Annotated in this window: 48 protein-coding genes, 3 tRNA genes and 1 pseudogene (1 of these 52 cut by a window edge); 25 read left to right on the forward strand and 27 right to left on the reverse strand. The window is 62.6% G+C overall.

All coding sequences use genetic code 11. From position 1 onward, the window contains the following. The 10 genes from BLR77_RS20980 to BLR77_RS21025 form a co-directional block, all read right to left on the reverse strand. On the reverse strand, positions 1–1,120 hold the 5' end (the start) of the coding sequence (locus BLR77_RS20980; RefSeq protein ID WP_074681458.1) for an efflux RND transporter permease subunit. Its footprint begins 1,235 nt before the window's first position; only the first 1,120 of its 2,355 coding nucleotides appear in the window; the start codon lies at positions 1,118–1,120; the stop codon falls past the left edge of the window. Positions 1,121–1,138: 18 nt separating this feature from the next. Then, entirely contained in the window at positions 1,139–2,233 is a 1,095-nt protein-coding gene (locus tag BLR77_RS20985) for a WD40/YVTN/BNR-like repeat-containing protein (protein WP_074681460.1), read from the reverse strand. 198 nt (positions 2,234–2,431) lie between these two features. Beyond that, on the reverse strand, positions 2,432–3,802 hold the full coding sequence (locus BLR77_RS20990) for a DUF1329 domain-containing protein (protein WP_074681462.1): 1,371 nt from the start codon (positions 3,800–3,802) through the stop codon (positions 2,432–2,434). A gap of 68 nt (positions 3,803–3,870) precedes the next feature. Next, entirely contained in the window at positions 3,871–5,880 is a 2,010-nt protein-coding gene (locus BLR77_RS20995; RefSeq protein WP_074681464.1) for a DUF1302 domain-containing protein, read from the reverse strand. A gap of 472 nt (positions 5,881–6,352) precedes the next feature. Next, the gene (pepN, locus tag BLR77_RS21000) at positions 6,353–9,010 is read right to left on the reverse strand and encodes an aminopeptidase N (protein WP_074681466.1); all 2,658 of its coding nucleotides are present in this window, start codon (positions 9,008–9,010) and stop codon (positions 6,353–6,355) included. A 51-nt stretch (positions 9,011–9,061) separates the two neighbouring features. Further along, complete coding sequence (locus BLR77_RS21005; RefSeq protein ID WP_074681468.1) at positions 9,062–9,898, reverse strand: DUF2797 domain-containing protein; 837 nt, start codon at positions 9,896–9,898, stop codon at positions 9,062–9,064. Further along, the gene (locus tag BLR77_RS21010; protein ID WP_074681470.1) at positions 9,898–10,161 is read right to left on the reverse strand and encodes a YeaC family protein; all 264 of its coding nucleotides are present in this window, start codon (positions 10,159–10,161) and stop codon (positions 9,898–9,900) included. Before BLR77_RS21010 ends, BLR77_RS21005 begins: the two co-directional genes overlap by 1 nt. Before the next feature lie 79 nt (positions 10,162–10,240). Beyond that, the gene (locus BLR77_RS21015) at positions 10,241–11,101 is read right to left on the reverse strand and encodes a rhomboid family intramembrane serine protease (RefSeq protein WP_074681472.1); all 861 of its coding nucleotides are present in this window, start codon (positions 11,099–11,101) and stop codon (positions 10,241–10,243) included. After that, on the reverse strand, positions 11,098–12,072 hold the full coding sequence (locus BLR77_RS21020) for a metallophosphoesterase (RefSeq protein WP_074681474.1): 975 nt from the start codon (positions 12,070–12,072) through the stop codon (positions 11,098–11,100). Before BLR77_RS21020 ends, BLR77_RS21015 begins: the two co-directional genes overlap by 4 nt. After that, positions 12,073–12,960, reverse strand: a complete 888-nt coding sequence (locus tag BLR77_RS21025) for an NAD(+) kinase (protein ID WP_017679052.1) — start codon at positions 12,958–12,960, stop codon at positions 12,073–12,075. Positions 12,961–13,056: 96 nt separating this feature from the next. On the opposite strand from BLR77_RS21025, the gene BLR77_RS21030 reads away from it, so the two are divergent. Further along, positions 13,057–13,989 carry a DUF1853 family protein gene (locus BLR77_RS21030; protein ID WP_074681476.1) on the forward strand — a complete coding sequence of 311 codons (933 nt, stop codon included), beginning with the start codon at positions 13,057–13,059 and terminating at the stop codon, positions 13,987–13,989. A gap of 181 nt (positions 13,990–14,170) precedes the next feature. Here BLR77_RS21030 and BLR77_RS21035 read toward each other — a convergent pair whose 3' ends face one another. From BLR77_RS21035 to BLR77_RS21045, 3 genes are read right to left on the reverse strand one after another with little or no spacing between them, the layout of a single operon-like run. Further along, positions 14,171–15,280 (reverse strand): cyclic nucleotide-binding domain-containing protein, encoded by a 1,110-nt coding sequence (locus BLR77_RS21035; RefSeq protein ID WP_074681478.1) that lies wholly within the window; start codon positions 15,278–15,280, stop codon positions 14,171–14,173. 22 nt (positions 15,281–15,302) lie between these two features. Next, positions 15,303–16,244: a 1-aminocyclopropane-1-carboxylate deaminase/D-cysteine desulfhydrase gene (locus tag BLR77_RS21040; RefSeq protein ID WP_074681480.1), complete on the reverse strand. Its 942-nt coding sequence runs from the start codon at positions 16,242–16,244 to the stop codon at positions 15,303–15,305. Positions 16,245–16,246: 2 nt separating this feature from the next. Then, the gene (locus BLR77_RS21045) at positions 16,247–17,614 is read right to left on the reverse strand and encodes a chromosome partitioning protein ParA (protein WP_074681482.1); all 1,368 of its coding nucleotides are present in this window, start codon (positions 17,612–17,614) and stop codon (positions 16,247–16,249) included. 591 nt (positions 17,615–18,205) lie between these two features. On the opposite strand from BLR77_RS21045, the gene BLR77_RS21050 reads away from it, so the two are divergent. Further along, entirely contained in the window at positions 18,206–19,162 is a 957-nt protein-coding gene (locus tag BLR77_RS21050) for a TAXI family TRAP transporter solute-binding subunit (protein WP_074681484.1), read from the forward strand. Between the two features lie 8 nt (positions 19,163–19,170). Here the strand turns inward: BLR77_RS21050 and BLR77_RS21055 are convergent, their stop codons facing one another. Together BLR77_RS21055 and BLR77_RS21060 are read right to left on the reverse strand one after the other, a co-directional pair. Continuing rightward, complete coding sequence (locus BLR77_RS21055) at positions 19,171–19,602, reverse strand: nuclear transport factor 2 family protein (RefSeq protein ID WP_074681486.1); 432 nt, start codon at positions 19,600–19,602, stop codon at positions 19,171–19,173. 63 nt (positions 19,603–19,665) lie between these two features. Further along, positions 19,666–21,699: an NADPH-dependent 2,4-dienoyl-CoA reductase gene (locus BLR77_RS21060; protein ID WP_074681546.1), complete on the reverse strand. Its 2,034-nt coding sequence runs from the start codon at positions 21,697–21,699 to the stop codon at positions 19,666–19,668. A gap of 201 nt (positions 21,700–21,900) precedes the next feature. Here BLR77_RS21060 and BLR77_RS21065 point away from each other — a divergent pair, with 201 nt between their 5' ends. The 10 genes from BLR77_RS21065 to BLR77_RS21110 all read left to right on the forward strand — a co-directional run bounded on the left by BLR77_RS21065 (position 21,901) and on the right by BLR77_RS21110 (position 30,172). Next, positions 21,901–22,926: a carbon-nitrogen hydrolase family protein gene (locus BLR77_RS21065; protein ID WP_074681488.1), complete on the forward strand. Its 1,026-nt coding sequence runs from the start codon at positions 21,901–21,903 to the stop codon at positions 22,924–22,926. Further along, the gene (locus BLR77_RS21070) at positions 22,917–23,960 is read left to right on the forward strand and encodes an AraC family transcriptional regulator (RefSeq protein WP_083366105.1); all 1,044 of its coding nucleotides are present in this window, start codon (positions 22,917–22,919) and stop codon (positions 23,958–23,960) included. Before BLR77_RS21065 ends, BLR77_RS21070 begins: the two co-directional genes overlap by 10 nt. Before the next feature lie 123 nt (positions 23,961–24,083). Continuing rightward, positions 24,084–25,280, forward strand: coding sequence for a PepSY-associated TM helix domain-containing protein (locus BLR77_RS21075; RefSeq protein WP_074681490.1), 1,197 nt, complete (start codon positions 24,084–24,086; stop codon positions 25,278–25,280). Beyond that, positions 25,277–25,819 carry a thiamine pyrophosphate-binding protein gene (locus BLR77_RS21080; RefSeq protein WP_074681492.1) on the forward strand — a complete coding sequence of 181 codons (543 nt, stop codon included), beginning with the start codon at positions 25,277–25,279 and terminating at the stop codon, positions 25,817–25,819. Before BLR77_RS21075 ends, BLR77_RS21080 begins: the two co-directional genes overlap by 4 nt. Continuing rightward, on the forward strand, positions 25,816–26,136 hold the full coding sequence (locus BLR77_RS21085; protein ID WP_059391388.1) for a hypothetical protein: 321 nt from the start codon (positions 25,816–25,818) through the stop codon (positions 26,134–26,136). The genes BLR77_RS21080 and BLR77_RS21085 overlap by 4 nt, the downstream gene beginning before the upstream one ends. Continuing rightward, complete coding sequence (locus BLR77_RS21090; protein ID WP_074681494.1) at positions 26,133–26,699, forward strand: DUF6162 family protein; 567 nt, start codon at positions 26,133–26,135, stop codon at positions 26,697–26,699. Before BLR77_RS21085 ends, BLR77_RS21090 begins: the two co-directional genes overlap by 4 nt. A gap of 17 nt (positions 26,700–26,716) precedes the next feature. Continuing rightward, positions 26,717–27,643 carry a metal ABC transporter substrate-binding protein gene (locus BLR77_RS21095; RefSeq protein WP_074681496.1) on the forward strand — a complete coding sequence of 309 codons (927 nt, stop codon included), beginning with the start codon at positions 26,717–26,719 and terminating at the stop codon, positions 27,641–27,643. Beyond that, positions 27,640–28,392 carry a metal ABC transporter ATP-binding protein gene (locus BLR77_RS21100; RefSeq protein ID WP_074681498.1) on the forward strand — a complete coding sequence of 251 codons (753 nt, stop codon included), beginning with the start codon at positions 27,640–27,642 and terminating at the stop codon, positions 28,390–28,392. The genes BLR77_RS21095 and BLR77_RS21100 overlap by 4 nt, the downstream gene beginning before the upstream one ends. Beyond that, the gene (locus tag BLR77_RS21105) at positions 28,389–29,288 is read left to right on the forward strand and encodes a metal ABC transporter permease (RefSeq protein ID WP_074681500.1); all 900 of its coding nucleotides are present in this window, start codon (positions 28,389–28,391) and stop codon (positions 29,286–29,288) included. Before BLR77_RS21100 ends, BLR77_RS21105 begins: the two co-directional genes overlap by 4 nt. Continuing rightward, complete coding sequence (locus BLR77_RS21110; protein WP_074681502.1) at positions 29,285–30,172, forward strand: metal ABC transporter substrate-binding protein; 888 nt, start codon at positions 29,285–29,287, stop codon at positions 30,170–30,172. The genes BLR77_RS21105 and BLR77_RS21110 overlap by 4 nt, the downstream gene beginning before the upstream one ends. A gap of 536 nt (positions 30,173–30,708) precedes the next feature. Here BLR77_RS21110 and BLR77_RS21115 read toward each other — a convergent pair. The 4 genes from BLR77_RS21115 to BLR77_RS21130 all read right to left on the reverse strand — a co-directional run bounded on the left by BLR77_RS21115 (position 30,709) and on the right by BLR77_RS21130 (position 31,651). After that, a tRNA-Asp gene (locus BLR77_RS21115) sits at positions 30,709–30,785 on the reverse strand. 108 nt (positions 30,786–30,893) lie between these two features. Next, positions 30,894–30,970: transfer RNA gene (locus BLR77_RS21120), tRNA-Asp, on the reverse strand. A 35-nt stretch (positions 30,971–31,005) separates the two neighbouring features. Next, positions 31,006–31,081: transfer RNA gene (locus tag BLR77_RS21125), tRNA-Val, on the reverse strand. Positions 31,082–31,177: 96 nt separating this feature from the next. After that, on the reverse strand, positions 31,178–31,651 hold the full coding sequence (locus tag BLR77_RS21130; protein ID WP_074681504.1) for a MarR family winged helix-turn-helix transcriptional regulator: 474 nt from the start codon (positions 31,649–31,651) through the stop codon (positions 31,178–31,180). Between the two features lie 108 nt (positions 31,652–31,759). Between BLR77_RS21130 and BLR77_RS21135 the strand changes: the two genes are divergently transcribed. From BLR77_RS21135 to BLR77_RS21155, 5 genes are all read left to right on the forward strand, one after another. Further along, positions 31,760–33,529, forward strand: coding sequence for an N-acetylglutaminylglutamine amidotransferase (locus tag BLR77_RS21135; protein ID WP_074681506.1), 1,770 nt, complete (start codon positions 31,760–31,762; stop codon positions 33,527–33,529). A 130-nt stretch (positions 33,530–33,659) separates the two neighbouring features. Then, a complete protein-coding gene (gene ngg / locus BLR77_RS21140; RefSeq protein WP_074681508.1) occupies positions 33,660–35,399 on the forward strand; it encodes an N-acetylglutaminylglutamine synthetase in 1,740 nt (579 codons plus the stop codon). A 62-nt stretch (positions 35,400–35,461) separates the two neighbouring features. Continuing rightward, complete coding sequence (locus tag BLR77_RS21145; protein WP_074681510.1) at positions 35,462–36,661, forward strand: osmoprotectant NAGGN system M42 family peptidase; 1,200 nt, start codon at positions 35,462–35,464, stop codon at positions 36,659–36,661. A gap of 158 nt (positions 36,662–36,819) precedes the next feature. Continuing rightward, positions 36,820–39,570 carry a hybrid sensor histidine kinase/response regulator gene (locus tag BLR77_RS21150; RefSeq protein WP_074681512.1) on the forward strand — a complete coding sequence of 917 codons (2,751 nt, stop codon included), beginning with the start codon at positions 36,820–36,822 and terminating at the stop codon, positions 39,568–39,570. A gap of 63 nt (positions 39,571–39,633) precedes the next feature. Beyond that, on the forward strand, positions 39,634–39,885 hold the full coding sequence (locus tag BLR77_RS21155; protein ID WP_074681514.1) for a YheU family protein: 252 nt from the start codon (positions 39,634–39,636) through the stop codon (positions 39,883–39,885). Here BLR77_RS21155 and BLR77_RS21160 read toward each other — a convergent pair. From BLR77_RS21160 to ttcA, 3 genes are all read right to left on the reverse strand, one after another. After that, positions 39,875–40,546: a DNA-3-methyladenine glycosylase I gene (locus BLR77_RS21160; RefSeq protein ID WP_074681516.1), complete on the reverse strand. Its 672-nt coding sequence runs from the start codon at positions 40,544–40,546 to the stop codon at positions 39,875–39,877. The genes BLR77_RS21155 and BLR77_RS21160 overlap by 11 nt on opposite strands. A 169-nt stretch (positions 40,547–40,715) precedes the next feature. Further along, a complete protein-coding gene (locus tag BLR77_RS21165; RefSeq protein ID WP_074681518.1) occupies positions 40,716–41,780 on the reverse strand; it encodes a 3-deoxy-7-phosphoheptulonate synthase in 1,065 nt (354 codons plus the stop codon). 537 nt (positions 41,781–42,317) lie between these two features. After that, positions 42,318–43,142, reverse strand: coding sequence for a tRNA 2-thiocytidine(32) synthetase TtcA (gene ttcA, locus BLR77_RS21170; protein WP_013716338.1), 825 nt, complete (start codon positions 43,140–43,142; stop codon positions 42,318–42,320). A 100-nt stretch (positions 43,143–43,242) separates the two neighbouring features. Here ttcA and BLR77_RS21175 point away from each other — a divergent pair, with 100 nt between their 5' ends. The 4 genes from BLR77_RS21175 (at position 43,243) to BLR77_RS21190 (ending at position 45,954) form a co-directional block, all read left to right on the forward strand. After that, positions 43,243–43,836, forward strand: coding sequence for a DNA-J related domain-containing protein (locus BLR77_RS21175; RefSeq protein ID WP_074681520.1), 594 nt, complete (start codon positions 43,243–43,245; stop codon positions 43,834–43,836). A gap of 167 nt (positions 43,837–44,003) precedes the next feature. Further along, a complete protein-coding gene (locus tag BLR77_RS21180; protein WP_074681522.1) occupies positions 44,004–44,603 on the forward strand; it encodes a Yip1 family protein in 600 nt (199 codons plus the stop codon). 132 nt (positions 44,604–44,735) lie between these two features. After that, positions 44,736–45,398 (forward strand): Yip1 family protein, encoded by a 663-nt coding sequence (locus BLR77_RS21185; RefSeq protein WP_074681524.1) that lies wholly within the window; start codon positions 44,736–44,738, stop codon positions 45,396–45,398. 61 nt (positions 45,399–45,459) lie between these two features. Next, entirely contained in the window at positions 45,460–45,954 is a 495-nt protein-coding gene (locus BLR77_RS21190) for a SprT family zinc-dependent metalloprotease (protein WP_074681526.1), read from the forward strand. Between the two features lie 28 nt (positions 45,955–45,982). On the opposite strand, the gene BLR77_RS21195 is transcribed toward BLR77_RS21190, so the two are convergent. The 4 genes from BLR77_RS21195 to BLR77_RS21210 form a co-directional block, all read right to left on the reverse strand. Continuing rightward, complete coding sequence (locus BLR77_RS21195; protein ID WP_074681528.1) at positions 45,983–46,390, reverse strand: lysozyme inhibitor LprI family protein; 408 nt, start codon at positions 46,388–46,390, stop codon at positions 45,983–45,985. Between the two features lie 55 nt (positions 46,391–46,445). Further along, positions 46,446–47,627 carry a CaiB/BaiF CoA transferase family protein gene (locus tag BLR77_RS21200; protein WP_074681530.1) on the reverse strand — a complete coding sequence of 394 codons (1,182 nt, stop codon included), beginning with the start codon at positions 47,625–47,627 and terminating at the stop codon, positions 46,446–46,448. Positions 47,628–47,663: 36 nt separating this feature from the next. After that, entirely contained in the window at positions 47,664–49,304 is a 1,641-nt protein-coding gene (locus BLR77_RS21205; protein WP_074681532.1) for an AMP-binding protein, read from the reverse strand. Positions 49,305–49,406: 102 nt separating this feature from the next. After that, complete coding sequence (locus BLR77_RS21210) at positions 49,407–50,546, reverse strand: acyl-CoA dehydrogenase family protein (RefSeq protein ID WP_074681534.1); 1,140 nt, start codon at positions 50,544–50,546, stop codon at positions 49,407–49,409. Between the two features lie 163 nt (positions 50,547–50,709). On the opposite strand from BLR77_RS21210, the gene BLR77_RS21215 reads away from it, so the two are divergent. The 4 genes from BLR77_RS21215 (at position 50,710) to BLR77_RS25265 (ending at position 53,683) form a co-directional block, all read left to right on the forward strand. Beyond that, positions 50,710–51,708: an AraC family transcriptional regulator gene (locus tag BLR77_RS21215; protein WP_074681536.1), complete on the forward strand. Its 999-nt coding sequence runs from the start codon at positions 50,710–50,712 to the stop codon at positions 51,706–51,708. 291 nt (positions 51,709–51,999) lie between these two features. Next, on the forward strand, positions 52,000–52,242 hold the full coding sequence (locus tag BLR77_RS25260) for a hypothetical protein (protein ID WP_139203059.1): 243 nt from the start codon (positions 52,000–52,002) through the stop codon (positions 52,240–52,242). 407 nt (positions 52,243–52,649) lie between these two features. Continuing rightward, entirely contained in the window at positions 52,650–53,132 is a 483-nt protein-coding gene (locus BLR77_RS21225; protein ID WP_074681538.1) for a hypothetical protein, read from the forward strand. A gap of 74 nt (positions 53,133–53,206) precedes the next feature. Next, positions 53,207–53,683, forward strand: coding sequence for a hypothetical protein (locus BLR77_RS25265; RefSeq protein ID WP_139203060.1), 477 nt, complete (start codon positions 53,207–53,209; stop codon positions 53,681–53,683). A gap of 774 nt (positions 53,684–54,457) precedes the next feature. Here BLR77_RS25265 and BLR77_RS21230 read toward each other — a convergent pair. After that, positions 54,458–54,722: pseudogene (locus BLR77_RS21230) on the reverse strand (IS110 family transposase); the annotation flags it as partial.

Here is a 54,722-nt window from a genome sequence, read left to right on the forward strand (position 1 = left end):
CCACGCCCATGGACGCACCGATGGCCAGTTCGCGGATCACACCGATATCGATCAGCAGCAGGGTGACGAAACCCACGGCGTCGGACAGCAGCGCCACCAGGCCGGGAATGAACAGCTGACGGAAGGCCATGCGCGCAGCGGAGAGCGCGTCGGTCGCCTCACCCGAGGCCATGGCGATGCCGTTGATCTTCTGCACCCCATGCGAGATACCAATGGCGAACACCAGGAACGGCACCAGCATCGAGTAGGGATCGAGACCGAAGCCCAGGGTATGCAGCAGGCCGAGCTGCCAGATCACCGCGATCAGGGTGGTGATCACCACGGCCAGGGTGCTCTTGAAGCAGTGGGTGAACCACAGCAGCAGAACAAAAGTGATGCCGATGGCGACAGCGAAGAACAGCGCCACGCCAACCAGGCCATCGATCAGGTCGCCGACCTTCTTGGCGAAGCCGATGATGTGCACCTTGACGTTGGGATTCTGCGCCTCGTACTTCTCGCGAATCTTCTCTTCCAGTTCGTGAGAGAAGCTCTGGTAATCCAGCTTGATCAGCTTGCTCTGATCATTTGGGTCCGGATAGGACTCCAGCAATGGCACGTCGACGATGCTGGACTTGAAGTTGTTCGCCACCAGACGACCGATCTGGCCCGACTTGAGGATATTGCTGCGCAGGTCTTCGAGGCTATCGGCAGAACCGTCGTAGGTCTGCGGGATCACCTCGCCGCCGGCGAAGCCTTCTTCGGTCACTTCGGTCCAGCGTACGCTCGGGCTCCATAGCGACTTGAGACCGGAACGGTCGACGCCGGGGATGTAGAACACCTCGTCGTGGACCTGACGCAGGGTCTCCATGTACTCCTTGCTGAAGATGTCGCCATCGGTGGCCTCCACCGAAATCCGCACGGTATTACCCAGGTTGGCCAGGTCGTTACGGTGCTCGAGCATCTTCTGGATGTAGGGGTGGCCCAGCGGAATCATCTTCTCGAAGCTGGTCTGCGGGCGCACCTGGGCAGCCTGGTAGAACAGGAAGATGCTGATCAGCAGGCAGATCAGAATCACCGCCGGGCGATTGTTGAAAATCAGCCGCTCGAGAAAGGAGGCAGGCTTGTGTTGAGGCTTGGTCATGCAAAGGCTCCCGGCTTGTTATTGTTGGCCCAGATCGGCGCCAGTCGAGGCGGCGAGGTGAACGCCGCCCTGCCCTACCAGGATCAGGTTGCCGTTATCCAGTGCTGTTACCCCGGCCAGAGAAAGGCGGTCGGGACGATTGATCAGGCTGAAACTCTGGCCGTGATCCGTACTGCGCAGCACGGTGCCGCCATGGCCGACCACGGCGACGCTGCCGTCACGCAGCAAGGTGCCGTCGGCCAGGCCGAACTCCAGCGGACCATTGTTCGGGGTGTTGAGGCTGATCTGCTGCCAGCTGTCACCGAAATCGGTGGAGCGGAACAGGTGGCCACGCAGGCCGTAAACCAGCAGCGTATCGGCTTCGTTCGTGCCCAGGGCACCGAACAGCGAGCCCTCGTAGGGCTTGTCCTCGACGGTTTCCCAGGTTTCGCCCCAATCGCTCGAACGGAACATGCCGCCCAGCTCACCGACGATGAACAGACCCGAATCCTTCACGGCGGTAATGGCGTTGAGGTGATAGGCATCTTCGTTGTCGAGACGATCGCTGACGTCTTCCCAGTTTTCGCCACCATCGGTGGTTTCCAGCAGCGCGCCATAGGCACCCACGGCGAAGCCAGTCTCGAGATCCTTGAACCAGATATCCAGCAGCGGCGCTTCGCGTTCGAGGTCCTCGTACTGCTTGGTCCAGGTCAGGCCGCCATCGGTGGTCGCGAGAATCTGCGCATCGTGACCGACCACCCAGCCATGCTGGGCATCGACGAAGAACAGCGACGTCAGCATCTGCCGGGTCGGCACCTTGGCCTGCTGCCAGCTTTGTCCCTGGTCGTTGGAATAGAGAATGTGGCCACGGTCGCCAACGGCAATCAGGCGCTCACCGGTGTTGACCACATCGAGCAACAGGCTGTGCACGGCCTTGGGAGACTCGATGGCGTAGCCAGCATCAGCTGCAGCCGAGGTCTCGGCCTGCAAGGGTGCGGCAGCGAAAGCCAGAATGGAAAGCACACTGCACAGCGAGAGCGCTTTAGCCAGCGGCGAATGGACACGGAGCGCCGATTTGCGCGCCAGGGTGGGCGCCAGACCGGACTGGGTGCGCCGCATGACGGGCTCACTCATATACCTTCCCCCTTTCTTGTTATAGGCGGTACTACTGATTTGCAGGCCGCCCATCCTAGCGAGCTTCGGAAAGCCCTGACAATTGGCGCGACGTTATGTTTTGTTAAGGCAAAACCCGCGTGATAGAAGCCTATTCGCCAAGCTGATACGAAAAGGCCGCTACTACTGTAGCGGCCTTCGCGCGAGACTACACGACTATTATCGCGTGCCGCGGCGACGCAGGGCGGCCGGTTTGAAGTAACCGTCGTCAGGAGTGGCCTGGGTGAAGTCGATGGTGTTGTTCTCTTCGTTGTCCAGGTTCTGCACGTGGTAACGACGCGCCTGCAGGTCGTGGAACACATCGAGCGCGGACCAGGTGGTCGGCAGATCGTAGTAGTTCTTCAGGTAGGCGATGGAAACGCGCCACAACTCGCCACGACCATCGTACTGATCGACCACGGCGGCTTGCCAGCTGTCCTCGTCGAGGAACAGGGTACGCTTGGAGTAGATGTGGCGAGCCCCCTTCTTCAGCGTGCCCTCTACCACCCATACGCGGTGCAACTCGTTACGGGTGACTGCCGGGTTGAGGTGACCAACCTGCAGCAGGTCCTTGTACTTAACGTCCGGGCTGGTGACCTGGTAGTTGTTGTACGGGATGTAGATCTCCTTCTTGCCCACCAGTTTCCAGTCGTAGCGATCCGGGGCACCGTTGAACATGTCGGTATCGTCGGCGGTACGCAGGCCGTCAGCAGCGGCAATCGGCGTGTCGTAGGCCAGGTTCGGCGCACGACGCACGCGACGCTGACCGGCGTTGTAGCCCCAGGCCTGACGTGGCTCCTTGACCTGATCCAGGGTCTCGTGAACCAGTACCGCACCGCCGGCCAGACGCGCCGGGCTGGTGGTGAAGGACAGGTAGTAGAACATGATGTTGTTCAGGTCGGCGAAGGAGCCGTTCTGCAGGTAGTACTTGAACAGCGCCTCCTGCTGGGAAGTAACCAGCGAGTAGGCACCATTGCGCTGTACGGCTACTTCCGAGGCACGACGCACGATGTAGGTACCACGATAGCGGGCGATGTGGTTCCACAGCGCCTCGACACCGTTCTGCGGGATCGGGAACGGGATACCGCCATAGGCATCGGAGAAGCCGTTGCCGCCATCGACCAGCTTGGCGCTGGTGGCGTTCTTGATGCTGTTGTCATAGACCCACTGCGGCGCGGAGCCGGAGCGGCGGGTCTGGTAGACCGGCATCTGATAGGTTTCCGGGTAAGCCTTGAACATGGCGATCTGACCCGGCGTCAGATTGGCCTCGTACTGGCTCAGGTTGGCCGCGGTGATGGTGAACAGCGGCTTGTCTTCCGGGAACGGATTGACGTGGTGCTGGCCCGAGCGAGTGTAGCCCGCCGGCGCCTGGGTGATGCCACCGGTCCAGGCCGGAATGGTGCCGGCAGCGTTGCCAGCCTTCTCGGCGCCGAAGGGAGTCAGGGTATCGCCGAGCTTGGCGGCTTCCTGCGGGGAAACGGCAGCCAGCGCAGAACCGGCGGAAAACGCCAGCGCAACGGCTACAGCCATCAGCCTGTGCTTGTTCAGCATGGGTAATTCTCCGTGAAGAGTCTGACCGGGCGCCCAACGGCGCCCGGCGTTTTTTCTGGTTATGGGTATTAGAAGGAGTATTTGACGTTCAGACCGATATTGTCTCGGTCGCGCGCACCGTTGTTCTGGCCAGCGCCGTAGAACTCGGTGTACTGGATCTCGGCTTCCAAGCTGTTCAGGTAGCTGGCGCGCATACCCAGAGTGTATGCCTTGCGACCTTCGATGAAGTTGCCGGTCTGGTGCGAGTTGCCTTCGAAGTCGTGCTTGAACACGGCGAACGGCGACAGGTTCACGCCAGCGTAAACGTCGTTCCAGGTGCCGGAGAGCACCAGGGTGTAGCCGTAAGCGTTCTTGTTGATCTGATCGTCGCGGTCGTAGCCGGAGATGTAGGAGCCGTTAGCACGGCCAGAGTAGTAGCGCACGTTACCCTGGAAATCTGTGTACTTCAGATTGCTGCCACGAATGTGCTCAGAACCGAGTTCAGCAACACCAAAAAGGGAGTCGAAGCCCAGCGACGGGCCAAAGTTGTAGATACTGCCAATGGAAGTGTTGAAAGCCTCAACACGCTCATAGTTGCTCAGGCGACGGTTACCAAGGCTTACAGTCTGCCCTCCCACTTGCACCTGCTGCCCCAGAGCAATCTGCGGCGCTTGCTGGAGCACTTGCCCCAACAGGTCGTTAGTGGTGGCTATACCAATCGGCAGGTTTGGACGATAGGAGAACTCACCGAATACCGACGCATTGCCTACAGTAGTATTGAAACTCAGGCCCATCATCCGAACATCTTCGGCGTATTGGCGGCTAGCCTGGATCTGATTAGCTACATCCACCGAGACCAGACCACCGGCAATTTGCCGTGCGATATCAGCGACAGCAGCCGGATCACCTGCCACGCCTGCTGCGGCCGCAGCCTGCAACGCAGCTCCCTGAACAGGGGCACTACCAACAAGAGCACCAAATTGTCCTCCCGTCATACCACCGTATGCGTCGTCCAACTGGGCATAGATTGAAGGTTCTTTGGCGTGGTAGTTCACAAAGTAGAAGCCAAATTCGGTCGAATTTAGCTCTTCAGCGATATAGCGAAATGCAACGCCAAATTGCCCATCATTCTTAGCATTGAGGTCATTCTTGATAGAGGCGACCTTAAAAGCGTCAGGCGTGGCAAACGAACTGCCGTTCAATCCATGGGCAGGGTTCAAAACCGAGGCTTGATAGAGAGAGAGACCGCCAAGCAGAGGGTTTGGCGTAAGTGCGCCAGCCAAAGCACCACTCTGGTTATATGCGGTATGACCACCGTCGGCGAACAAATCAGTCTCGGAGAAGTAAGTACCAACCGGGTCGATTGCAGACTCTTTCCAGTTGAACTGGTAGAAGGCTTCCATCGAGAGATTGTCAGTCAGGCCAATGTTGAAGCTCAGTGCTTCGACCGGCACCAACACTTCCTTCACCTCGGAGCCAGGCAGGCGGAACTTGGCAGCATCGACCGGGTTGGTGGTATTGATCCCGCCACGGTAGAACAGCCCTTCACCCCAGTTGAACACCTGCTTACCGAAGCGGCCGGAGACCGGCATATCGGCCACATCCCAGTTGCCATAAACATAGGCATCGAGAATCTGCGCATCGCGGCCGGCCTTGTGGCGGGTTTCACGAGTGAAGGTGTTGTCGCGCGGGTAGCTTTGGCTAGGCTGAGCCGGAGTATTTGCGTCGTAGTAGTCGTTGCGCTTGTCCATGATCTGGGTGTCATAGAAAGCGGTACCGCGGACGAATACACCATAGTTCTGATAGGACGCTTCAAGATCGGTGGTGATCTTGAACACTTCGGAAACCAGGCCGGTATCGAAGTTGCGGTTGCCATCGTTGGTGTTGATGTCGTTGTTGGTCTTGTCCTGACCCTGTACGCGCCACAGCTGGCCGTAGGAGACGGTGGTGTCGATGGAGCCGGTGATTTCGTTATCGGCGAAGCTGAACTCTACCGCTTGAGCGTGAGCGGCGACCAACAACGGCAGAACGCCTGCGAACGCAAAGCCGGCCTTGGCCGGGGCAAAACGTAGAACGGGCTTGCGGGACTTAATTTCCATCGAGACTCACTCCGTGGACAGATCATTCTTTTGGGCGATCCCGTATCCGGGTCGCGAGTGCCGTACTGACGACGGCTTCTGTTTTTATTTGCAGCAACATGTTCCAACGACCAGCGTGCGCTCGCACGCGGCCAGATCCTGCTCGGTACTGCAACCATGGTGCCAATTCAAACGGGTGTATCAGCGCAAACAGGCTTGGGAGAGCTGTTGGCCAGTTTCTTTTCGTGACTGATCAGCCACTGACCAATACGTCAGAAAAACTGGCGCACTTTGTCCTACGATCCGACGCTTTATGCCACCTGCCACGCACCTTGCCGCCCTGCAGAGCGAAGAAGATCGCCCAGCTGTCAAGCGCAGAAGCCCGAACTTAAGTGTGCAAAGGCATAACGAATTGCATACATATTTCATTGGGTAACAAAAAAGTGTTACCAACCAGAGGCCGGTAACACTTTTTTGTAGAGCAAAACCCGTCTTAGGCCAGGCTCTTGCTCACCACTTCATAGACATCGCTGGACAGCTCGCCGGAGGCGAGGATGCGCTCCAGCTCGGCCTTCATCAGCGCCTGGCGGGCGCTGCCGTATTTGCGCCAGCGGGTCAGCGGCGCCAGCAGGCGCGAGGCGATCTGCGGGTTGAGGGCGTTGAGGGTGATCACCTGATCGGCGAGAAAGCGGTAGCCCGCCCCGTCTGCGCGGTGAAAGTTGATCAGATTCTGGTTGGCGAAGGCCCCGATCAGCGCACGCACCTTGTTCGGGTTCTTCAGGGTGAAGGCTTCATGCTGCATCAGCGCGTGCACACGCTCCAGGCCGCCGGGCAGCGGGCAGCCGGCCTGCACGCTGAACCACTGATCCATGACCAGCGGATTGTCCTTGAAGAAGTCGGCGAACATCGCCAGGGCCTTGCCCTGCTCCGCCTGGAACGGCGAGTTGACCAGCACCGCCAGCGCCGCCAGGCGCTCGGTCATGTTGTCGGCATTCTCGAACTGGTCGACGCAGGCCACCAGCACCTCGGGCTTCTCGCTGAGCATCAGGTAGGAAAGCGCGATGTTCTGCAGGCTGCGACGGGCGAAGTGCGCGGCCTCGGCCACGTAAGGCGTGGTCTTGGAGGTTTCACGATTGGCCTGGTAGCGCGCCCACAGCGGGGCGAACAGCGCGGCAGCCAGCTCCTTGCGAGCGAACTCACGCGCGGCGTGAATGGCCTCGACATCGGCCACCTCGCTGATCTCGGTGAGGTAGGCCTCACCCGGCAGCGAGAGCATTTCCGCAACCATGGCCTGATCCAGCGACTCGTCTTCGAGCAGAGTGCGCAGCGCAGTGACCAAGCGCTGATCCAGCACCAGAGCCTCGCCACGCTGATGCTGACCGATCAGCTCCTGCAGTACCTGCACCGACAACTGCTGGCCGGCTTCCCAGCGGTTGAAACCGTCGCTGTCGTGCTGCATGAGGAACATCAGTTGGTCGCGGTCATAGGGGAAGTGCAGCTTGACCGGCGCGCTGAAGCCACGCAGCAGCGACGGCAGTGGCTTTGCGGTGATGCCTTCGAAGATGAAGGTCTGCTCAGCCTCGGTGACCGACAATACGCGACTGGTGCCTTGCGCCGCGCTTTCACCCTGCAGGCGCAGCGCCAGCTCGTTGCCTTGGGCATCGAGCAGGCCGAGCGCCACCGGAATCACGAACGGCAGCTTCTCGCTTTGCCCTGGCGTGGCCGGGCAGCTCTGGCGGAAGCTCAGGCTGTAGGTTTGCGCGGCGGCGTCATAAGCCTCGCTGACCTCCAGACGCGGCGTGCCGGCCTGGGTGTACCAGCGCTTGAACTGGGTCAGGTCCTGGCCGCTGGCGTCTTCCATGGCCTTGACGAAGTCGTCGCAGGTCACGGCCTGGCCGTCGTGGCGCTCGAAGTACAGGTCCGAGCCCTTGCGGAACAGTTCCGGCCCGAGCAGGGTGTGGATCATGCGCAGCACTTCCGAACCCTTCTCGTAGATGGTCAGGGTGTAGAAGTTGGAGATCTCCATGTACGCGTCCGGGCGCACCGGGTGGGCCATGGGGCCGGCGTCCTCGGCGAACTGGTGGGTGCGCAGGTAGGCCACGTCTTCGATGCGTTTGACCGTGCGCGAGTGGGTATCGGCGGAGAACTCGCTGTCGCGGAATACGGTGAAGCCTTCCTTGAGCGACAACTGGAACCAGTCGCGGCAGGTCACGCGGTTGCCCGACCAGTTGTGGAAGTATTCGTGCGCCACCACCGCCTCGACACGCTGATGCGCGGCATCGGTGGCGGTCTCGGCCTTGGCCAGCACGCAGCTGGAGTTGAAGATGTTGAGGCCCTTGTTCTCCATGGCACCCATATTGAAGTCGTTGACCGCGACGATCATGAAGATGTCTAGGTCGTACTCGCGGCCATAGACCTCCTCGTCCCACTTCATCGAGCGCTTGAGGCTGTCCATGGCGTGCTGCACCTTGTCGATGTTCTCCGGCTCGACGTAGATGCGCAGCGCTACCTCGCGGCTGCTCATGGTGGTGAAGCTGTCTTCCACACACCAGAGGTCACCGGCGACCAGGGCGAACAGGTAGGCCGGCTTCTTGAACGGGTCTTCCCAGGTGGCCCAATGACGACCGCCCTCCTCGCCGCCGCTGGCAATCGGGTTACCGTTGGACAGCAGCACCGGGTAGGCATGCTGTTCGGCGCTGACCGTGGTGGTGAACTTGCTCATCACGTCCGGGCGGTCGAGGTAGAAGGTGATCTTGCGAAAGCCCTCGGCCTCGCACTGGGTGCAGAACATCGTGCCGGACTTGTACAGGCCTTCCAGTGCGGTGTTGCTTTCCGGGTGAATGCGCACGCTGCTGTCGACCACGAAACGGTCCTGAGTCGGCTGCAGGCTCAGGTGGCTGTCGGTGAGGCTGTAATCACCCTCACCCAGCTCGCGGTCATCGAGCTTGAGCTCCAGCAGCTCCAGCTGCTGACCATCCAGCACCAGCTTGGGCAAGCCGGCACCGGCCTCGGGGTTACGACGCATGACCAGCTGCGCGTGCACCAGGCTGTGATCCTCGAACAACTCGAAGGTCAGGTGGGTTTCGTCGATCAGGTAGTCGGGAACCTGATAGTCCTTGAGGTAGATGGTCTTGGATTGTTCGGTGCGCATGGCTCTTGGCCTCTCGTCTGCGGCGCCCCGGGCGCCGGTGGCAATCGGGTGTCAGGCGGCGATCTCGTGGACGGCCAACTGATAGGCGGTGTACTTGCGAATATTGATCACGCCGGTATCGAACATCAGGTACTGGCCCTTGATACCGAGCAGGGTACCTTCGGCCAGGGGCAGCTTGTCCAGATTGAAGCTGGTGATCTTGGCCGGATAGGCCTCGATGGGGTAACGAATCTCCAGCACGTCGGCGGTGCCCAGCGGCTGGATGGCCTGCAGACCGAAGCGCTGCTGCAGCTCGGTGATACCCGCGCCACAGCTATCGAACAGCTGCTCGCGAATCGCCAGCAGATCGACCGGCACGGCATCGCCCTTGAGCAGCGCCCGCCAGTTGGTCTTGTCTGCCACCTGGCTACGCAGCAGGTCTTCGACGAAGCCGGACTGCTGCCGGGTGGCCACGCGCAGGATGGGCAGCGCCTGGGTCGCGCCCTGATCGATCCAGCGCGTCGGCACCTGGCTGGCACGGGTGATGCCCACCTTCACGCCACTGGAATTGGCCAGGTAGACGATATGGTCGGTCATGCAGAACTGCTCGCCCCAGCTCGGCTCGCGGCAGGTGCCGGCATCGTAATGACACTTCTCCGGGCTCATGATGCAGATATCGCATTGCGCCAGCTTCTGCATGCAGGGGTAGCAATAACCCTGGCTGAAGCTGGTCTTGGTCTTGCGTCCGCAGTGCGTGCAATGGATGGCACCGAGGTATTCCAGGCGCAGATGCTTGCCCACCAGCGGGTTGACCGGTACTTCTTCGTCGCCAAGACGGAAGGCGTATTGCACCGGTGCGTCCAGGTGCGCCTTCATCTTGCTCAGCGAGCCACGTCCCAATTCACTCATCAGTGCAGGGTATCCGAGGACTTGAACAACAGGTTGGGTACCGGCTCGGACTTGCTGCTGCACTCCTGCGGCCCCATGTAACCGGTGCGTTCTTCTTCCGGCAGGTTCTGCACTTCCCAGGCGATCATCGCCTGCAGGCTCAGCTCTTTCTGTTCCTGGGTCAGCTTGCGGCCGTCCGGCCATTTACCGATTTCCACGGCCAGCTTGAGGCTCTCGTAGATTTCCGGGGTGATGTTTTCAATCGCATCGAGAAAGGACGACATGAAGGTCTCCAAATAAGTCTTAGGGCGGATGAAGCCCGCCAAAATGCTGCGATGGCGGGCTTCACCCACCCCACAGGCTTTAAATCGTTCGTCTGGCAAGCATACCGCCAAGCAGCCCGGTCAGGCAGCCGGTGAGCAAGCCGCCGACATGCGCGGCATTGGCAATGGCGCCGAACTGCAACAACTCGAAGATGCCGGTCATGCAGATCAGCAGCCAGGCCAGCATCATCACCAGCACGCCAGGCGGCAGCCGATAGGCAGCGTTCGGTGCCAGGCGCTGGTAGATCCAGCAATGCCCAAGCAGACCGTAAAGTACGCCGGACAGGCCGCCGAACAACGACGGCCCGGCCCACCAGTACTGGGCGAAGTTCGACGCCAGACCAAACAGCAGAGTCAGCCCCAACAGGCCGATGGCGCCCTGGCGAAACTCGATGCGTCGCCCCAGCTCCCAGTACCACAAGCTGTTCATCGCCAGATGCAGCCAACCGAAGTGGATCAGCATCGGCGTGATCAGGCGCCACCATTGACCACTGCCCAGGGTGGCATCCAGATAGGTCAGATAGATGTGCTCACCGTCGAGGCGAAAATCGACGAAACTCAGCCAGCGAATGGTGGAAAAGTTCTCGCCCGCCAGGGTCACCGCGAAGACGATGAAGGTGGCCAGCAACACCAGCGCCGTGACCGGGCTGCGCCGTAGTTGAGTGGCGAAGCCCTCGCGCACAGGGACGACGCTTGGCGGCAGCTCTCCGGCGGCATCGCCCTGCGGGTGGCGCGCGTACAGTTCGCGCACCTGCTCTGCAAGCTCCTGCCCCGGCACCCACAGCACCTGCTCACCGCCCTCTTCCGCCACCCGGTGCGGTACACGCAAACGCTGCAGCAGAGCGACAAAACCGCTCAAATCGCTATCCAGCGGCAAGCGCAACACAACCACTGCCGTCATCGCGGCGCCTCCTGCGGATCGACATCGACCCAGACGAATTTACCCGCGTCCAGACGTGTTTCCTGATCCAGACGATAAGCCACCAGGCGGCCGCCAACCACCGCGCTGTAGTCCAGACACGCCAGGTTGGGCCTGATCGGCGCCGGCTTGCCACGCCGCCAGTAATGGCCGACGAACAGCAGCGGCTCGTGCGCGCCATATCTGAGCAACTCATCCTTCTGCAGTTCGGTCAACGGCGTCTGCGCAGCCATCTCCGGCAACGCATCGGGCTGGAAGACGATATCGCCGTAGGTCTGCGGATTCTCTTCCCAGAATTTGGTGCGAAAGTACGAGCGGGTAAAGCCGTCGCCGCTGGTCAGGGTCAGGCCGTGCGGCAAGCGCATGTCGGTACCACGCAGCAGGCGATCTAGCGCCATGTTGGCGAAGCTGCCGGGCACGGCCGAGGCCTGCAGGAAGTGTTCGTCGATGCAGCCATCGGGAAACTGCGCCTTGAGCGGCGTGATCAGCTCGTCATCCCAGCAGGCGTGCACCACGCGGAAGCGCCCGGCATCGATGAATAGCGGCATCTCGTAGAACCAGCACAGAAATTCGCGCCACTCCAGTGGATGATCCTCGAATTGCGCCAATGTCTCGCGCATCAGGCGCTGGTGGCGCGAGCTGTGCTCGCGTACGTACTGGCGGCCACTGCCGGGTGGCGCCGGCGTGCTCCAGCCCAACGCGTTGAACTCGTGGTTGCCCATGATGCACAGTGCCTGGTCGGCACGAACCATGTCGTGCACCAGATGCAGGGTTTCACGGATACCCGGACCACGGTCGACCAGGTCACCCAGGAAGATCACCATGCGCGTCGGATGGCGCCACACGCCACCCTGGCGGCTGTAACCCAAACGCTCGAGCAGGCGTTCAAGGGTTTGCGCGCAACCGTGGATATCACCGATCAGGTCATAGCCACGATGGGGGTCGAGGGACATTCAGTCCTGCCCTCCCAGGCGGCTGCCCCATCCGAGCTTGGTGCGGCAAACCTCATAGTAGTTGTGATCCAGCGGATGGATCAGACGCAACTTCTGCGCCTTCTTGGCCACGTGCAGGGTGTCGCCCGGGGCACAGGTGAAGTGGTTCTGGCCGTCGCAGGACACCTGCGGATAGATGGTCATGTCCGCCGACACCACCACCTTCAGCTCGCTGTTGCCGTCAACCACGATGGGCCGGCTGGACAGCGTATGCGGGTACATCGGCACCACCACGATGGCATCGAGCTTGGGATGCATGATCGGCCCGCCGGCGGACAGCGCATAGGCGGTCGAACCCGTGGGCGTGGCGACGATCAGGCCGTCGGCCTTCTGGCTGCAGACGAACTGACCGTCGATATACAGCTCGAACTCGATCATCCGCGTCGACTTGCCGGGGTGCAGCACCACGTCGTTGAGCGCGTCGCCCTGGCCGATGGCTTCGCCCTGGCGACGCACTTCGGCTTCGAGCAGGAAGCGATTCTCGGTCAGGTACTGGCCTTCGAGCACCTGCGCCACCTTGAGCTCCAGCTCGTCAGGGCGAATATCGGTGAGAAAACCCAGGCTGCCACGGTTGATCCCCAGCACCGGTACCTTGTGCCGCGCCAGGGCGCGGGCGGCGCCGAGCATGCTGCCGTCGCCACCGACGACGATCACCAGGTCGCAGACCTCGCCAAGCATCTTGCGCGAGGAGGTCTGCAGGCCGTGTCCCGGCAGCACGTCGGCAATGGTGTCCTCGAGGATCACATGCAGGTGGCGGTCGATCAGAAAGCGCTTGAGCCGCCGCACGGTTTCCAGCACCCGCGTGCTCCCCAGGCGCCCGATGATGCCGACATTGCGAAATTGCTCCATGGGACTCCCGCCAGACAGATAAGAAACGATGGGTGATTATCGGCCAAAGGCCTGGGCGGCAGCAAACCAGCACTGTTACTGGGCTATGCTCGGCTCATGAACACACCCGACTCGCTGCATGATCTGCTGCTGGGCTTGCGTACCCCGGCTGTGCGTGACCTGGCCTGGGCGCTGTTCTCGCCGCCCATGCTGGGTGAGACCACGAAAGTCCAGCGTCATCCGCTACAGGCCAGTTGCTGGACGCGGCAACCGCAGCGGCTGGCAGACTGGCTCGTGCAGCAGGACAACGAGGCCGGCGCCCTGCACGCCTGGCTGGCCGCAAAACCGGTACGCCGCCTCGGCCTCTATTACGAACGCCTGTGGCAGTTCGCCCTGCACGCCGCACCGGATGTCCAAGTAATCGCCGCTAACCTGCCAATACGCCAGAACGGCCAGACCCTGGGCGAGCTGGATCTGCTGCTGCGCGACGACGAAGGCGAACACCATCTCGAATTGGCGGTGAAGTTCTATCTCGGCACGCACAGCTGCGATGCCGCAGACTGGCTAGGCCCGGGCAGTCATGATCGGCTCGATCTGAAACTGAGCCACCTCGCGCAGCACCAGTTACCCCTGTCTTCACGCCGTGAGGCACGCGGCGCGCTGAACGAATTGCAGCTGGGCGAAACCCGATCCGCTTTCTGGCTCGGCGGCTACCTGTTCTATCACTGGCCCGACGCGTCCTCCCCGCCTCGCGGCGCCACACCCGAACACTGCCGCGGACGCTGGCTGCATCAGCGCGACTGGAATGACTTCACCACGACGAGACCCGGCGCGCGCTGGCAGCCGCTGCCAAGACTGGCCTGGCTGGCGCCGGCGTTGGTGAATGCCGATGGGGTCTGGTCTGATGAAATGCTCCAGCAATGGCTGAACACATTGCGTCCAGAAGCTCAGGCGCAACTGCTGGTACGACTGGAGGAAGATCATGCCGGGGATTGGCGAGAGGTCGAGCGGATCTTTCTGGTCAACGATCAGTGGCCCAAACAGTCGTAGCCCGGATGTAATCCGGGAGACATGCACCTGCGGTCCCCGGATTTCATCCGGGCTACGGCCTGGAGTCTGGCTCAAGCGGCAGTTGGCGAGAGTACGTTTTAGGTGCCTCCACCATCCCAAGGCTGGCGTGGCTCCCCCGCCCTATGCGAGCGTCATCAACGCTGACGATGGCTATTCGCCCCTACCTACTGCGCTCGGTACGCCCACCGGAACGTGCCAGATAGCCTGCCCCGCTTTCACAGAGCAGCGCATCGCGCTGCACCGCTGGCAGGGCGTCCAGGCCGCCGCGCAACGCGTAAACGCTGTACCCCAGCTGCGAGAGCAGAAACACCGCGCTGCTGCTGCGTTTGCCGCTGTCGCAGTAGCACAGGTAGGTGCGTGATCGCTCCAGCAGGCGCGCCTTCAGGCGCAACAGCTGCAGCGGCATATGCAGCGCTTGCGGCGCATGCGCCTTCTCATACTCTTCCAGCAGGCGCACATCCAGCCATTGCGCGCCCTGTGTCAGCAACCTGGCGCCCTCGCCCAGCGACACTTCAGCCACCACTGGCGCCTTGAGCAGGGCAAAGAAATCCTGACGATCCAGGCGCAGCACACTGCCGGCCTCGACCATGGTCACCGTGGCATTTCGCGGCCGGTCGGCAAGCAGGGCCTCCTCGCCGAAACAGGCACCCACCTCCAGCTCCGCCAGCACCTGGTGCTCGCTACCCGCGCCCCGGATCACTTCGGCGCGACCGCTTTCCAGGAAATAGCAGCAATCGCCAGTGGCACCCTCTTCAAGCACCTGGCTGCCCGCCGCCAGCTCGACTTTCTGCAGGCGGGCGAGCATGTTCTGCACGTTGGCTGGCGGCACCTTGGCAAACAAGGGGTTTTCCAGCAGCCGCTCCAGCCACTCGACATCGGCGCCACTCTGCTGCAGCGCCAGCAACAGGTCCTGATGCGCCAGGCGCCAGGTCAGCAGGCGATCGAGCGTGACGCTATCGATCATCAGCACGCTGATATCGGTCAAGGCGCGGGCGTCATGCAGTCGCGGCAGACCAGGAGACAAGGGATGACAGCTGAGCTCGCTGCCGGCCTGAACCTTCTGCGTGCGCCCCTCGGCATCCTGCAACTGCAACTCACCGGCCAGCAGATAGCAGCTCAGACGCGCCTGATCCCCCTGACGAAACAGCAACTGCCCCGCCAGCAGAGGCTGCGGCACCAGCTGGCTACGCAACTCGCGCCACTGCTGCTCTGAAAGCACATTGAGCGGCGTCAAGCTGCGCAATTGTTCGGGGGTAAGGGGTTCGCTCATGAGGATTTCCAGGCTCCGCTGGTCAGACCTGAGTGTAGTCGGCGCCGACGCCCATCAACGCCCGACGCCCTTGCAAGCCGCCAGTATGAATGAATATCAGCCGACTGCCGCGCGCAAGTTGACCCCTCTTGCAGAAATCGCGCAGCGCCATAAGCGCCTTGCCGGTATACACAGGCTCCAGCGGCATGCCGCTGGCCTGCTCGGTCTCCAGGATGAACTGGCGCAGTGGCTCGTCGAGACGCGCAAAACCGCCGCGCGCGGCTTCGATCAGTTGGTAGCGCCGCGCCGATGCCCCGCTCTCGTTCAGCAACGTGGCGACCTGAGAGGCGACACCGTGGTCGCTCGGTACGGCCTGAGCGCCAAATACGCTGCGCCGAATATCACCCAGCAGCAGACCGGCCAGGGTGGTACCGGTCCCCGTAGCCAGCCACCAGGCATCGAAATCGGACCAGTCGATATCTGCCAGCTGCGCCTCAGCCATCGCCACCAGACAGCTGCAGCCTCTAGCGCCCTGAAGGCCCAGACCTCCCTCGCCGACCGCCTGGAAACCCGGATAGCGAGCGAGCCAGGGCACCCAGAAATCAGGCTGATGGCGCGCACGGTAACCGCCATAACCCAACCAGTGCAGCGTCATACCCATGCGCTGCAGATCATCGACGGTCGGGGTCTGCTGCGCCTCGCCACGCAACAGACCGACACTGGCGAAGCCGAAACGCCGGCCCGCCGCTGCCAGCGCATGCAGATGATTGGAGTGCGCACCACCCAGGCTGATCACGCCCTGCGCGCCGGTCGCAGCGGCCTGTTCAAGATAGGGCGCGAGTTTGAACCACTTGTTGCCGGACACCAGTGGATCGACAAGATCCAGGCGTAGACAGGCGAGCTCGACACCGGCAGCCTCGAGCCAGTCCAGTTGTAGAGGTTGTAGCGGCGCTCGCGGGCGCCAGAGGGGAATCCGTATCGGCAAAATCAGCTGACGGTGCGCAGACGGCTACTGGCCTTGTGCCGCGCACAGCAGTTCGACTCACCCAGAGTGAAACGGCTGGGCGTGTCGACGCGGTCGATAGGGATGGCGCAGCGCTCACCGCTGGGCAGGGATGCATCGCAACTGGGCTGCTGATAATGCGCCAACCAGTGACGATACTGCTCTTCGGAAACGAAGCATTTGCTGGCGGCGTAGGCCATGGGGTTGTCCTGATAGCGGGCGACATCCTGCAGTGGAATGGTCAGGTGCCCGGCGCCGGGATGGTACACCACGAACACCACGCCAAGCTTGGCCAGACGCTCCAGCACCTGATCACTACCCTGACTGGCGAACGCATCGCGCTCACGCTTGAGGCGTTCGATTTCCGCCTGCAACTGGGCATCCAGCTCATTGCGATAGGCGAGCTCAACGTCACGGATGGCGATCTGTTCCTTGTACTCCGCCACGGCCGCAACGACCTTGGCGCGCACTTCACCATCGAACTGCGCGCGCAGGATATCGCCCTCGGTACGACCATGGCGCTCAAGGGCACGCAGTTGTTGAGTCATTTCCTCGCGGCTGCTCTGGAAACTTTCGGCCTGGGCGGCCAGTTGCGCCTTGAGGTTGGCGTTGAGTTCCTCCTGCTGGCGCAGCGCCTGATGCAGCCCATGGATCTGCGCCTGCAGATTCTTGCTCTGCTCCTCACTGGCCAGTTTGAACTTGGCCAGCTCGTCTTCGTGCTGCTGAGTCAGGCTGGTGATGCGCAGGCGCTGCTGCTGAATCAGTTGCGCGGTCTTGGCACGATGTTCCTGATCCATCTTCTGCGCCAACTGCTCGGCTACTTCCTTGGCCGGGTCGGGCGCATACCATTTGTCTTCGGAGGCCACCTGCAAACGCTCGGCAACCACCGACTGGGCACTGTCGTCTTCGATCAAAAGCCCGAGTTGATTGCGTTTGACGGCATCGCGCAGCAATACCAGATCATTCTGAGCGGGCGCCAGGCTGGGGTCCCACAGATGCATCTGGTGCCAGGAAACCGGACACTGACTGCGACAGGCCAGGCGAATCGGCCCGGCGCCAAGATCCGGACCACGACCGGCACGCTCGGCCAGATGCTGCAGAGGAATGTTCCACCCCTTGTCGGGGCGACCGTCCTCGTCGAAATCCAGAAAGAAGAATACCGCCGCCCTGACCAGCAGACGCGGGTTGATCACCACGAATACCGCGCGCATCTGTTCGTCGGCGAACTCGGGCATGTTCACCACACCATCGAGCAACGCTTCGAATTCAGGGAACATCATCTGTTTGCAGATACCGCGTTCACTGAAGAACATCACGGCTTCCACCATCTGCGGCTTGTTCTGCATGCTCATTGAGGACCCTCTGAACCAACCGGGAATACGCGCGCGTAGTCGCGTGCCGAAGTAACGCCTACTCCGGCATCGATACCGTCCTTGATACCTCGGGCAAGTCTAGGGGAAAACCCGACCACAGCAATGTGACTGGGTTGGCACTCACTCTGCGAGCTAGGCCGGATAAGCCACTGCTTAGCGCAAAAATGTGACAAGAGCGGAAAGTACGAGAGCCGCCAGCGACCCAGCCCGCGGGCATGACTCCCCGCCTGACGCCCCCAGTTCGATCGGCGGATTCTTGCTTTCCACCTGCGCCAGACAAGCGAATTTCCGCCCATGGCAATCGACAGCATTGCGCCCACCGGCTCTAGAACAGTGGTCCGACAACCTGGCACGCCATCTGCTCAGCACCACACAGGCCCGCGCGCGTGGCGCGGCCGGACTGATAAAAAAGACAAGAGGTCAGCCATGTTCTGCCATCCCTTCACTGTTATCCCTCACTGCTCGACCCGCTTCGCGGGTGCCTCTCCCGGCACCCAAAAACTGCCTGCACGGCAAGCGCATCACTGACGCGCCCTCAGTTAAAGAAAATAACAACAACGGAGACGCCCCATGCACTTAGCCAAGCGCCTTGGCCTGCTTGCTGCTGCCGCGATTTTGGCCAATAGCCCCTACGCTCACGCCGGTCCGACCTCGATCAACATCCTCACTGGCGGCACCAGTGGCGTTTATTACCCGCTGGGCATGAGCCTGTCCGACCTTTACAGCGAGCACATCGAAGACTCGACCACCAGCGTGCGGGCCACCAAGGCCTCGGTGGAGAACCTCAACCTGCTGCAGATCGCCCGTGGCCAACTGGCCTTCGCCCTGGGCGATTCCGTGGCCGATGCCTGGAAAGGCGACCAAGAAGCTGGCTTCAGAGCCCCGCGTGACCGCCTGCGTGCTATCGCCGGGATCTACCCGAACTACATCCAGATAGTCGCCAGCAAGGCATCGGGGATCACCAGCCTGGAGGATCTGCGCGGCAAACGTATCTCCGTCGGGGCACCACGCTCGGGCACCGAGCTCAACGCCAGGGCCATCTTCAAGGCCGCAGGTCTCGGCTACGAGGATATGGGCCACGTCGAGTTCAAGCCCTACGCCGAATCGGTCGAACTGATCGAGAAAGGCCAGCTGGACGCCACCCTGCAGTCTGCCGGCCTGGGCATGGCGGCGATTCGCGACCTCGCCGAGCGCGTACCAATCACCTTCGTCGCCATTGCGCCGCAGGTGGTGTCACGTATCGGCAGCAGTGCCTATCAGTCGGGCACCATTCCTGCCGGCACCTACAAGGACCAAACCAACGACGTGGCGACGGCGACCATCACCAACGTTCTGGTCAGCCAGACCAGCGTTTCCGACGCCGTGGCCTATCAGATGACCAAGCTGCTCTTCGAGAACCTCGACCGCCTGGCCGAGGCGCATCCGGCCGCCAAGGACATCAGGCTGGAGCGCGCAACCACCGGGCTGCCGATTCCGCTGCATCCCGGCGCCGAGCGCTTCTATCGTGAGGTGGGCGTTCTCAAGTAGAGCGCCTCTCAGCGCTTGGCTGCCGCGAGAAAAGGCGCCAGGCGCTGCGCCATCTCTGCGCCGAGCGCCTGCAGCCCGCTCATCGGGCGCACCATCACCTCGAACTCGACGATTCGTCCCGAGTCGTCGAAACGAATCATGTCGATGCCCTTCAACTCGCGCTCACCTACCCGTGCCGAGAACTCCAGCACCACACTGAGACCGTCGGCAGTGACCAGTTCGCGGTGATAGGCGAAATCCTCGAACACCTTGAGCACGGTATTGAGGATCAGATTGACCACCTGCGCGCCCGCATACGGGGTGTGCGCCATGGGCGAGCGAAACACCGCCTGAGGGTGCAGCAACTCGGGCAAGGCGCTCAGGTCCTTGGCGACGATGAACTGGTGCCAGCGTTCGAGACTGGCTGCAGCGGCAGGGTATAGCTGGGCATTGAGAGACATCGGCTTCTCCTTGTTGTTGTCAGGCCAGATAGCAAACGCCCCGCATTCAGCGGGGCGTTTTCATTACAGCTCAGCCGCCAGGCGCGAGCCCTGGTTGATCGCCCGCTTGGCATCGAGCTCGGCAGCGACATCCGCGCCACCGACCAGGTGCACGCGCTGACCGGCGCTCTCTAGGCCTTCCTGCAGCTCGCGCAGCGGGTCCTGACCGGCGCAGACGATCACGGTGTCGACCGGCAGCACCTGCTCCTCGCCACCGGCGATGCGGATATGCAGGCCGGCATCGTCAATCTGCACGTACTCGACGCTGTTGAGCATCTGCACGTTCTTGTTCTTCAGACCGGTGCGATGAATCCAGCCGGTGGTCTTGCCCAGGCCATCGCCGACCTTGGACTTCTTGCGCTGCAGCAGGAACACCTGGCGCGCTGCCGGGTGCGGGTGCGCCTCGATCCCTGCCACGCCACCACGGGCCTCCAGCGCGGTGTCGATCCCCCACTCCTTCCAGAACTCGTCACGGTCGAGGCTGGTGGCCTTGCCCTGGTGCGTGATGAATTCGGACACATCGAAACCGATACCACCGGCACCGATCACCGCCACCTTCTGCCCGACCGGCTTGCGCTCGAGAATCGCGTCCAGGTAGCTGATTACCTTGGCATGCTCGATACCCGGAATATCCGGCGTACGCGGGGCGATACCGGTGGCCAGGATGATTTCGTCGAAGCCGCCCTTGAGCAGATCGTCCACCGACACGCGGCTGTTCAGGCGCACGTCGACGCCGCTGGTTTCCAGCTTGCGCTTGAAGTAGCGCAGGGTTTCGAAGAACTCTTCCTTGCCCGGCACGCGCTTGGCCACGTTGAACTGGCCGCCGATCTCGCTGGCCGAATCGAACAGAGTCACGCTGTGACCGCGCTCGGCGGCGACGGTGGAGGCGGCCAGGCCGGCCGGACCGGCACCGACCACGGCTATCTTCTTCACCGCGGCAGTGGGGATGTAGTTGAGCTCGGTCTCGTGGCAGGCACGCGGATTGACCAGGCAACTGGTCAGCTTGCCACCGAAGGTGTGGTCCAGGCAGGCCTGGTTGCAACCGATGCAGGTGTTGATCTCGTCCGCGCGGCCTTCGGCGGCCTTGTTGACGAAGTCCGGGTCGGCAAGGAACGGGCGCGCCATCGACACCATGTCGGCATCACCCTCGGCCAGCACCTGCTCGGCCACTTCCGGGGTGTTGATGCGGTTGGTGGTGATCAGCGGAATCGACACCTCGCCCTTGAGCTTGGCGGTGACCTTGGTGAAGGCCGCGCGCGGCACCTTGGTGGCGATGGTCGGGATACGCGCCTCATGCCAGCCGATGCCGGTGTTGATGAGGGTGGCACCGGCCTTCTCGATGGCCTTGGCCAGCAGCACGATCTCGTCCCAGGTGCTGCCACCCTCGACCAGATCGAGCATCGACAGGCGATAGATGATGATGAAGTTCGGCCCGACCGCCTCGCGCACGCGACGCACGATCTCCACCGGCAGGCGCATGCGGTTCTCGTAGCTACCGCCCCAGCGGTCGGTACGGTGGTTGGTGTGGGCGACCAGGAACTGGTTGATGAAATAACCTTCCGAGCCCATTACCTCGACGCCGTCGTAGCCGGCCTGCTGGGCCAGCGCCGCGCAATTGACGAAGTCGGCGATCTGCTTCTCGATGCCCTCCTCGTCCAGCTCACGTGGTTTGAACGGGTTGATCGGCGCCTGGATGGCGCTCGGCGCCACGGACTTGGGGCTGTAGGCATAACGCCCGGCGTGCAGGATCTGCATGCAGATCCTGCCGCCCGCCTCGTGCACGGCCTGGGTGACGACCTTGTGCTTCTCGGCCTCTTCCACCGTGCTCAGCTTGGCCGCACCGGAATACACGCCGCCCTCCTCGTTCGGGCCGATGCCGCCGGTGACCATCAGACCGACGCCGCCACGGGCGCGCTCGGCGAAGTAGGCCGCCATGCGCTCGAAGCCGCCCGGCTTCTCTTCCAGGCCAGTGTGCATGGAGCCCATCAGCGTGCGGTTGCTCAGCGTGGTGAAGCCGAGATCGAGCGGGGCCAGCAGGTGCGGGTAACGAGCAGTCATGGAATTCTCCACATCGCGGTGCAGTTCACGGATTGCCGCGGTCTCATGGTCACGCGGTCGGTTATGGAGCCAGAAGATAAAGAGGCTGCCAGCCATGCTCAATGATCAAAACTAACAAGATAATGATCAAAACTAGCAATAGATCTTGGCAGCGCGGCTCGACCGACCTAACCTGCACCGCAATCAAACCGAAAAAAACCAATGCGCCTACTGATCACCCTTCTGCTCGCGCTCGCCCTGCTGGTCGGCCTCGGCAGCTACGCCCACTGGATCGAGCAGCGCCCCAGCAGCCATTACCTGTCCGATCTGCGCAGCCAGGTCGCGCTCGATATCGGCGAACCCGGCCCACGCGGCAACCTGCTGGGCATCCAGCCGGAACTGTTCGCCACCGACTATCAGAGCCTCGCTCGCCTGCGCCTGAAGCTGGCCGCTTACCTGGATCACGCCCGTGACCTGGGCATGCTCAACGAACGCACCGTCGTCGTGCTGCCCGAACATATCGGTACCTGGCTGCTCGCCGTGGGCGAGAAGGAAGAGCTCTACCGCGCCGCCGAGCGCCGCCAGGCCATGCACTGGCTGGCGGCGAGCAATCCACTGGATTTTCTCGGCGCACTGTTCAGTGCTGGAGGCGACGCGCGCCTGGACGATGCCATGCTGCGCACCAAGGCCAAGACCATGGCACGCGACTATCAGCAGCTGTTTGGCGACCTGGCCCGCGATTACCAGATCACTCTGGTGGCAGGCTCCATCGTTCTGCCCGAGCCCCGCGTGGCACGGGGTCGCCTCGAAGTCGGTCGCGGGCCGCTGTACAACGTCAGCCTGGTATTCGATCGGGCCGGCAACCCGCAGGGCCAACCCCAACGCCACGCCTTCCGTGCCGGCGCACTCGCCACCGAGGCGCCGGATGCTCTGCAGGTACTGGATACCCCGGCAGGTCGTCTCGGCGTGCTACTCGGTGGCGATATCCGCCAACTCTCCCAGGTGAATACCCAGGGCGGCGAAGCCTTGGAGCTTCTGGCGATGCCCAGCGACCTGGACAGCCAGACGGACGCCCCACTCCTCGACGAACAACTGCAGAGCAATGGCATTCGTGCCGGCCTGAAAGTCCATCTGCGCGGCAGATTATGGGAACGCAGCGGTCAACCCCAGGCACTGGCGTTCGCTGCCGGGCGCAGCGAACGAGGCGCCAGCGAGCGCGGCGCGCAACTGATCAATCTATGGCTATAAAAGCATCACGCGTTCGCCTCGGCGATCTCTCCGTCGGCTTCACCCAGGCGCTGGCCGGCGCACTGCGCGAACAGGGTCAGCGCCCCGAGCCCCTGTTCGAGCAGTTCGGTCTCGATGCTGCAAGCCTGAGCGAGCCACGCGCGCGCCTGTCGATCCCGCGCTTCATGCGCCTTGGCCATAGCGCCATCGCCCTGTGCGAGGAGCCGGCACTGGGGCTGGACATGGGCCGCCACAGCCATCCGAGCCAGATCGGCCTGGCCGGCATCTGCGCCGCGCAAGCGCCCGACCTGCGCGAGGCGGCGCGTACCCTGACGCGCTTCGAGCCGCTCTACGCCGCCAACTATCGCGGCCGCTCGGGCTTCGATGAAGACCCGCGCGGCGCCTGGCTGCTTTTTTATTCCATCAGCCCGTACAACGCCTACAACCGCTTCGTGGTCGACTCGGTGCTGGCTGGCTGGCAGACCAACCTGGGCCAGGTGGTTGACCGTCCGATCACCCCGGAAAAGGTCGAGATCGAATTTCCCGCACCCGACTATGGCGAACGCTACGAAGCGCTGTTCGGTTGCCCGGTGGAGTTCGCCGCCAGCGCCAATCGCCTGCGTCTGAGCAACGACACCCTGGCCCTGCGCAACCCCCAGCATTGCCCGGGCACCTGGCGGCATCTGGTGGAATTGTGCGAACGCGAGCTGGAGCAGTTGACCCGTACGCGCAGCCTGCGCGAGCGAGTGATCCAGCTGCTCGGCCCGCTATTGCACGGCCACGAGCCGGACCTGCAGGAAGTCGCGCGCAGCCTGCAGCTGCCGAGCTGGACGCTACGGCGCAAGCTGGCCGAGGAAGGCACGCAGTTTCGCACCATCCTCAACGACACCCGCCGCGACCTGGCCACGGCCTATATCCGCGACACCGAACTGGCCTTCGGCGAGATCGCCTACCTGCTCGGCTTCGCCTCGGCCGAAGCCTTCCAGCGTGCCTTCAAGCGCTGGCTCGGGCAAACACCCGGCGACTACCGCCGCGCGCAGCGCAGAGCGGGCTGATCGCACGGCAACCTTGATCGTCAAGCTCTCGCAACTTAGAATCCTTTTCATCCGCGTTTGCGGTCGCTTCTTACTCCTTTCATTCCGTGCCGGCCCGCCGCGCGCGCCAACGACCCCGCGAACATGTCCAAGAAATCCCGCTCCAGACTCTGGTTTCTCGTCCACAGCTGGCTGGCCCTACCGGTCTGGTTCTTCCTGCTGATCATCTGCGTCACCGGCACCCTGGCCACTGTCAGCCAGGAGATCGTCTGGCTGGCCAACCCGGACGTGCGCGCCAGCAAGCCGTCCGATGATGCGCAGCGCCTGAGCTTCGGCCAGGTACTGGAAGCGATCAATCGCGCCGAACCCGAGCTGATCGTGCAATCCATCGGCCGACCGGACGAAGACCACTTCGCCCTCACCGTAAACGTCAGCTATCCCGACGGCAGCTCACCGTCGCTGTACGTCAACCCCTACAGCGGTGAGATCCAGGGCGTCAGCCCGGAGTTCGACTTCCGCCAGTTCACCCGCGCCCTGCATGGCTGGTGGCTGGTGCCGTTCACCAACGGCTACAGCTGGGGCTGGTACCTGGTGTCGCTGATGGGCCTGCCGATGCTGCTGTCGCTGATCACCGGTCTGGTGGTCTACAAGAAGTTCTGGAAAGGCTTCTTCAGCCCACGCCTGCGCGTGGGCCAGGGCGCACGCATCTTCTGGGGCGACTTCCACCGTCTCTCCGGTATCTGGTCGATCTGGTTCATCGCGGTCATTTCCATCACCGGCGTCTGGTTCCTGATCCAGGCGATCCTCGGCGATACCCACGTGTCCATCTCCACCGAAGGTGTACCGCCAGTGGTGGCGCGCGAGGAAGTGCCACTGGCGCCGAGCGCCGCCGAGGTGCCGCGCATCAGCCTGGACGCCGCTGTGCTCAAGGCCGCCGAAGTCATTCCGGGCCTGGAGCCAAGTTTCGTCGGCCTGCCCGGCTATGCCTACGGCCATTATTCGGTCTGGGGCCGTGGCTGGTATCCGCTGATGTTCCAGTCCGCTTCGATCAACCCTTACAACGGCGACATCGACGCCACTCGCCTGCTCAGCGACCGCTCGGGCCTGGAATTCGTCACCGAGTCCATGCGGCCGCTGCACACCGGCGACTTCGGTGGCCTGTGGATCAAGCTGCTGTGGTTCATCTTCGGCCTGTTGCTGAGCATGATGGTGCTCAGCGGCCTGCTGATCTGGACCAAGCGCACCGCCCAGGCCACGGTCGCTGCGACCAGGCGTCCGGCGCGCGCGCCCAAGCCAGCCCCGATCATCGCCACCCGTGAAATCTCGGAGAGCCACCCATGAGCAAGGCCGCAACCGCCCCGGCCCCGTCCACCCTGGGCCGTTTCTGGCACAAGTGGCGCTTCCACCTGAACGTGCTGCTGGTGCTGATTCCACTGGGCTTCATGCCCAAGTACTTTCAGGATGTCGCGCTGTTCCGCGGCGCCAGCGGCCTCGGCGAGCGTGAGTTCGGCGAGGTCCAGGTCGGCCCCTGGAGCCTGCGCCTGGCCGAGTTTCGCAACCAGGCGCCGCAACTGGAAGGTCCGGCCGGCTATATGAAGAGTTTCAACGCCGCGTTGTGCCAGGCGTGCATCAGCCAGGTCAAGGTGGTCTACCTGCGCATCGGCAAGCCGCGCAATCTGCGCGCCGCTGGCGGGCTGTTCTTCGGCAGTCCCTATCGCATGGGCACGAGTATTCCCATACCGCCACGCACCAGGCTCGACGCCGAGTTGTGGATCACCGCCGAGGGTTGGGACGGCACGGTGCATCAGGCATCCATTCCCCTGGCCGAGGCTTCACCCGCCACCCTCACCTGGCTGAAACAACAAGGAGGCAAACCATGACCCAAAGCGCCCGCATCGGTCTGCTGATGCTCTGCACCGGCCTGTCCCCTCTGGCTCTCGCGCACAACCCGATCTGCGAATGCGAGGAGCACGGCAGCGGCGAAATCGTCTGCACCGGCGGCTTCTCCGACGGCAGCGGCGCCCCCGGAGTGACCCTCGACGTGATCAGCTACGACGAAGAAGTGCTGGTGCCCGGCAAGCTCGGCGAAGACTCCAGGCTCAGCTTCAAGCGTCCGGACGGCGAATTCTACGTGCTGTTCGACGCCGGCCCCGGCCACGTCGTGGAAATCGACCACACGGAAATCGCCAGCCAATGACCACCCAAGTGGTACGCCCGGCCGGCGCCGGGCACGAAAGCCTGTGGGTGGCCATCCTCAGCCTGGCGATCATCCTGCTGGCCGCGACAGTCATCAGCCTGCGCAGCGAGAGCCACGAGGAAGAAAGCATCGCCGCCCACCAGATCGATGCCCGCCGTGACCTCAACGCCGCCGAGCAGGGCATCCATACCGAGCTGGTCGTGGCCTTCGACGAGATCCTCATGCTGCAGGACGAACAGCAGGCCCTGCCCGAGCCGCAGCAACTGGCCGAAGAAGGCATTCCGCCCTTCACCAACGACGCCAGCACCGCCACCCGTGGCCACCACGCCTGGCAACTGCTGCAGGTCGGCGAGGACTATGCCTACCAGGGCCTGAGCGGCGACAGCGCCGTCGCCGGCTCCTTCCTGCTGCTGCCAAGCGCAGCGGGTGCCGACATCTGGCTCAACCGCGCCCGCGATGCCGCTGCCCCGCAGAACCTGCATGCCGATGCCCTGATCGCCGCCGGCTGGCGCCAGGTCGCCAGCCAATACGACGCCGGCGTCACCCGCCAGCACCGCCACTGAATATCGGGAACCCCTTCATGCCCTCTCGCTTCGTCTCCCGCCGCCTGCTGGCCAGCCTGCTGCTGAGCCTGGGCGCCGCCCTCGCCCCTGTGCTCGCCAGCGCCGACAACCACCGCCTGCGCATCGGCATCACCCTGCACCCTTACTACAGCTACGTCAGCAATATCGTCGGCGACCGCGCCGACGTGGTGCCGCTGATCCCGGCCGGCTTCAACCCGCACGCCTACGAGCCGCGTGCCGAGGACATCAAGCGCATCGGCGGCCTCGACGTGGTGGTGCTCAACGGCGTCGGCCACGACGATTTCGCCGACCGCATGATCGCCGTCAGCGAGAAGCCGCAGGTGCCGGTGATCGAGGCCAACGCCCGCGTCCCTCTGCTCGCCGCCACCGGCCAGGCCGCACGCGGCGCCGGCAAGGTGGTCAACCCGCACACGTTCCTCTCCATCACCGCCTCCATCGCGCAGATCAACAACATCGCCCGCGAACTGGGCAAGCTCGACCCGGACAACGCCAAGTTCTACAGCCAGAACGCCCGCGCCTACGGCAAGCGCCTGCGCGGCCTGCGCGCCGAGGCGCTGGGCAAGCTGACCAACGCCAAGGGCAGCGAGCTGCGCGTGGCCACCATCCACGCCGCCTACGATTACCTGCTGCGCGAGTTCGGCCTGGAGGTCACCGCGGTGGTCGAACCGGCCCACGGCATCGAGCCGAGCCCCAGCCAGCTGAAGAAGACCATCGACCAGCTCAAGGAACTGGACGTGCAGGTGATCTTCTCGGAGATGGATTTCCCCTCCAGTTACGTCGATACCATCCAGCGTGAGTCCGGCGTGAAGATCTACCCGCTGACGCATATTTCCTATGGCGAGTACACCGCCAGGAAATACGAAGAGGAAATGGCCCGCAACCTCGACACCGTGGTACGCGCCATTCAGGACGAAGGCGTATGACCGCCCTCGAAACCGCGCCGCCGCGCCTGCAGGGCCCCGGCATCGAATTCGCCGGCATCGATCTCAACCTCGGCCGTACGCGGATTCTCGACAAGGTCAGCTTTCAGGTGCGCGCCGGCAGCGTGCACGCTCTGGTCGGCCCCAACGGCGGCGGCAAGAGCTCGCTGATCAAGACCCTGCTCGGGCAGATGCCGCACCAGGGCGAGCTACGCCTGCACTGGTCGGCCGCCCCCGGCACCATCGGCTACGTGCCGCAGGCGCTGGAATTCGACCGCGGCCTGCCGATGACGGTGGACGATTTCATGGCCGCCATGTGCCAGCGCCGGCCGGCCTTCCTCGGCCTGTCGCGGCGCCACGCCCCGGCCATCGAACAGGCGCTGGCGCGGGTCGGCATGCTCGACAAGCGCAAGCGGCGCATGGGAGCGCTGTCCGGCGGCGAGCGCCAGCGCGTACTGCTGGCCCAGGGCCTGGTGCCCGAGGCGCAATTGCTGGTGCTCGACGAGCCGATGTCGGCACTGGACGAACCCGGCGTACAGGTGTTCGAGCAACTGCTGCGCGACTGGCGCCAGGCCGGCACCACGGTGCTGTGGATCGAGCACGACCTGCAGGCCGTCGGCCGCCTCGCCGACCGCGTCACCGGGCTCAACCGCCGCGTGCTGTTCGACGACTCGCCGCAGCAGGTGCTGACCCCCGAACGCCTGCTCGAACTGTTCTCCAGCCATCCGCGCCAGCAAGAGGCCTCGTCATGAGTTTCGAAGACATCCGCCTGGCGATCCAGGCCTGGGCCAGCGCCGGCTATTTGCCCGAGGCTCTGGCCTACGGTTTCGTGGTCAACGCCCTGCTCGCCGGCCTGCTGATCGGCCCGGTGCTCGGCGGCCTCGGTACGCTGGTGGTGGTCAAGCGCTTCGCCTTCTTCTCCGAAGCGGTCGGCCACGCCGCGCTGACCGGTGTGGCCATCGGCATCCTGCTCGGCGAGCCTTACACCGGCCCCTACGGCAGTCTGTTCGGCTACTGCCTGCTGTTCGGCATCCTGCTCAACTACCTGCGCAACCGCACCGGCCTGGCGCCGGACACCCTGATCGGCGTGTTCCTCTCGGTGTCGCTGGCGGTCGGCGCCAGCCTGCTGCTGGTGCTCGCCGGAAAGATCAACATCCATATCCTGGAGAACGTGCTGTTCGGCTCGGTACTGACGGTCAACGCCCAGGATCTCGCGGTGCTGGCGCTGGTCTCGCTGCTGGTGCTGGGCCTGGCACTGCCGCTGTACAACCGCATCATGCTGGCCAGCTTCAACCCGCAGCTAGCCAGCGTGCGTGGCGTCGCGGTGAAGCCGCTGGACTACCTGTTCGTGATGCTGGTGTCGCTGGTCACCGTGGCTGCGGTCAAGGTCATCGGCGCCATCCTGGTCGGCGCCCTGCTGGTGATCCCGGCGGCCGCCGCACGGCTGCTCAGCCAATCGCTGAAGGGCTTCTTCTGGCTGTCGGTACTGATCGCCACGTGCAGCACCCTGGCCGGCATCTTCCTGCCAATCGCCCTGGAACTGCCGGTCCCCTCCGGCGCCGCGATCATCATGATCGCCGGCCTCGCCTTCGCCCTCGCCGCCATCGCCCGCGGCACACTGCCTAGCCTGAAAGGGAACCTGGGATGACCCTGCAACGTCTTAGCCTCGCCCTGGCCGCCTGCGCCCTGCTCGCCGGCCCCCTGCACGCCGAAACACAGCCCGTGCGCATTCTCGCCAGCCTGCCGATCACCTACGGTCTGGGCGCCAACCTGATCGACGGCAGCGCCGTGCAGCTGCAACGCGCCGCCCCGGCCAACCTGCCGGCCAGCCGCCAGCTCTCGTATTTCGCCGGCCGCGGCGCGGGTGCACTGGAGAAGGCCGCGCGCGACGCCGACGCGGTGATCGGCCTGCGCTCGCTGTGGCCGGACGACCCGCTCTACCCGCTGGCGCGGCGCAGCAATATCCGCATCGTCGAAGTCGATGGCGCGCGCCCGGTGGACGGCGCCCTGCCCGGCATCGCCCTGCGCAGCGACGGCAACGACGCCCTGGCCAGCCAGCCCTGGCTCAACATCAACAACCTGGGGCGTATGGCCGACGTCATCGCCGCCGACCTGAGCCGCCTGGCGCCGGAGGCCAAACCACAGATCGAGGCCAACCTGGCGACGCTCAAGCAGCGCCTGCTCAAGCTCAGCGCCGCCAGCGAAAGCCGTCTGGCCGAGCTGGACAACCTCAGCGTGGCCAGCCTGTCGGATCACTTCGACTACCTGATCGACGGCCTCAACCTCGACCTTGTCGAGCTGAGTGTGGCGAAGGACGCCGAATGGACGGCAGAAACCCTGGCGCAACTGAGCGCCGACCTGCGGGACAACGACGTCGCTGCCGTGCTTGTCCAGCGCCAGCCGCCAGCCGATTTGGCCAAGGCGATCAGCGATGGCGGCAGCCGCCTGGTGCTGATCGAAGACAGCCAGGACGCCCCCATCACTGGACTGGAAACAGCCATCGGCCAGGTGCTGGACGCCCTGTCGCCCTGAGCGGGGTCAACGTCTCTGCCCGGGGCCTGGGTAGCCCGGATGAAATCCGGGAATGCCGACAATGCCGTGCCCCGGATTGCATCCGGGCTACGAGAGCGAGCGGCAGCCGCTTGAGCAGCGCCCCATCCGGATCGGACCAGCACCCGATCCTATTTTCGACGAGCGCAGCGCGCTCTGGACAGGCCCTTACAGCTCGGTAGCATCCTCGTCGCCGTCCGCTACGCCCTGCTCAAGGGCACTCAGTTCCAGCAGCTCTTCCTGATAATCATCCATTACTCGACTCTCCCGCATGATCCGTTCAACGACGAACAAGACGCCTGCCCATCAGGCTAGAACGGCGGGATGAAGGCAATATGACGAAAAGTCGCGGGCAGGAAAAATTGCGCGAGGAACAGGCGCTGCGTGAGTGGGAGGGGCTTTAGCCGCGATGACCAGCACGCAAGGCTCGCCGCTTGAGCACCTGCCACAGCGAAGCAGATGCACAAACGACGGCCAATAAAAAACCCGCTGATCTCGCGATCAGCGGGTTTCGTATATGGCGCAGCGGACGGGACTCGAACCCGCGACCCCCGGCGTGACAGGCCGGTATTCTAACCGACTGAACTACCGCTGCGTGTCGGTTGGACTTTCGTCCAGAAAACTCTTGAAGCGTTGTTGCATCTGATGGCGCCCTTGCGGGCTTTGCCATCTCAAACCGATGAAACATCGATCTGGGAAATAGTGGCGCAGCGGACGGGACTCGAACCCGCGACCCCCGGCGTGACAGGCCGGTATTCTAACCGACTGAACTACCGCTGCGCGTCGGTGGACTTTCGTCCTTCTCTCTAAGGCTATGGTGGGTGATGACGGGATCGAACCGCCGACCCTCTGCTTGTAAGGCAGATGCTCTCCCGGCTGAGCTAATCACCCATGTGCCTTAGCGAGGCGCGCACTTTATGCAGGCGGCGATGCTAAGTCAACACCCTGCTTGAATTTTTTCTGAAAAAGACGGGCTCACCACCCAGCTCATTCCATCTCTCCGCACAACTCGGCCGCACGCAGCAGAGCAGCAGTGAGGCTGTGGCGCTCCCAATCGGCCAGCGCGGCGAAACGCTGGTTGAACTCCGGCGGCATCAGCGACGGCGCCTGCTGGATCAGCTCGCGCCCGGCAGCGCTGATCAGCAGCCATTGACGGCGACGGTCCTGATCATCGCGCTGGCGCTGCAGCAGGCCGTGTTCCTCGAGACGATCGAGCAGACCGGAAAGCGTCGCTGCGGTCAGGCTGACACGATTACTGAGCACGCTGGCGGTCATGCGTGCCTCGCTGGCCAGCACCTGCAGCACCATCAACTGCATGGGCGTCAGCCCACCAAAACGGGCCAGACGCTTGGCATGCACCTCCCCCGCCTGCTGCAGGCGCCGCAGGGCCTGGAATAGTGGCATTTCAAAGGCCATGACAGATGACAGAACTATTTCACCAGGAACTTTTTTATCAGTCATAAGCACCAATTCATAACAACCAAAACTTTGACATGAAAGCATTATTTTGTTTTGGTGTAAAAGGCTCGACCACGAGCCACTCCCCAACGGCAACACCGGTAAGGAACTATGTGCGGAATAGCTGGAGAACTACGTTTTGATCGACGCCCCGCGGACCTGGCGGCAGTCGAGCGCATCACCCACCACCTGGCCCCTCGCGGCCCCGATGCCCACGGCTTCCATAGCCAGGGCCCCATCGCCCTCGGCCATCGACGCCTGAAGATCATGGATCTGGCCGAAGCCTCGGGCCAGCCGATGATCGACAGTGATCTCGGTCTGTCCATGGTGTTCAACGGCGCCATCTACAACTACCCCGAGCTGCGTGCCGAACTGGAGACGCTGGGCTACCGCTTCTTCTCCGGCGGTGACACCGAGGTGTTGCTCAAGGGCTACCACGCCTGGGGCGAGAAACTGCTGCCCAAGCTCAATGGCATGTTCGCCTTCGCCGTCTGGGAACGTGACAAGCAAAGCCTGTTCATCGCCCGCGACCGTCTCGGCGTCAAGCCGCTATACCTGTCGCGTACCGGCGAGCGCCTGCGCTTCGCCTCGTCGCTGCCGGCCCTGCTGCAAGGCGGCGATATAGCCAAGACGCTGGATGCCGTCGCCCTCAACCACTATCTGAACTTCCACGCCGTGGTACCGGCGCCGCGCACCATCCTGGCGGGCGTGGAGAAACTGCCGCCGGCCACCTGGATGCGCATCGACGCCGACGGCAAGATCGAACAGAAAACCTGGTGGACGCTGCAATTCGGCCCGCAAGGTGATGAAGCTGGCTACGGCCTGGAAGAATGGCGCGATCAGGTGCTCGACACCATGCGCGAAGCCGTGGCGATTCGTCAGCGCGCCGCCGTGGATGTCGGCGTGCTGCTCTCCGGCGGTGTCGACTCGAGCATGCTGGTCGGCCTGCTGCGCGAAGCCGGCGTGGAGAACCTGCTGACCTTCTCCATCGGTTTTCAGGATGCCGGCGGCGAGCGTGGCGACGAGTTCCAGTATTCGGACCTGATCGCCCAGCGCTTCGCCACCCGCCACCACCAGTTGCGCATTGGCGAGCACGAAATTCTCGATCAGTTGCCGCAAGCCTTCCGCGCCATGAGCGAACCGATGGTCAGCCACGACTGCATCGCCTTCTACCTGCTCTCGCGTGAAGTGGCCAAGCACTGCAAGGTGGTGCAGAGCGGCCAGGGCGCCGACGAACTGTTCGCCGGCTACCACTGGTACCCACAGGTCGACGGCGCCGATGATGCCTTCGCCGCCTACCGCGCCGCCTTCTTCGACCGCGAGCACGACGAATACGCGGCCTGCGTACAGCCCGCCTGGCTGACCGGCGACATGGCCGGCGACTTCGTTCGCGAGCACTTCGCCATGCCCGGCGCCAGTGCTGCGGTGGACAAGGCGCTGCGCCTGGACAGCACGGTGATGCTGGTCGATGACCCGGTCAAGCGCGTGGACAACATGACCATGGCCTGGGGCCTCGAAGCGCGCACGCCGTTCCTCGACTATCGCGTGGCCGAACTGTCGGCGCGTATCCCCGCGCAGTTCAAGCTGCCTGACGGCGGTAAATATGTGCTCAAGGAAGCGGCGCGCAAGGTCATCCCCAGCGAAGTGATCGATCGGCCCAAGGGCTACTTCCCGGTGCCGGGTCTCAAGCATCTGGAAGGCGCCACCCTGGGTTGGGTGCGCGACCTGCTGCTCGACCCCAGCCAGGATCGCGGACTGTTCAACCCGACCATGCTCGATCAGTTGCTGACCAACCCGCAGAGCCAGCTCACCCCGCTGCGCGGGTCCAAGCTGTGGCAACTGGCGGCACTCAACCTGTGGTTGAGCGAACAGGGTCTGTAACTCACATGGAGCGGCCCTCGGGCCGCTCCTGCAGGATCAATGGTCGTAGCCCGGTAAAGCCGGGATTTGTCGCGACTCAATGACGATCCGGCTCAGACCGGACGTAGTGAACACGGACAGGGACTATTCCATGCGCTCCACTGCCTTCAATCAACGCCTGCTACGCGGCCAGACACCGTCCTACGAACGCCTGCAGGCACGCCTGGCCGAGGATCACACCAGCCAGCCCAGTCAGCCACAAGCCATTCATTGCGGCTGGGGCCGCCTGCTGATCGGCCACACCTACCCGGACGCCACCGCACTGGCCGAATCCCTGCTGGGCGAGCAGCCCGGTGAGCGCGATATCGCGCTGTATGTGGCCGCACCGCATCAGGTGCTGGCCCACGCGCCACAGCAACTGTTTCTCGACCCCTCCGACACCCTGCGCCTGTGGTTCACCGATTACCGTCCGGCGCGCCGCAGCTTCCGTGGTTTTCGCATTCGCCGAGCGCAGAACGACACGGACTGGCAGGCGATCAACTGCCTGTACCAGACCCGCGGCATGCTGCCGATCGACCCGACCAAGCTCACACCCTACAACGAAGGCGGCCCGACCTACTGGCTGGCCGAGGACGAAGACAGCGGCGCGGTGATCGGCAGCGTCATGGGCCTCAACCACCAGCGCGCCTTCCGTGACCCGGAAAACGGCAGCAGCCTCTGGTGCCTGGCGGTCGACCCGCAATGCAGCCGGCCAGGCGTCGGCGAGGTGCTGGTCCGTCATCTGATCGAACATGGCATGAGCCGTGGCCTGAGCTATCTCGACCTGTCGGTGCTGCACGACAACAAACAGGCCAAGAAGCTCTATGCCAAGCTCGGCTTTCGCGAGCTGCAGACCTTCAGCCTCAAGCGCAAGAACGGCATCAACCAGCCGCTGTTCCTCGGCCCCGGCCCACAGGCCGAGCTCAACCCTTATGCACGCATCATCGTCGACGAGGCCCTGCGCCGCGGCATTGAGGTGCAGGTGGACGATGCCGAGGCCGGGCTGTTCACCCTCAGCCACGGCGGCAGGCGCATTCGCTGCCGCGAATCGCTGTGCGACCTGACCAGCGCCGTGAGCATGACCCTGTGCCAGGACAAGCGCCTGACTCATCGCGCCCTGTCGCGCGCCGGCCTCAGCGTACCGGCCCAGCGCCTGACCGGTAGCGCCGAAGACAACGCGACCTTTCTCGCCGAGCATGGCTCGGTGGTGGTCAAGCCCGTCGACGGCGAACAGGGCCAGGGCGTGGCGGTCGATCTGCGTACGCCGGGCGAAGTGCAGGAAGCCATCGACCGCGCCCGTGTGTTCGACCAGCGCGTGCTGCTGGAGAGTTATCACGAAGGCCATGACCTGCGTGTGCTGGTGATCGGCTACGAGGTGGTGGCCGCGGCCATCCGCCGCCCGGCCGAAATCATTGGCGATGGTCGCCACAGCATCGGCAAGCTGATCGATGCCCAGAGCCGTCGGCGCCAGGCTGCCACCGGTGGCGAAAGCCGCATCCCCAAGGATGCCGAAACCCTGCGCACCCTGCACGGTGCCGGCCTCGACTACGACAGCGTGTTGCCAGCCGGTGAGCGCCTGGCCGTGCGCAAGACCGCCAACCTGCACACCGGCGGCACTTTGGAAGACGTCACCGCGATCCTTCACCCGGCCCTGCGCGATGCCGCCATCAAGGCCGCGCGTGCACTGGAAATTCCCGTGGTCGGCCTCGACCTGCTGGTGCCCGCTGCCGACCAGCCGGAGTACGTGTTCATCGAAGCCAACGAACGCGCCGGCCTGGCCAACCACGAACCGCAGCCAACCGCCGAGCGCTTCGTCGATCTGCTGTTCCCGCTCAGCCTGGCACCGAGCTGAGCCTTCTCCCCCGGCCCTCTCCCGCATCGGGAGAGGGGAAACCCCAACGCCGAGGAGCTTGCATGCAACAACTACCTGAACCCGATCTCGACTACATGCAGAAGGTGCTGCTGGAGATGCTTGCCATCCCCAGCCCCACCGGCTTTACCGACACCATCGTGCGTTACGTCGCCGAACGCCTCGAAGAGCTGGAAATTCCCTTCGAGCTGACCCGCCGCGGCACCATCCGCGCCACCCTGCGCGGGCGCCAGAGCGAATACGAGCGTTTCGACCGCGCCGTTTCCGTGCACCTGGACACCATTGGCGCCATCGTTCGCGAGATCAAGGACAACGGTCGTCTCGGCCTGGCGCCGGTAGGCTGCTGGTCGAGCCGTTTCGCCGAGGGCAGCCGCGTCAGCCTGTTCACCGACAATGGCGTGATTCGCGGCAGCGTACTGCCCCTGATGGCCTCGGGGCATGCTTTCAACACCGCCGTAGACACCATGCCGATAAGCTGGGATCACGTCGAACTGCGCCTGGACGCCTACTGCGCCACCCGCGCCGATTGCGATTCACTCGGCGTTTGCGTCGGTGATTTCGTCGCCTTCGATCCGCTGCCGGAGTTTTCCGAGAGCGGCCATATCAGCGCCCGTCATCTCGACGACAAGGCTGGCGTCGCCGCGCTGCTGGCGTCACTCAAGGCGATTCGTGATCACAACCTGCAACCGATGATCGATTGCCACCCGCTGTTCACCATCACCGAGGAGGTCGGTTCCGGCGCCGCCGCCGCCCTGCCCTGGGATGTCAGCGAGTTCGTCGGCATCGACATCGCCCCGGTCGCACCGGGTCAGCAGTCCAGCGAGCACGCCGTCAGCGTGGCCATGCAGGACTCAGGCGGCCCCTATGACTATCACCTGTCACGCCAGTTGCTGCGCCTGGCGGCCGAACAGGAAGTACCGGTACGGCGCGACCTGTTCCGCTACTACCACAGCGACGCGCAATCGGCGGTCACCGCCGGCCACGACATTCGTACCGCGCTGCTGGCCTTTGGCTGCGACGCCACCCATGGCTACGAACGTACCCACATCGACAGCCTCAAGGCACTCAGCCGCCTGCTCACCGCCTACATGATGAGCCCACCGGTATTCGCCAGTGACGCGCAGCCGGCACAGGGTTCGCTGGAGCGTTTCAGCCATCAGCTGGAGCACGATGCGCAGATGGAAAGCGATACCCGCGTCCCACCTGTGGACAGCCTGGTCGGGCAACATGATCGGGACGCTTGAAGGCTGCAGCGCATAAAGGCAAAGTGACACAAAAGGACGACAGGGGAGCATCAGCTCCCCTTTTTCTGGCCTGCAGTCAGTGGCCAACCTTCGGGCCGTCGCCAAGCGACGTTGAACATGACTCCCGGCCATTTCCCATGGCCCTCTGAGGTTCACGGATGCCTCGCCTTTGTCTGGCCTTATTGCTGTTCTGGCTTGCCTGCCCAAGTTGGGCCCTTGCACCTGCGCCGCTGGACAGCGACGACCTGCGCCTATCCCTGGGCCCGTACACCGGTTATTACGAAGACGTGGACGGCACCCTCAGCGTCGAGCAGGTGCGAGCCCTGGATGACGATGCCTTCCGCAAACCCGGCGGCGAACACGCCAACCTTGGCAAGAACGCATCCGTATGGTGGTTCAAGGCTCGCCTGGTCAATGCTCTGGACCATGAGCTGGGCGGCTATCTCGAAGTCAACTATCCGCTGCTCGATCACCTCCAGGTTCACCTGATCGGCCCCGACGGCACGCATCTGGAACAGGAAAGCGGCGACAGCTTTGCCTTCTCCCAGCGGCCGGTGCAGGTGCGCAACTTTTGGTTCCCCATGCAGCTGGAGCCTGGCGTCAACACCCTGCTGATCCGTGTGGAAACCAGCAGCACGGTGTTCGTGCCGCTGTTCTTCGCCACCTACGGCGCCAGCGCGGCGGCGCAGGAGAACCTGATGGGCTTCAACGGCGCGTTCTACGGCGTGCTGTTCGCCATGTTCTGCTACAACCTGTTCCTCTACCTGTCGCTCCGCGAATCGGCCTATCTCTGGTACCTGGCCTACAACCTCAACGTTGGCCTGCTCGCCGCCTGCTTCGACGGCATGCTGTTCAAGCTGCTACCTGAACACGTGGCGTTTCAGTCGGTCAGCATCTACATCCTGATGTACCTGCACTGCCTCACGGCCATCCAGTTCAGCCGCCATTTCCTGCATGCACGCCAGTATTTCCCGCGCCTGGATACCGGCCTGCGTTTGCTGATGCTGATCTGCGTCGGTTGCCTGCTGTCAGTACCGCTGATCGGCTTCGCCGCCTGGAACATCCTGGCCAGCGTCACCGTGTCCCTGGTCTCGCTGATCCTGCTGCTGACCGGCATCTACGTGTGGCGTCGCGGCGTGCGCTATGGCTCCTACTACACCCTGGCCTGGGCCATCCTGCTGTTCGCCTTCATCCAGGCCACCACCGGCTCGCTGGGCCTTGAAGTGTTTGGCGTATTCGGCGCCACGGTGGTGAAGATCGGCGTGACCATCGAGCTGATCACCCTGTCCATCGGTCTTGCCGACCGTATCAACCTGCTCAAGGAAGAAGGCTTCCAGTCACGCCGTGCGGCCGAGCAAGCCGCCTTCGAGAACCAGGCCAAGAGCCGCTTCCTGGCCAAGATGAGCCACGAGATCCGCACTCCGCTCAACGGCGTGCTGGGCATGCTGCAGCTGCTGCGCGAAACGCCTCTGGATCGCAGCCAGCGCTTCTACGTCGACACCATTTCCAGCTCCGGCAGTTCGTTGATGGCGGTGATCAACGACATCCTCGACTACGCCCGTATCGAATCCGGCAAGCTCAGCCTGGAGCAGATCGAGTTCGATCTTGAAGAGATGATTTCCGAGACGCTCAGCCTGTTCACCGGCCAGGCCCTGGACAAGCGCCTGCGCCTCTACATCAGCCTGGAAAACGGCGTGCCACGACGCATTCAGGGTGACCCGACGCGGCTCAAGCAGGTGCTGATGAACCTGCTCAGCAACGCTCTTAAGTTCACCGCCGAAGGCCATGTGGCGGTCAGCGTCAGCCGCCGCAGTGACAGCCATGGCAGGCCGCATCTGGTGATCGCCGTCAGCGACAGTGGCATCGGTATCAGTGAGCAGGCGCTGGCGCAATTGTTCGAATCCTTCGCTCAGGGCGATTCCAGCACCACCCGCCGTTATGGCGGCAGCGGTCTGGGGCTGGCCATCAGCAAGGAGCTGGTGGAGATGATGGGCGGTAGAATCGAAGTGCAGAGCACCCTGGGCCAGGGCACTCGCTTCGCCTTCGACATGCCGCTGCTTGCCGAACAGGAAACGGCCGACGAGCTCAGCCGCCTGCTGGCCGGACGCACGGCCCTGCTCGCCTCGCTCGATGGCCTGGGCCTGGATGCCATGAGCCGCCTGCTCGGACGCTGGGGCATGCGTACCGAGCGCTGCCAGACACCGGAGCGCCTGCAGGACTACCTGGAGGATTTCACGGCACCGCCGCTGCTGGTACTGATGGCGCCATGGCCAGGTAGCGTCAACCACTGGCTCGATTCACTCAGACCCAAGCTGCAGGCGCAACAGCGGGTACTGCTGGTCTGCCCGCCCGAGGCCTGCCAGCAACTGCCGGCGAGCCTTGGCCTGCGCCTGCAACACCTGGCCCAGCCGGCGGCGATCAATGCCCTGCGTCAGGCCCTGAACGGGCTGTATGAAGAACCCAGAGCACAGGTACATCAGTTGGTCAGAGAAATACGCAGCGACGACAGCGACGCCCCCTGCATTCTGGTGGCAGAAGACAACCCGGTGAACCAGCTGGTGGTTCAGGGCTTTTTGAAAAAACGAGGCTACAGCGTGCGCCTGGTAACCGACGGCCAGGCGGCGGTGGATGAATACGGCCGCGACCCGGCCGCCGTGCACTTGATCCTGATGGATTGCGAGATGCCGGTGATGGACGGTTTCGAAGCCACCCGGCAGATCCGCCGCCTGGAGCGCAGCCAGCAACTCACCGCCGTGCCCATCATCGCGCTGACCGCGCATATCCTCGAAGAGCACCGCCAGCATGGCCTGGACGCCGGCATGGACGACTTTCTCGGTAAACCGCTGGATAGCGGGCTGCTCTACAGCACGCTGGAACGTCACCTCAAACGGCCCGGCATGGTGCACTGAGGGTGCTCGCGGCACGGTGCGCTTTGGCTCTATCATCGGCGCCAACCACTGGAGCCATTGACCGTGTTGATCCCCGCTGACCTGCTGCAAGCCGACACCCTCACCGCCCTGATCGAAGATTTCGTGACCCGCGACGGTACCGATAACGGTGACGAAACCCCACTGGAAACCCGCGTGCAGCGCGTACGCCGCGCCCTGGACAAGGGCGAGGCGGTGATCGTCTTCGACCCTGACAGCCAGCAGTGCCAACTGGCGATGAAACGTGACGTACCCAAGGAATGGCTGGACGCCCTCAACGACAGCCTCAGTGATTGACGGTGTGCGCCAACATCACCGATAGCTGACACAGCGGCCGGCCGCTTTCGACCTGCCATTGATTGAACGCCGCCTGCACGGCAGCCAGGTCTTTCAGACTGGTCGGGGCCTTGTCGATCACGCCCTGAGCCTTGAGCGCGGCGACCATGTCATCGGTGGGGACGAAGGTGTCCTTGCCCACCATGCGCAGGAAGCGCGGCGCCGACAGACCGCCAAGTTGACTGCCATGCTTGGCCAGATACTTCCACAACCCGACGATGTCACTGACCGGCCAATCGGCGATCAGCGCGCCGAAACTGCCTTTCTCACGACGCACGTCGAGAATGAACTGAGCGTTGCGCGGCACGCTTTTCAGCTTGCCCAGGTGGCGAATCAGCCGCGCATCCTGCATCAGGTTCTCCAGGCGCTCGGCGCCCATCAGCACCACCTTCTCCGGGTCGAAGCCGAAGAACACCTCCTCGAACGCCGGCCACTTGGCATCCACCAGGCTGTGCTTGAGCCCGGCGCGGAAGATACGCAGGCTGATCAGCGACAAGTAGCGGTCGTCACTCAGCGCACGCAGTTCGGCGTCGCTGCGCGGCTGCGGCAACATGGCTTCCAACGCCTTCGCCGAGCCGAAACGGTTGAGGCAGAACTCGTGCAGCCACTTGTAATCACGCATGAATCGATCCCTTCATGAAACGGACGACAGAGCCTGCACGCAGTAAGCCCCCGAGTACAAGTCCTGTAGGAGCCCCGCCCCGGGGCGAAGCGCTTTGCCTCTGCGCCTCAGGCCTGAGCACATTCGCCGCGAGGCGCGGCTCCTACACCACAGCGCCGCCCGCCTACTCTCACCCGCGCAACTGCTCGGCTGCCTGGCGCAGCGCCGCCTCGGTGCCGCTCCAGCCCAGGCAGCCATCGGTGATCGATACGCCGTAACGCAGATCGCCAGTGAGCGCCTGACAACCGTCGAACAAGTGGCTCTCCAGCATCACCCCGCGCAGGCTGGTATCCCCGGCCAGGCGCTGCTCGATCACGCTCTCCAGCACCGCAGGCTGACGCAAAGGGTCCTTGCCGCTGTTGGCATGGCTACAGTCGACCATGATGCGCGGCGCGATGCCCTGGCGCTGCAGCGCCTCACGTGCGGCGGCGACGCTGACGGCGTCGTGGTTCGGCGCGCCGTGACCACCGCGCAGCACCAGATGGGTGTCCGGGTTGCCGGCGGTATGCAACAGCGCCGGGTGACCAAGGTCATCGATGCCGAAATGCTGATGCGCATGCGCCGCCGAACGCATGGCGTCGCAGGCGATAGCGACGCTGCCGTCGGTGCCGTTCTTGAAGCCCACCGGCAGATCCAGGCCACTGACCATCTCGCGATGCACCTGTGACTCGCTGGTGCGTGCGCCAATCGCCGCCCAGCCAAGCAGATCGTCGAAGTAGCCGGCGGCCATCGGCTGCAGCAGTTCGGTGGCCAGCGGCAGGCCACGAGCGAGGATATCCAGCATCAATTGCCGCGACTGCCGCAGGCCTTCGGCCATATCGCCGCTACCGTCCAGATGTGGGTCGTACAGCAGCCCCTTCCAGCCCACGGTGGTACGTGGTTTTTCCACGTAGGCGCGCATCACCAGCAGCAGTTGATCGTCGACCTGCGGCGCCAGCTCGGCCAGGCGCTCGGCGTATTCGAGGGCCGAAGCGCGGTCATGCAGGGAACAGGGGCCGACCACCACCAGCAGGCGCGAGTCGCGACCATCGAGTACGGCGCGGATGGCGTCGCGGTCAGCGGCGATGGTCTCGGCAAGTGCACCGGGCAGCGGCAGGCGTTGGCGCAGAACGGCGGGGCTGGGCAGCGGCTGGGCGCTGCGGCGGGCGATGGCGGTAACGCTGGAAGCGAGTTGAGCGGAGACGGATGCATTCATGATCTGGCGGTTCCTTGGCCGGCGCGGTCGATGCCGCGGCGGCGCTAGCTGAGTGTTCGTTGCAAAGGTGTCAGGGCGGTGGTGACGCTGCTAAATCGCCAGTCGTTGCGGTAATAGTTCTGGTAACGGTTCATCTGCACATCCTCTAAGTGTTTGGCCGTTTTTCGGCCGGAAAAAACAAAACCCCCGGTCGGGTTGCCGACCGGGGGTTTTCTGGAAAACGTCTCTGGTGGCGACCCTGTTGTCTCAGGCCGCCTGTGGGGTATCAGGCGCGCCTGTGGCTAAACCAATACCCAAAGAAATAATACGCCGCCGCCACGCCCGACTGCGCACGCGCCAACGCAGCGCGCGAGGCACCGGTTTGCAGCATGGACAGGGACTTGAGACTGGCGGACATGAAATTCTCCAAAGCGATGGCCGAACCATACTCCAGGCCTTTGCGGCCTGGCAAGCGTCGCGTGGAGGAGCGAAACCGTCGCGGCTAAAGCCCCTCCCACACGCGACTCGAACCGTGGGAGGGGCTTTAGCCGCGATCTCTTACAGGCTCATCACATCGAGGAAGCGCGGCGTGGCGCTGTCGTCGATCTTCAGGCTCTTGAAGTCGAAGAGGTTGCGGTCGGCCAGTTGCGAGGGGTGCACGTTCTGCAGCGCGCGGAACATGATCTCGACGCGGCCCGGGCTCTTGCGCTCCCACTCCTGCAGCATCTCCTTGACCACCTGACGTTGCAGGTTCTCCTGCGAACCGCACAGGTTGCACGGGATGATGGGGAATTCCTTGAGCTGGCTGTAAGCCTCGATATCGGCCTCGGCGCAGTAGGCCAGCGGGCGGATCACCACGTTGCGGCCATCGTCGGACAGCAGCTTGGGCGGCATGGCCTTGAGCGTGCCGCCATAGAACATGTTGAGGAAGAAGGTTTCCAGGATATCGTCGCGGTGATGCCCCAGGGCCATCTTGGTCGCGCCGATCTCATCGGCGTAGGTGTACAGGGTGCCACGACGCAGGCGCGAGCACAGCGAGCAGGTGGTCTTGCCCTCGGGGATCTTCTCCTTCACCACCGAGTAGGTGTCCTTCTCGATGATGTGGTACTGCACGCCGATGGATTCCAGGTACGCCGGCAGCACATGCTCGGGGAAGCCAGGCTGCTTCTGGTCCATGTTCACCGCGACGATCTCGAACTTGATCGGCGCCACCTTCTGCAGGTAGAGCAGCACGTCGAGCATGGTGTAGCTGTCCTTGCCGCCGGACAGGCAGACCATCACCTTGTCGCCATCCTCGATCATATTGAAGTCGGTGATGGCTTCGCCGGCCAGGCGGCGAATGCGCTTCTGCAGTTTGTTCTGGTTGACCGAGAGGGTGCCCATGGTGCGTCGAAATCCGAGGGGTGGGAACGAAAGCGCGACATTTTACGCACAATGGCGCCGCGCCCCCACCCCACCGGCAACTAAATGCTAGTCTCGGCCGATGAACGACGACCTCGACCCCAACCAGGACCTCGCCGAGCAGGTACTGCAACTGCTGCAGGCCGCTCCCGACGGCATTGCCGAATACACCCTGATCCAGCAACTGAAAGACGGCCACAGCGGCCACATTCCCAATCTGCCTCTGGCCGACAAACTGGTGCTGTTTCGCACTCATTTCCTGCTGTTCAACGCCCTTTACCGCCTGCGTGAACAGCTATGGGAGCAGCAGAGCCATCAGTTGCAGATCAGCCCGCTGTGTATCCGCCTGCTGCCCTATCAGCCAGGCAACGCGGCGCTCAGTGAGCGCGACGGACTGCGTGACTACTATCTGGACATGAGTCACCTGCGTGACACCGACGAACGCGACGTCGAGCGTCTGCTCACCAGCTTCTGGACGCGCATGCAGGGCGGCGAAGAGAAGCAGGCTGCGCTGGAGCTGTTCGAACTGGCCGATGAACGGACGCTCGACCTGCCACGAATCAAGCTGCGCTACCGACAAATGGTCAGCGAGCATCATCCGGACCGAGGCGGCAGCACAGAGCGGTTGCAGTCGATTAACCTGGCCATGGAAATTCTTGAGCGCTATTACCGCTGATCTCTAGAGAGCGATTTGCTCTAAAGCCAGACACCACGCCTGCTCCAAGCCCTGCCTATACTGCGACATAAGGTCGCATCGAATTGGCCTGACACCCGGTGGCGCTGTACACGTGCGCCGGGCGTTCGCTGGGGGGCGACCGCAATAAGAAAGAGGAGGTGTCTGGCATGATCCACCACGTTTGGGGGCTCTTCACCCATCCCGATCAAGAATGGCAAGAAATCCGTGGCGAGGAAGAATCCATCAGCCACATGTATCTGACCCATGTGCTGATTCTTGCGGCTATTCCCGCCATTTCAGCCTATATCGGCACCACCCAGGTTGGCTGGGCGATTGGTGACCGAGCACCGGTAATGCTTACCGAAGGCAGTGCGATGGTGATGACCATCATGTCCTACCTGGCGATGCTCGCCGGAGTAGCCGTAATGGGCGCCTTCATCCACTGGATGGCACGTACCTACGACGCCAATCCCAGTCTGACCCAGTGCGTGGTATTCGCGGCCTACACCGCCACCCCATTATTCATTGGAGGTCTCGCAGCGCTCTATCCGCACCTGTGGCTGGGCATGGTCGTGGGCACGATCGCGATCTGCTACACCGTTTACCTGCTCTACGTTGGCATACCGACCTTCATGAACATTCCCGAGGATGAAGGCTTCATGTTCTCCAGCTCGGTACTGGCGGTCGGACTGGTGGTGCTGGTGGCGATGATCGCCAGCTCGGTCATTCTCTGGGGCATGGGCGTCGGCCCGGTCTATACCAGCTGATAGTCAGCAGCTAACCCACAGGCCGCCTCCGGGCGGCCTTTTGTTGCCCGTCATGCACCAGGAAATTTGGGTTGAACCCTACGCCGTGATGGCTGCCCGACATTTAAAGGCAGTCAAGCGGATGGTCATCCCATGTATGCGAACCTCTATACCCTTCTCACCCGCCCGGATCGTGCCTGGACGGCCATTCGCCAGGACGAGGAACACAACAGCGCCGGCTATGTGCCCTACCTGCTGCTCTTCAACCTGCTGCCGGCGGTGTGCCTGTTCATCGGCACCCATTGGGTGGGCTGGAGCCTGGTAGACGAAGAACGCATCCGCCTGGAAGCGATAAGCGCATTGCAACTGAGCGTGCTGCTGTATCTGGCGACGTTGATCGGCGTATTCATCATGGGCTTCTTCTTGCGCTACATGTCGCGCACCTTCGAGGCCAGGCCCACCTTCAACCAGTGCATCGGCTTCATCGCCTATGCCTGCACCCCCTTCTTTTTGGCCGGTATCTCAGCCCTCTACCCTGCGCGTTGGCTGGCTGTAGGCGTATTGCTGCTGGCCTGCGCACATGCCTGCTACCTGATCTACGTCGGCCTGCCGCGCTTCATGCGCATCGACAACCAGCAGGGTTTTCTCTATGCCTCGTCGATGGTTGGCGTCGGCCTGCTGGTGATCGTGACCATTCTGGTCAGCATGATTCTGTTCTGGACCTACACCCTGGAGCCGGAATATCAGCGCACCGTGCAGCAAGACCAGAGCCGCGGCACCCAGCAGGAGCGAATGCAGGCGCCAGGAGACGAGTGATACCTGCGCAGGCGCGCCGCTTACGGCATAATCGGCGCTCAGTCAGTACCTGCGCCTGTCCATGCCTGAACAGATTCACACCCGCGTCGAAGCCTGCTACCAGCAGGCCGAAGCCTTCTTCAAGCAACGTTTTGCCCGCCCCGAAATCAGCTTCAAGTTGCGCGGGCAGAAGGCGGGCGTTGCGCACCTGACGGAAAACAAGCTGCGCTTCAACCTGCAGCTGTACCGGGCCAATCATGAGGATTTCCTGCGCCAGACGGTGCCTCATGAGGTCGCCCACATGATCGCCCACCAGCTGTTCGGCCCGCGCATTCAGCCGCATGGCGAGGAATGGCAACTGATCATGCGCGGCGTCTACGAACTGCCGCCGCATCGCTGCCACAGCTACGAAGTCGAGCGACGCCAGGTCAACCGCTTCATCTACCGCTGCAGCTGCGTGGATGGCGAATTTCCCTTCTCGGCTCAGCGTCATGCGCTGGTGGCCAAGGGGCGTCGCTATTACTGCCGGCGCTGCAAGGCGACCTTGCACTTCACCGGCGAGCATCGCCGGGAATGATCCGGCGCCAGCGCACCGACAGCGGTCGCTAACCTTCGAATGATTTCAACCACTCGGTGCGCACACGCGCCTGCTCCGCCTGGCACTCCGACTCCCAGAACCCGGTCCAGGGCGAACCTTGCACGCGGTTGCGGGCGTACAGGCTGCAATCCTGCTCGCGGAGCTTGATCCACAGCCGTTGGGCATCGCGCAGCTCGGCAGCGAGTGTCGGGTCATACTGCTTGAGTGAGGCCATCACGCGATCATAAGTGCCTTGCAGCTCCTGCTCGGCAGCCTTCCACACCGGCCCCTGGCACATGAAGGCCGCCATGGCGCTGCCCTGCTGGCAGGGATCTTCCGAATCCTCGGTGGCGTGCACGGGTGCCAGGGCGACGGCCATGCCCATCGCCAAGATCCAGCCCACGACGCCTGGCGCCATCCCTGCGATTCCTTTCATGCCTGACGCTCCACTGCGATAAAGGCGCCCATCCTAAGCGGGCGCCTCGCTCGCTTCAACCGAACACCCGCGCCTCGCGCAGCGCGGCGATTCGTTCGGCGTCATAACCCAGTTCGACCAGCACCTGCTCGGTATGCGCGCCGACAGCCGTACCGACATGCCGGGGTGGAGGCAAGCCGTCGGAGAACCTCAGCGGGCAGGCCAGTTGCGCCTGCGCCGGCAAGCCTTCGCGCGGCACCTCGACCACCAGTCCACGCGCCTTGACCTGCGGATGCTCGACCGCCTCGGACAGCGGCAGCATGGGTTCGACGCAAGCGTCCAGCTCGCTGAAGACTTCACACCACTCGGCGAAGTCGCGCTTCTCGAATTCGATCTCGATCTCGCGCTTGAGCGCACGCTGATCCTCGGGCTTTTGCGACAGGCCACGCGCCGCCAGCTCGGGTCGGCCAATGGCGGCACAGAACTGCTGCATGAACTGCGGTTCCAGGCTGCCGACGGAGAACCAGCGGCCATCGCGGGTGCGATAGTAGTCATAGAAGCTGCCGCCGTTGAGCGCCTGGTTTTCCATGCCGGGCTCCACACCGCTACCGAGATAGCCGGCCCCGGCCATGCCATGCAGGCTGAAGGCGCAGTCGGTCATGCTCACATCGACCTGCTGGCCCAGGCCGGTGACCTGGCGCTGCACCACGGCCGCAAGCAGGCCGATCACACCATGCAGCGAGCCACCGGCCAGGTCGGCCAGTTGCACGCCAAGCGGCAGCGGACCGCGGTCCTGACGCCCGGTGTAGCTGGCGATGCCGGCCAGCGCCAGGTAGTTGATATCGTGGCCGGCGCGATCCCGATAAGGTCCGCTCTGGCCGTAACCGGTGATCGACACGTAGATCAGCCGTGGATTGATCGCCTTGAGCGCCTCGTAGCCGACGCCCAGCTTGTCCATCACACCGGGGCGGAACTGCTCGAGCACGATGTCGTACTCGCTCACCAGCTGCCTGACTACCTCGACCGCCTCGGGACGCTTGAGATCGAGCGCGATGCTGCGCTTGTTGCGGTTGAGGTAGGCGTGGCTGGTGGAGGTTCCGCCATCGTGCGGCGGCAGCACGCGCACCAGATCCATGCGCGTGGGTGACTCTACCCGCAGCACGTCGGCGCCCATGTCTGCCAGCAGCAGTGACGCGAACGGTCCCGGCAGCAGCGTGGAAAAATCGAGAACCTTCAGCGATGACAACGGGCCGGACATGGCGACTCCAGATTACAAAAAATGGCACAGGGCGAATCAACGCTCCCAGACGATGACAGCATCACCGGGCATAGCGGCAATAGCCTCGGCATAACGTATCTCCAGCACATTGCGGCGAATTTTCATGGTCGGCGTCATGCTGCCGTTATCCACCGTCCAGGCCTCGCTGACCAGATAGAAATGACTGACGCGCTCGTGCGCCTCGAGCCTTTGATTGACTGCGTGCAAGTGCTCGGAAAGAGACTGTTCGAGCATCTCGCGTGGTTGCTGGCGGGCAGCGGGCGAGAGTTCGATCAGCGCCAGCGGTTGATCGAGATTGCTGCCCATCAGGCACACCTGCTCGACCCAGTGACTCTTGGCGATCTCGCCCTCGATGGGTGCCGGCGCTACGTACTTGCCCTTGCTGGTCTTGAAGATGTCCTTGACCCGCCCGGTGATGCGCAGGTAGCCCGCCTCGTCCAACTGGCCGCGATCACCTGTGTGCAACCAGCCATCCTTGAGCGTCTCGGCGGTCTTCTCCGGCTCACGGTAATAGCCCTGCATCAGCGTCTCGCTGCGCAGCAGGATCTCGCCGCTGGCATCGATGCGCACCTCCAGATGCGGCATTGGCCTGCCCACAGTGCCGAAGCGCACCTGCCCGGGGCGATTGAAACAACCGTAGGCGAAGTGCTCGGTCATGCCGTAGCCCTCGCAGATGGTCATGCCCAGACGCCGATACCACTCCAGCAGCCCGGTGGAAATCGCCGCCGCACCGGACACCAGAATGCGCGCGCGATCCAGCCCCAGCCCCGCGCGCACCTTGCGCGCCACCAGACGCCCAAGCAGCGGAATGCGCAGCAGGCGGTCGAGCTTGTGCGCCGGCAGTTTCTCCAGCACGCCCTGCTGAAAGCGCGTCCACAGTCGTGGTACCGAGAAGAACACGGTCGGACGCACCTGGCGCAGGTCGCTGGCAAACGTCTCCAGCGACTCGACGAAGGCCACCGGCGCACCGCAATAGAGGCTGTTGAACTCCACCAGAAAGCGCTCGGCCGCATGCGAAAGCGGCAGGTAGGAGAAGAACTGATCCTGCGGCGTCATGTTCAGCTCCGCCGTGGCGTTGGCTGCAGAGAACGCCATGGCATGGGCCGAGAGCATCACGCCCTTGGGCTGCCCGGTAGTGCCAGAGGTGTAGAGAATCGACAGCAGATCCTCACCACGCTGCAGATGCGCGCCGAGCAGCGGCTCATGCGCCGCCAGCAAGGTCTGCCATTGATGCTCGGCGGCCATGGTCGGATAAGGCATGGCGATGCGGGTGATATGCGCCGCGATGCCGCTGGCCAGCTTGTCCGGCTCATCCAGCTTGCCCAGCAGAATCACCTTGCAGCCGGCATGCTCCAGCACATAGGCGATCTGCTCCGGTGCCTGCAGCGGATACAGCGGCACGCTGATCAGCCCGGCATGCTGGATGGCCAGATCGCTGATGAACCATTCGGCGCAGTTCTTCGCCAGCAAGGCGACGCGCTCGCCTGGCACGCAGCCCAACGCCAGCAGCGCGCTGGCCAGTCGCCGCGCCTGATCGTCGACCTGGCGCCAGCTGTAGTCATGCCAGACGCCATCGACTGGCTGACGCAGCCAGATGGCATCGGGCTGCCGATCCAGCCAGTGGTTGAAGCGTTCGAGCGGCAGTTGCAGGGTCATGGGGTAAGCGCCTTCTGTTGTTATAGGGCTCCTGCTCATCACGGTGAGCGCGCTATGACGATAGACCTCAACAGCCTGTTAATGCCGTCATGGCGCGGAAACCTACAGCTTCATCCCGCGACTGATGATCTCCTTCATGATTTCCGACGTGCCGGCGAAGATGCGCTGAATACGCGCATTCGCGTACATCTTGCAGATCGGGTATTCCCACATGTACCCCCAGCCGCCATGCAGCTGCACGCCTTCGTCCACCACCTTGCCGAGCAGTTCAGTGGTGAACAGCTTGGCTTCGGCCGCCACTTCGGGGGTGAGCTGCTTCTGGTTGTGGTCCATCACGCAGCGATCGGTGAACACCTGTGCCACGTCGATCTGCGTGCGCATTTCCGCCAGCTTGAAGCGGGTGTTCTGGAAGTGCGCCACCGGGCGGCCGAAGGCCTGGCGCTCCTTCACGTAATCGATGGTGGTCTGCAGCGCCGCCTCGGCGCCGGCCACCGCGCCGCAGGCATTGGTCAGGCGTTCCTGGGCGAGCATGTTCATCAGGTAGAAGAAGCCGCCCTTGGCATCGCCCAACAGGTTTTCCTTGGGCACCTTGACGTCGTTGAAGAACAGCTCGGCGGTGTCCTGGCTGTGCATGCCGAGCTTCTTCAGCTTCTTGCCACGCTCGAAACCGGGCATGCCGCGTTCGACCAGGAACAGGCCCATGGCGTGCTTGTTGGCCGGATCGGTCTTGGCCGCGACGATCACCACATCGGCCAGGTAGCCGTTGGAGATGAACACCTTGGAGCCGTTGAGCAGCCAGTGCTCGCCCTTGTCCACCGCCGTGGTGCGCATGCCGGCCAGATCGGAGCCGGCCGAAGGCTCGGTCATCGCCACGGCGAGGATGGTCTCGCCGCTGATGATGCCCGGCAGCAAACGCGCCTTCTGCTCGGCAGTGCCGTACTCGGCGATATAGGGGCCGCACAGCGCCGAGTGCAGCGGGATCATGAAACCGGGCTCGTTGATGCGCGCCAGCTCCTCGCACATGATCTGCTCGTAGCGAAAATCCTTGAGCCCCGCGCCGCCATACTCCTCATCCGCCCAGGGTAGCAGAAAACCCATCTCGCCGGCCTTGCGCCACACGCTGCGGTCCACCACACCAGCCTCTTCCCAGGCCTCCTGATGGGGCACCACCTCCTTGTCCAGAAACGCCGCGAAGGCATCGCGGAACAGGTTGTGCTCGGTGTCGAAATGGTTACGTTGCATGAGGCGGGTCCTCCGCTGTTGTTATGGCACCGAGGTTAAGTGCCGCCCCGCCACGCCTCAATGACCCATGCGCTCAGCCTCGGTTGACCCATTCGCTCGGCTGGCTTGCTCTGGTCACGAGCAGTTGCCTACCATCGACCACCCTCGCTATCGGAAACCCAGCATGCGCGAACGCACCATCGCCAGCCACTTCGTCCGCGCCGCCCTGCGCGGTGCCGATCGCCAAGGCCTGGCCTGCGACCTGATACTGCGTCAGGCCGGCATCCAGCCCGCCGTGCTGGTCGAGCCGCGTGCACGCATTGCCCCCGAACAGTTCGCCCGGCTCATGCAACTGCTGTGGGAAGCGCTGGACGACGAGTACCTGGGTTTCGGCCGCCAGCCGAGCAAACGCGGCACATTCGCCATGATGGGCCACGCCATCATCCACTGCCGCAGCCTGGAAAAAGCCCTGAGCCGTGGCGCGATGTTCTACGGCCTGTTTCCCGACGCACCGGGCATCAGCCTGCAACGCGAAGGCGACTGGGCGCGGCTGAGCGTGGACGACAGCACCCTGTGGGACCCGGATCATTTTCTGGTGGAAAGCCTGCTGGTGATCTGGCATCGCCTCGGCAGTTGGCTGATCGGCCAGCGCATCCGCCTGGAAGAAGCCACCTTCACCTATCCGGAGCCACAGCACAGCGCCGAGTACGAACTGCTGTTCCCCTGCACCCGGCGCTTTTGCGCCGGCGCCACCAGCCTGCTGTTCCACGCCCGCTACCTGGCGATGCCGCTGCTACAGGACGAACGCACGCTCAAGCAATTCCTGGAGCACTCCCCCGCCGACCTGCTGGCCCGCCCGGACGGCGGCGACAGCCTGATCAGCCAGATTCGTCGCCTGCTCGGCCGCGACTGCCGCACCTGGCCAGACCTGGAACAGGTCGCCCAGCAACTGCACAGCAGCCCGCAGACCCTGCGCCGCCACCTGCGCGAAGAAGGCACCAGCTTTCAGGAACTCAAGGACCACCTGCGCCGCGACCTGGCCATCTACCACCTGGGCCGCGACGAACTGGCGATTCAGGATATCGCCGAGCAGCTCGGTTTTTCCGAACCCTCGGCCTTCCACCGGGCGTTCAAGAAGTGGACGGGGCTGACGCCAGGGGCCTATCGGGCGCAGGAAGGGTAAGGCGCATTGCAGCCAGGCTCCGTGACTTCGTACATGGACAGAGCAGGCAGTCATGCACTAGCTTCTGACTCAAGCCTGCCGGCACTGCGCCAGAGGCGATTAGCTTGCCCTCCTCCCATGTCGCTTTTCCTCCTGAGTACTGTCGCGTTTGCCGCGAGCATCTTCAGGCCAGACAAGGGCTTACAGGACGACAAGGAAGGTTATGCGACAGGTGTCTTGGTGAAACGCGACAGCTATGTCGTCTAATTAATAGTTACCCAATGATAGTTAGAGCGGCGTAAGGAAACGTAAATGACATGGAATCAAGGTGACCAAAAAGCAAAAAATCTGCTATTAAGCGAAACCAAACAGCGCTGTCGCCTAACTGTTGTTAAGGCAAACAGCGCTGTTTGGTTTCGCTGGAAGCTGCTGTTTTCTGATTTTTGCCCCCTTGAGTTTTACCTGCATTTACATGCCCGTTGCGCGGGCGCGTGCAAATCATCGGATAACAACTCACTAGAGCGAACACTTCGTGTCGCTCACCTCGGTCGTTAGGTATATGGAAGAAAAATTCTCGCTGTACCTTGTAGAGCCTGGCCCACGACCACCATTTCCCTCTATAGCTAATTATCTTTGGGGTGAAGTGGATTTTGACTCTGATGGCAATAGTAACAACGCCAACGACAGCCAATGGACAGAGCTTACAGTTATACGTCGCTCCACAGCTCGCGAACGTCTCGATATAGATACGGCGTCAGAAAATCCATTGGTTCTTATAATTTCATCCGCTTCCGCCGAAATTGTTCGTAAAATTGCGCAGTTCTTGGTAGCAAATAGCGGAGGAGTTATACATACAGAGTGGCCACATACCTAACTAGTGGTTCAAGTCACTCGCCTCGCTCGTTCGGGACGGGCTAAAGCCCGCCCCTTAACCAAACGTTAAGTGTCTTCAGGAAGAAATCATGGAATTCAAAGTAGGAAATTTTACCTTCGGAAGATGCGACAAAATTGCTGCAGAATGGATGCACCAACATGGTCAAACCCTACTAAAGTACTCCTTGTCGATCATATTCATATGGCTTGGCGCTCTAAAGCCACTCGGCTTAAGCCCAGTGAACGACCTAGTGACAAACACAATAACCTGGCTCCCTTCAGATATATTTATACCCATACTGGGGTTATGGGAAATCGCCATTGGCATTTGCCTTCTCATCAAGCCTCTGTTGAGGGTTGCCTTAACCTTGCTATTTTTACAGCTATTCGGAACCGTACTACCGCTATTTATACTGCCAGATGTGTGCTTCATCAAATTCCCTTACGCATTCACACTTGAAGGTCAATACATAATTAAAAATTGTGTAATCTTAAGCGCTGCTATTGTCGTAGGTGGCGGCTTAAGCAAAGAGTCGTCACAGTTCGCAGGCCAAAGCGTGCAAAACACTTAACAAATGGTTCAAATCGTTCGCTTCGCTCACTGGGGCGGGCTAAAGCCCGCCCCTTAACCAAACGTTAGGCCCTTATGAAAAGAGTCCAAAACCCTGGAAAATACAATGCAACCTTAACCGACTATTTGAGAGAGGTTCATTGCGTATGCCCAAGTTGTGGCGGACATGCCCGAATTACTGCGGAAGCTAAATATGCAATACCATGGGAGCCAACAAACGTAAGGTTCATCTGTACAAACTGCGCGCGCAGAGAAACTTGGCCATCGGAAAAATTCAAAAGCAAATTTGAAGGCTTTGACCTCCGCAATGGATTTGAGCCATATTTTGGCTATAAATTCTATTTCTCTCGCATAATTTGCGGCGAAATCGTATCAATATTTAGCCAAGATCACGCAAAAGACATAGCCGAGTATATTTCTGCCCATGATCGTCCTTCACCACAAAACTCAAAGTGGGCCATGGTGAATCGCCTTCCAAAACAATTTAAACTAGCAAAAAACCGCGACGCCGTAACAAAGGCTTTAAAGAGCATTATCGAAGAGGCGCAGTAGCCAGCTTAACAAGTGGTTCAAGTCCGTTCGCTTCGCTCACTCGGGACCGACTAAAGCCGGCCCCTTAACCAAACGTTAGGTGCAAGTATGGCCCCAATATCTCGTGCAATATTACTAATCTGCGCTGTAACTTTTATTGGCATGGTTACATATTTTGGCGGCGGAATATGGTTGATTCTAGATTCAGAGCCGAACTCAGCACAGTCTTACATTCAGTGGCTTTTAGTTTCACTTCTACTGGCAGCACCACTTTGGGGGCCAGCCATACTTCCTTCTCGCCATCCAAGGGCACTGAAAACCTGCTATTGGGTTAGCGCAGCATTATTGCTCTTACCTGCTTGGTTATTTTTAAAAGACGCATTCGACATAACACAACGGATGATGTCTGGCTTAGAGGCAGTTCCCTCTTTCATCTTTCCGCTGCTCATCATAAATTTATGCTGCTTTATTTGTTTCTGTGTAATTTTACTTTCCGGTCTCCGTTCACGTCCGCAGAGCACCTAACAAAAGTATATGGACTCTCCCCACAAGTAGTGGGCAAAGCTTCTCTTCTGCACCTGTCGTCAGCGCGGTTGCATTCGTATATCCGGCCTGTTCTGGGCTTTCCGCCCTGGCCATTCTGTAGTTCGCGCAGCGGGGGCCAAGCGTTCAATCGATCACCAGGATCATCATTGTTATCGGCCTTGCTCCGCTGCAGGACTCGCCTGTTTCGACAGTGCTGCTACTCACCACAACCACAAGAAAACCACCACGCCTTACTGATTACCCCCGCCGTCAGGCGGGCTTTGTGCTCTGCCAATTGCCATTGAAGCGCCGCTCGTGGCACCACACCGCCCAGCAGATCCGCACCAGTTTGTTGGCCAGCGCCACCGCCGCCTTGTTGTGACCGATACGGGCTGCCGTCTGCACAGCCCAGCGCTGCAGTTGGGTCAGCTTCTCCGGCGTGCGCGACTGGCATCGCTGGGCCGCCAGCAAGGCCGCTCGCGAACCGTGAATCAATAACGTGCGCACATAGACGTTGCCCTGTCGGCTGATATGG

This window comes from Ectopseudomonas alcaliphila, assembly GCF_900101755.1.
GTDB lineage: Bacteria > Pseudomonadota > Gammaproteobacteria > Pseudomonadales > Pseudomonadaceae > Aquipseudomonas > Aquipseudomonas alcaliphila.

Excerpts from the sequence above, each read along its gene's own strand:
- BLR77_RS20990 (WP_074681462.1), bottom strand. The coding sequence starts at position 3,802 with ATGCTGAACAAGCACAGGCTGATGGCTGTAGCCGTTGCGCTGGCGTTT.
- BLR77_RS21135 (WP_074681506.1), top strand. The coding sequence starts at position 31,760 with ATGTGCGGAATAGCTGGAGAACTACGTTTTGATCGACGCCCCGCGGAC.
- BLR77_RS21020 (WP_074681474.1), bottom strand. The coding sequence starts at position 12,072 with ATGTCCCTCGACCCCCATCGTGGCTATGACCTGATCGGTGATATCCAC.
- BLR77_RS21225 (WP_074681538.1), top strand. The coding sequence starts at position 52,650 with ATGGAATTCAAAGTAGGAAATTTTACCTTCGGAAGATGCGACAAAATT.
- BLR77_RS21215 (WP_074681536.1), top strand. The coding sequence starts at position 50,710 with ATGCGCGAACGCACCATCGCCAGCCACTTCGTCCGCGCCGCCCTGCGC.
- BLR77_RS25265 (WP_139203060.1), top strand. The coding sequence starts at position 53,207 with ATGAAAAGAGTCCAAAACCCTGGAAAATACAATGCAACCTTAACCGAC.
- ngg (WP_074681508.1), top strand. The coding sequence starts at position 33,660 with ATGCGCTCCACTGCCTTCAATCAACGCCTGCTACGCGGCCAGACACCG.
- BLR77_RS21060 (WP_074681546.1), bottom strand. The coding sequence starts at position 21,699 with ATGACTGCTCGTTACCCGCACCTGCTGGCCCCGCTCGATCTCGGCTTC.
- BLR77_RS21205 (WP_074681532.1), bottom strand. The coding sequence starts at position 49,304 with ATGACCCTGCAACTGCCGCTCGAACGCTTCAACCACTGGCTGGATCGG.
- BLR77_RS21175 (WP_074681520.1), top strand. The coding sequence starts at position 43,243 with ATGAACGACGACCTCGACCCCAACCAGGACCTCGCCGAGCAGGTACTG.
- BLR77_RS21195 (WP_074681528.1), bottom strand. The coding sequence starts at position 46,390 with ATGAAAGGAATCGCAGGGATGGCGCCAGGCGTCGTGGGCTGGATCTTG.
- BLR77_RS21045 (WP_074681482.1), bottom strand. The coding sequence starts at position 17,614 with ATGAGCATGCAGAACAAGCCGCAGATGGTGGAAGCCGTGATGTTCTTC.
- BLR77_RS21160 (WP_074681516.1), bottom strand. The coding sequence starts at position 40,546 with ATGCGTGATTACAAGTGGCTGCACGAGTTCTGCCTCAACCGTTTCGGC.
- BLR77_RS21065 (WP_074681488.1), top strand. The coding sequence starts at position 21,901 with ATGCGCCTACTGATCACCCTTCTGCTCGCGCTCGCCCTGCTGGTCGGC.
- BLR77_RS21165 (WP_074681518.1), bottom strand. The coding sequence starts at position 41,780 with ATGAATGCATCCGTCTCCGCTCAACTCGCTTCCAGCGTTACCGCCATC.
- BLR77_RS21070 (WP_083366105.1), top strand. The coding sequence starts at position 22,917 with ATGGCTATAAAAGCATCACGCGTTCGCCTCGGCGATCTCTCCGTCGGC.
- ttcA (WP_013716338.1), bottom strand. The coding sequence starts at position 43,142 with ATGGGCACCCTCTCGGTCAACCAGAACAAACTGCAGAAGCGCATTCGC.
- BLR77_RS21055 (WP_074681486.1), bottom strand. The coding sequence starts at position 19,602 with ATGTCTCTCAATGCCCAGCTATACCCTGCCGCTGCAGCCAGTCTCGAA.
- BLR77_RS20985 (WP_074681460.1), bottom strand. The coding sequence starts at position 2,233 with ATGAGTGAGCCCGTCATGCGGCGCACCCAGTCCGGTCTGGCGCCCACC.
- BLR77_RS21025 (WP_017679052.1), bottom strand. The coding sequence starts at position 12,960 with ATGGAGCAATTTCGCAATGTCGGCATCATCGGGCGCCTGGGGAGCACG.
- BLR77_RS21100 (WP_074681498.1), top strand. The coding sequence starts at position 27,640 with ATGACCGCCCTCGAAACCGCGCCGCCGCGCCTGCAGGGCCCCGGCATC.
- BLR77_RS21130 (WP_074681504.1), bottom strand. The coding sequence starts at position 31,651 with ATGACTGATAAAAAAGTTCCTGGTGAAATAGTTCTGTCATCTGTCATG.
- BLR77_RS21180 (WP_074681522.1), top strand. The coding sequence starts at position 44,004 with ATGATCCACCACGTTTGGGGGCTCTTCACCCATCCCGATCAAGAATGG.
- BLR77_RS21035 (WP_074681478.1), bottom strand. The coding sequence starts at position 15,280 with ATGAGCGAACCCCTTACCCCCGAACAATTGCGCAGCTTGACGCCGCTC.
- BLR77_RS21150 (WP_074681512.1), top strand. The coding sequence starts at position 36,820 with ATGCCTCGCCTTTGTCTGGCCTTATTGCTGTTCTGGCTTGCCTGCCCA.
- BLR77_RS21145 (WP_074681510.1), top strand. The coding sequence starts at position 35,462 with ATGCAACAACTACCTGAACCCGATCTCGACTACATGCAGAAGGTGCTG.
- BLR77_RS21185 (WP_074681524.1), top strand. The coding sequence starts at position 44,736 with ATGTATGCGAACCTCTATACCCTTCTCACCCGCCCGGATCGTGCCTGG.
- BLR77_RS21085 (WP_059391388.1), top strand. The coding sequence starts at position 25,816 with ATGACCCAAAGCGCCCGCATCGGTCTGCTGATGCTCTGCACCGGCCTG.
- BLR77_RS21010 (WP_074681470.1), bottom strand. The coding sequence starts at position 10,161 with ATGTCGTCCTTTCTCGATGCGATTGAAAACATCACCCCGGAAATCTAC.
- BLR77_RS21110 (WP_074681502.1), top strand. The coding sequence starts at position 29,285 with ATGACCCTGCAACGTCTTAGCCTCGCCCTGGCCGCCTGCGCCCTGCTC.
- BLR77_RS21030 (WP_074681476.1), top strand. The coding sequence starts at position 13,057 with ATGAACACACCCGACTCGCTGCATGATCTGCTGCTGGGCTTGCGTACC.
- BLR77_RS25260 (WP_139203059.1), top strand. The coding sequence starts at position 52,000 with ATGACATGGAATCAAGGTGACCAAAAAGCAAAAAATCTGCTATTAAGC.
- BLR77_RS21075 (WP_074681490.1), top strand. The coding sequence starts at position 24,084 with ATGTCCAAGAAATCCCGCTCCAGACTCTGGTTTCTCGTCCACAGCTGG.
- BLR77_RS20995 (WP_074681464.1), bottom strand. The coding sequence starts at position 5,880 with ATGGAAATTAAGTCCCGCAAGCCCGTTCTACGTTTTGCCCCGGCCAAG.
- BLR77_RS21050 (WP_074681484.1), top strand. The coding sequence starts at position 18,206 with ATGCACTTAGCCAAGCGCCTTGGCCTGCTTGCTGCTGCCGCGATTTTG.
- BLR77_RS21090 (WP_074681494.1), top strand. The coding sequence starts at position 26,133 with ATGACCACCCAAGTGGTACGCCCGGCCGGCGCCGGGCACGAAAGCCTG.
- BLR77_RS21105 (WP_074681500.1), top strand. The coding sequence starts at position 28,389 with ATGAGTTTCGAAGACATCCGCCTGGCGATCCAGGCCTGGGCCAGCGCC.
- BLR77_RS21005 (WP_074681468.1), bottom strand. The coding sequence starts at position 9,898 with ATGAGTGAATTGGGACGTGGCTCGCTGAGCAAGATGAAGGCGCACCTG.
- BLR77_RS21200 (WP_074681530.1), bottom strand. The coding sequence starts at position 47,627 with ATGTCCGGCCCGTTGTCATCGCTGAAGGTTCTCGATTTTTCCACGCTG.
- BLR77_RS21210 (WP_074681534.1), bottom strand. The coding sequence starts at position 50,546 with ATGCAACGTAACCATTTCGACACCGAGCACAACCTGTTCCGCGATGCC.
- BLR77_RS21095 (WP_074681496.1), top strand. The coding sequence starts at position 26,717 with ATGCCCTCTCGCTTCGTCTCCCGCCGCCTGCTGGCCAGCCTGCTGCTG.
- BLR77_RS21015 (WP_074681472.1), bottom strand. The coding sequence starts at position 11,101 with ATGACGGCAGTGGTTGTGTTGCGCTTGCCGCTGGATAGCGATTTGAGC.
- BLR77_RS21190 (WP_074681526.1), top strand. The coding sequence starts at position 45,460 with ATGCCTGAACAGATTCACACCCGCGTCGAAGCCTGCTACCAGCAGGCC.
- pepN (WP_074681466.1), bottom strand. The coding sequence starts at position 9,010 with ATGCGCACCGAACAATCCAAGACCATCTACCTCAAGGACTATCAGGTT.
- BLR77_RS21080 (WP_074681492.1), top strand. The coding sequence starts at position 25,277 with ATGAGCAAGGCCGCAACCGCCCCGGCCCCGTCCACCCTGGGCCGTTTC.